General features: G+C 65.2%; 50 protein-coding genes and 1 tRNA gene. 27 read left to right on the top strand and 24 right to left on the bottom strand.

All coding sequences use genetic code 11. The annotated features are described in order from the left end of the window. Positions 1-143 precede the first annotated feature (143 nt). The gene (locus CB0205_RS0112860) at positions 144-851 is read left to right on the top strand and encodes a pseudouridine synthase (RefSeq protein ID WP_010317874.1); all 708 of its coding nucleotides are present in this window, start codon (positions 144-146) and stop codon (positions 849-851) included. Positions 852-868: 17 nt separating this feature from the next. Further along, on the top strand, positions 869-1,768 hold the full coding sequence (locus CB0205_RS0112865) for a RodZ family helix-turn-helix domain-containing protein (protein WP_010317875.1): 900 nt from the start codon (positions 869-871) through the stop codon (positions 1,766-1,768). On the opposite strand, the gene malQ is transcribed toward CB0205_RS0112865, so the two are convergent. Then, complete coding sequence (malQ, locus tag CB0205_RS0112870; protein ID WP_010317876.1) at positions 1,750-3,228, bottom strand: 4-alpha-glucanotransferase; 1,479 nt, start codon at positions 3,226-3,228, stop codon at positions 1,750-1,752. The genes CB0205_RS0112865 and malQ overlap by 19 nt on opposite strands. Beyond that, entirely contained in the window at positions 3,225-4,442 is a 1,218-nt protein-coding gene (locus CB0205_RS0112875; RefSeq protein WP_010317877.1) for a Coenzyme F420 hydrogenase/dehydrogenase, beta subunit C-terminal domain, read from the bottom strand. The genes malQ and CB0205_RS0112875 overlap by 4 nt, the downstream gene beginning before the upstream one ends. Before the next feature lie 105 nt (positions 4,443-4,547). Here CB0205_RS0112875 and CB0205_RS14910 point away from each other — a divergent pair, with 105 nt between their 5' ends. Continuing rightward, positions 4,548-5,486, top strand: a complete 939-nt coding sequence (locus CB0205_RS14910) for an LCP family protein (protein WP_010317878.1) — start codon at positions 4,548-4,550, stop codon at positions 5,484-5,486. Here the strand turns inward: CB0205_RS14910 and CB0205_RS14915 are convergent. Then, the gene (locus CB0205_RS14915; RefSeq protein ID WP_050778499.1) at positions 5,425-5,970 is read right to left on the bottom strand and encodes a hypothetical protein; all 546 of its coding nucleotides are present in this window, start codon (positions 5,968-5,970) and stop codon (positions 5,425-5,427) included. The genes CB0205_RS14910 and CB0205_RS14915 overlap by 62 nt on opposite strands. 80 nt (positions 5,971-6,050) lie before the next feature. Here CB0205_RS14915 and CB0205_RS0112890 point away from each other — a divergent pair, with 80 nt between their 5' ends. Both CB0205_RS0112890 and CB0205_RS14920 read left to right on the top strand, forming a co-directional pair. Then, positions 6,051-7,046 (top strand): ribose-phosphate pyrophosphokinase, encoded by a 996-nt coding sequence (locus tag CB0205_RS0112890; RefSeq protein ID WP_010317880.1) that lies wholly within the window; start codon positions 6,051-6,053, stop codon positions 7,044-7,046. Beyond that, on the top strand, positions 7,043-8,176 hold the full coding sequence (locus CB0205_RS14920; protein ID WP_010317881.1) for a family 10 glycosylhydrolase: 1,134 nt from the start codon (positions 7,043-7,045) through the stop codon (positions 8,174-8,176). Before CB0205_RS0112890 ends, CB0205_RS14920 begins: the two co-directional genes overlap by 4 nt. Here the strand turns inward: CB0205_RS14920 and pepN are convergent. The 4 genes from pepN to CB0205_RS0112915 all read right to left on the bottom strand — a co-directional run bounded on the left by pepN (position 8,173) and on the right by CB0205_RS0112915 (position 12,222). Further along, complete coding sequence (gene pepN, locus CB0205_RS0112900; RefSeq protein WP_010317882.1) at positions 8,173-10,869, bottom strand: aminopeptidase N; 2,697 nt, start codon at positions 10,867-10,869, stop codon at positions 8,173-8,175. The genes CB0205_RS14920 and pepN overlap by 4 nt on opposite strands. A gap of 12 nt (positions 10,870-10,881) precedes the next feature. After that, a complete protein-coding gene (locus CB0205_RS16195; RefSeq protein ID WP_156797990.1) occupies positions 10,882-11,256 on the bottom strand; it encodes a hypothetical protein in 375 nt (124 codons plus the stop codon). 90 nt (positions 11,257-11,346) lie between these two features. Then, a complete protein-coding gene (locus CB0205_RS0112910) occupies positions 11,347-11,760 on the bottom strand; it encodes a hypothetical protein (protein ID WP_010317883.1) in 414 nt (137 codons plus the stop codon). 51 nt (positions 11,761-11,811) lie between these two features. Beyond that, complete coding sequence (locus CB0205_RS0112915) at positions 11,812-12,222, bottom strand: hypothetical protein (protein WP_363159473.1); 411 nt, start codon at positions 12,220-12,222, stop codon at positions 11,812-11,814. A gap of 358 nt (positions 12,223-12,580) precedes the next feature. Here CB0205_RS0112915 and CB0205_RS0112920 point away from each other — a divergent pair, with 358 nt between their 5' ends. Further along, the gene (locus CB0205_RS0112920) at positions 12,581-13,723 is read left to right on the top strand and encodes a histidine kinase (RefSeq protein WP_050778500.1); all 1,143 of its coding nucleotides are present in this window, start codon (positions 12,581-12,583) and stop codon (positions 13,721-13,723) included. 123 nt (positions 13,724-13,846) lie between these two features. After that, a tRNA-Glu gene (locus tag CB0205_RS0112925) sits at positions 13,847-13,919 on the top strand. Between the two features lie 52 nt (positions 13,920-13,971). On the opposite strand, the gene CB0205_RS0112930 is transcribed toward CB0205_RS0112925, so the two are convergent. Continuing rightward, positions 13,972-14,442 (bottom strand): SRPBCC family protein, encoded by a 471-nt coding sequence (locus tag CB0205_RS0112930; RefSeq protein ID WP_010317886.1) that lies wholly within the window; start codon positions 14,440-14,442, stop codon positions 13,972-13,974. A 243-nt stretch (positions 14,443-14,685) separates the two neighbouring features. Between CB0205_RS0112930 and CB0205_RS0112935 the strand changes: the two genes are divergently transcribed. The 7 genes from CB0205_RS0112935 (at position 14,686) to CB0205_RS0112965 (ending at position 22,002) form a co-directional block, all read left to right on the top strand. After that, complete coding sequence (locus tag CB0205_RS0112935) at positions 14,686-15,861, top strand: phycobilisome linker polypeptide (protein WP_010317887.1); 1,176 nt, start codon at positions 14,686-14,688, stop codon at positions 15,859-15,861. Positions 15,862-15,976: 115 nt separating this feature from the next. Further along, positions 15,977-17,500, top strand: a complete 1,524-nt coding sequence (zwf, locus tag CB0205_RS0112940) for a glucose-6-phosphate dehydrogenase (RefSeq protein ID WP_010317888.1) — start codon at positions 15,977-15,979, stop codon at positions 17,498-17,500. A 37-nt stretch (positions 17,501-17,537) separates the two neighbouring features. Then, the gene (locus tag CB0205_RS0112945; protein WP_010317889.1) at positions 17,538-18,842 is read left to right on the top strand and encodes a glucose-6-phosphate dehydrogenase assembly protein OpcA; all 1,305 of its coding nucleotides are present in this window, start codon (positions 17,538-17,540) and stop codon (positions 18,840-18,842) included. 8 nt (positions 18,843-18,850) lie between these two features. Then, entirely contained in the window at positions 18,851-20,221 is a 1,371-nt protein-coding gene (locus CB0205_RS0112950) for a cobyrinate a,c-diamide synthase (protein ID WP_010317890.1), read from the top strand. Between the two features lie 2 nt (positions 20,222-20,223). Further along, positions 20,224-20,826, top strand: a complete 603-nt coding sequence (locus CB0205_RS0112955) for a histidine phosphatase family protein (RefSeq protein WP_010317891.1) — start codon at positions 20,224-20,226, stop codon at positions 20,824-20,826. Between the two features lie 69 nt (positions 20,827-20,895). Continuing rightward, complete coding sequence (locus CB0205_RS0112960) at positions 20,896-21,315, top strand: acylphosphatase (RefSeq protein WP_156797991.1); 420 nt, start codon at positions 20,896-20,898, stop codon at positions 21,313-21,315. Beyond that, positions 21,316-22,002, top strand: coding sequence for a GAP family protein (locus CB0205_RS0112965; protein WP_010317893.1), 687 nt, complete (start codon positions 21,316-21,318; stop codon positions 22,000-22,002). Here CB0205_RS0112965 and CB0205_RS0112970 read toward each other — a convergent pair. From CB0205_RS0112970 to folD, 4 genes are read right to left on the bottom strand one after another with little or no spacing between them, the layout of a single operon-like run. After that, entirely contained in the window at positions 21,995-23,455 is a 1,461-nt protein-coding gene (locus CB0205_RS0112970) for an ATP-dependent RecD-like DNA helicase (protein ID WP_010317894.1), read from the bottom strand. The genes CB0205_RS0112965 and CB0205_RS0112970 overlap by 8 nt on opposite strands. Then, a complete protein-coding gene (locus CB0205_RS0112975; protein WP_010317895.1) occupies positions 23,448-23,924 on the bottom strand; it encodes a divergent PAP2 family protein in 477 nt (158 codons plus the stop codon). The genes CB0205_RS0112970 and CB0205_RS0112975 overlap by 8 nt, the downstream gene beginning before the upstream one ends. Next, positions 23,921-24,859: a geranylgeranyl diphosphate synthase CrtE gene (crtE, locus tag CB0205_RS0112980; RefSeq protein WP_010317896.1), complete on the bottom strand. Its 939-nt coding sequence runs from the start codon at positions 24,857-24,859 to the stop codon at positions 23,921-23,923. The genes CB0205_RS0112975 and crtE overlap by 4 nt, the downstream gene beginning before the upstream one ends. Before the next feature lie 55 nt (positions 24,860-24,914). Continuing rightward, positions 24,915-25,811: a bifunctional methylenetetrahydrofolate dehydrogenase/methenyltetrahydrofolate cyclohydrolase FolD gene (gene folD, locus CB0205_RS0112985; RefSeq protein ID WP_010317897.1), complete on the bottom strand. Its 897-nt coding sequence runs from the start codon at positions 25,809-25,811 to the stop codon at positions 24,915-24,917. Positions 25,812-25,957: 146 nt separating this feature from the next. Here folD and CB0205_RS0112990 point away from each other — a divergent pair, with 146 nt between their 5' ends. Continuing rightward, positions 25,958-27,988, top strand: coding sequence for an HDIG domain-containing metalloprotein (locus CB0205_RS0112990; RefSeq protein WP_050778501.1), 2,031 nt, complete (start codon positions 25,958-25,960; stop codon positions 27,986-27,988). Further along, positions 27,988-29,286: a Rieske 2Fe-2S domain-containing protein gene (locus CB0205_RS0112995; protein ID WP_010317899.1), complete on the top strand. Its 1,299-nt coding sequence runs from the start codon at positions 27,988-27,990 to the stop codon at positions 29,284-29,286. Before CB0205_RS0112990 ends, CB0205_RS0112995 begins: the two co-directional genes overlap by 1 nt. Here the strand turns inward: CB0205_RS0112995 and CB0205_RS0113000 are convergent. Next, the gene (locus CB0205_RS0113000) at positions 29,283-29,915 is read right to left on the bottom strand and encodes an RluA family pseudouridine synthase (protein WP_029626396.1); all 633 of its coding nucleotides are present in this window, start codon (positions 29,913-29,915) and stop codon (positions 29,283-29,285) included. The genes CB0205_RS0112995 and CB0205_RS0113000 overlap by 4 nt on opposite strands. Positions 29,916-29,959: 44 nt before the next feature. Between CB0205_RS0113000 and CB0205_RS0113005 the strand changes: the two genes are divergently transcribed. Beyond that, positions 29,960-30,331 carry a hypothetical protein gene (locus CB0205_RS0113005; protein ID WP_010317901.1) on the top strand — a complete coding sequence of 124 codons (372 nt, stop codon included), beginning with the start codon at positions 29,960-29,962 and terminating at the stop codon, positions 30,329-30,331. Positions 30,332-30,334: 3 nt separating this feature from the next. On the opposite strand, the gene CB0205_RS0113010 is transcribed toward CB0205_RS0113005, so the two are convergent. The 4 genes from CB0205_RS0113010 to CB0205_RS0113025 all read right to left on the bottom strand — a co-directional run bounded on the left by CB0205_RS0113010 (position 30,335) and on the right by CB0205_RS0113025 (position 31,697). Further along, positions 30,335-30,673, bottom strand: a complete 339-nt coding sequence (locus tag CB0205_RS0113010; protein WP_010317902.1) for a hypothetical protein — start codon at positions 30,671-30,673, stop codon at positions 30,335-30,337. After that, positions 30,670-30,951, bottom strand: coding sequence for a cell division protein SepF (locus CB0205_RS0113015; protein WP_010317903.1), 282 nt, complete (start codon positions 30,949-30,951; stop codon positions 30,670-30,672). Before CB0205_RS0113015 ends, CB0205_RS0113010 begins: the two co-directional genes overlap by 4 nt. Further along, on the bottom strand, positions 30,951-31,229 hold the full coding sequence (locus CB0205_RS0113020; protein WP_010317904.1) for a hypothetical protein: 279 nt from the start codon (positions 31,227-31,229) through the stop codon (positions 30,951-30,953). Before CB0205_RS0113020 ends, CB0205_RS0113015 begins: the two co-directional genes overlap by 1 nt. A 102-nt stretch (positions 31,230-31,331) precedes the next feature. Beyond that, the gene (locus tag CB0205_RS0113025; protein ID WP_010317905.1) at positions 31,332-31,697 is read right to left on the bottom strand and encodes an AbrB family transcriptional regulator; all 366 of its coding nucleotides are present in this window, start codon (positions 31,695-31,697) and stop codon (positions 31,332-31,334) included. A 138-nt stretch (positions 31,698-31,835) separates the two neighbouring features. Here CB0205_RS0113025 and CB0205_RS0113030 point away from each other — a divergent pair, with 138 nt between their 5' ends. Then, positions 31,836-32,033: a hypothetical protein gene (locus CB0205_RS0113030; RefSeq protein WP_010317906.1), complete on the top strand. Its 198-nt coding sequence runs from the start codon at positions 31,836-31,838 to the stop codon at positions 32,031-32,033. On the opposite strand, the gene CB0205_RS0113035 is transcribed toward CB0205_RS0113030, so the two are convergent. After that, complete coding sequence (locus CB0205_RS0113035) at positions 32,030-32,506, bottom strand: DUF427 domain-containing protein (RefSeq protein ID WP_029626398.1); 477 nt, start codon at positions 32,504-32,506, stop codon at positions 32,030-32,032. The genes CB0205_RS0113030 and CB0205_RS0113035 overlap by 4 nt on opposite strands. Positions 32,507-32,518: 12 nt before the next feature. Continuing rightward, a complete protein-coding gene (locus CB0205_RS16665) occupies positions 32,519-32,857 on the bottom strand; it encodes a Nif11-like leader peptide family RiPP precursor (protein ID WP_363155321.1) in 339 nt (112 codons plus the stop codon). On the opposite strand from CB0205_RS16665, the gene CB0205_RS0113045 reads away from it, so the two are divergent. Next, positions 32,856-33,218: a hypothetical protein gene (locus CB0205_RS0113045; protein ID WP_010317909.1), complete on the top strand. Its 363-nt coding sequence runs from the start codon at positions 32,856-32,858 to the stop codon at positions 33,216-33,218. The genes CB0205_RS16665 and CB0205_RS0113045 overlap by 2 nt on opposite strands. Beyond that, positions 33,218-34,378 carry an aminotransferase class I/II-fold pyridoxal phosphate-dependent enzyme gene (locus CB0205_RS0113050; protein WP_010317910.1) on the top strand — a complete coding sequence of 387 codons (1,161 nt, stop codon included), beginning with the start codon at positions 33,218-33,220 and terminating at the stop codon, positions 34,376-34,378. Before CB0205_RS0113045 ends, CB0205_RS0113050 begins: the two co-directional genes overlap by 1 nt. On the opposite strand, the gene CB0205_RS0113055 is transcribed toward CB0205_RS0113050, so the two are convergent. The 3 genes from CB0205_RS0113055 to CB0205_RS0113065 form a co-directional block, all read right to left on the bottom strand. Next, on the bottom strand, positions 34,379-35,227 hold the full coding sequence (locus CB0205_RS0113055) for a carbohydrate ABC transporter permease (RefSeq protein ID WP_010317911.1): 849 nt from the start codon (positions 35,225-35,227) through the stop codon (positions 34,379-34,381). After that, complete coding sequence (locus tag CB0205_RS0113060) at positions 35,227-36,867, bottom strand: 2-isopropylmalate synthase (protein ID WP_010317912.1); 1,641 nt, start codon at positions 36,865-36,867, stop codon at positions 35,227-35,229. Before CB0205_RS0113060 ends, CB0205_RS0113055 begins: the two co-directional genes overlap by 1 nt. 73 nt (positions 36,868-36,940) lie before the next feature. After that, a complete protein-coding gene (locus tag CB0205_RS0113065) occupies positions 36,941-37,447 on the bottom strand; it encodes an NYN domain-containing protein (RefSeq protein WP_010317913.1) in 507 nt (168 codons plus the stop codon). 66 nt (positions 37,448-37,513) lie between these two features. On the opposite strand from CB0205_RS0113065, the gene CB0205_RS0113070 reads away from it, so the two are divergent. Next, positions 37,514-39,100: a glycoside hydrolase family 57 protein gene (locus CB0205_RS0113070; protein ID WP_029626400.1), complete on the top strand. Its 1,587-nt coding sequence runs from the start codon at positions 37,514-37,516 to the stop codon at positions 39,098-39,100. Further along, entirely contained in the window at positions 39,097-40,122 is a 1,026-nt protein-coding gene (gene arsS / locus CB0205_RS0113075; protein ID WP_010317915.1) for an arsenosugar biosynthesis radical SAM (seleno)protein ArsS, read from the top strand. The genes CB0205_RS0113070 and arsS overlap by 4 nt, the downstream gene beginning before the upstream one ends. Here the strand turns inward: arsS and crtL are convergent. After that, positions 40,112-41,359 (bottom strand): lycopene beta cyclase, encoded by a 1,248-nt coding sequence (gene crtL, locus CB0205_RS0113080; protein ID WP_010317916.1) that lies wholly within the window; start codon positions 41,357-41,359, stop codon positions 40,112-40,114. The genes arsS and crtL overlap by 11 nt on opposite strands. 47 nt (positions 41,360-41,406) lie before the next feature. Next, complete coding sequence (gene gyrA / locus CB0205_RS0113085) at positions 41,407-44,037, bottom strand: DNA gyrase subunit A (RefSeq protein ID WP_029626401.1); 2,631 nt, start codon at positions 44,035-44,037, stop codon at positions 41,407-41,409. A 45-nt stretch (positions 44,038-44,082) separates the two neighbouring features. On the opposite strand from gyrA, the gene CB0205_RS0113090 reads away from it, so the two are divergent. The 5 genes from CB0205_RS0113090 to CB0205_RS0113110 form a co-directional block, all read left to right on the top strand. Beyond that, positions 44,083-45,225, top strand: coding sequence for a homocysteine biosynthesis protein (locus CB0205_RS0113090; RefSeq protein ID WP_010317918.1), 1,143 nt, complete (start codon positions 44,083-44,085; stop codon positions 45,223-45,225). 69 nt (positions 45,226-45,294) lie between these two features. Continuing rightward, positions 45,295-45,912: a CAAD domain-containing protein gene (locus CB0205_RS0113095; protein ID WP_010317919.1), complete on the top strand. Its 618-nt coding sequence runs from the start codon at positions 45,295-45,297 to the stop codon at positions 45,910-45,912. Between the two features lie 69 nt (positions 45,913-45,981). Beyond that, positions 45,982-47,145: a GuaB3 family IMP dehydrogenase-related protein gene (locus tag CB0205_RS0113100; RefSeq protein ID WP_010317920.1), complete on the top strand. Its 1,164-nt coding sequence runs from the start codon at positions 45,982-45,984 to the stop codon at positions 47,143-47,145. A gap of 205 nt (positions 47,146-47,350) precedes the next feature. Beyond that, positions 47,351-47,674, top strand: coding sequence for a thioredoxin (gene trxA / locus CB0205_RS0113105; RefSeq protein ID WP_010317921.1), 324 nt, complete (start codon positions 47,351-47,353; stop codon positions 47,672-47,674). Positions 47,675-47,748: 74 nt separating this feature from the next. After that, a partial coding sequence (locus tag CB0205_RS0113110; RefSeq protein WP_010317922.1) for a TIGR00730 family Rossman fold protein occupies positions 47,749-48,786 on the top strand: 1,038 nt, incomplete at its 3' end.

The raw sequence follows: 48,786 nt of genomic DNA on the forward strand, positions 1-48,786 counted from the left end.
GCGCGGTGTCGCGGTCAGCACGAAGGATCGGAACAGAAGGCATCAGTGAAAACGAATTACGAAACCCAGGTGTTTCGTAAAGCTGTTGCGGAACCGTATCACTTTTTTCTGATGAGCAAAATGCTTTTGGGCACAGCGCTGAGATGGCCGCCGAACGACTGCAAAAGCTGATTGCCCAGGCGGGGGTCTGCTCCAGGCGCCGCGCTGAGGAGCTGCTCAGGGACGGCCGCGTCACCGTCAATGGCCAGCGGGCCCAGCTGGGGGACAAGGCCGATCCCAACAGCGATGCCATCAGCCTCGATGGCCAGCCCCTCGGCGCCTCCGCCGAACCGATGGTGCTGCTGCTGAACAAACCCGCCGGGGTCCTCAGCAGTTGCTTTGACCCCGAAGGCCGGCCGATCGTGCTCGACCTGCTACCGCCCGAGCTGGCCCGGGGCCAAGGACTGCACCCGGTGGGGCGCCTGGACTTTGAGAGCCGCGGCGCCCTACTCCTCAGCAACGACGGGGCCCTCACCCTCCAGCTGACCCATCCGCGCTATGCCCACAGCAAGACCTACCGGGTCTGGGTGCAGGGACAACCCAGCCAACGGGTGCTGGATCAATGGGCCCGCGGCGTCAGCCTCGATGGCCTGCCCTCCCAACCGGTGCAGGTCAGAAGCCTCAGCAGCGAACAGGGCCGGACCCTGCTGGAGCTGGTCATGGGCGAAGGGAAAAACCGTCAGATCCGCCGCACGGCCGAGCTTCTGGGCCACCACGTCCTCGATCTGCAGCGCATCGCCATCGGCCCGATTCATCTCGGAGCACTTCCAGAGGGTCGCTGGAGACGAATAAACGACCAAGAATGGGATTAAGAAGCTGATCGGCCGGAATGCCTCGGTTCGCCCTGTCCATCCCAGGTCTGGCCCGCTTGATGGGCCGGGGTAACAGCGGCGGCGATGCCAGCCCTGACAGTACTGAGGTGGAAGACCCCTTGCTGGAGGTTGGCCGGCTGCTCAAGAGCGAACGGGAGTCCCGAGGCCTGAACCTGCGGCAAATGGCCCTGGAGACCAAGATCAGCACCCCCGTGCTCGAGGCGCTGGAGCGGGGTTGGCGCGATCGCCTGCCGGAAGGTGCCTACCTCAAGTCGATGCTGCCGCTGCTGGAGGAGTACCTCAACCTGCCCGGCGGAAGCCTGGCCGCAGCACTCCCACCGGAGAGCGAGAACGCCGCGGCCAACGCCAATCGTCTGCAGCGCTTCACCCCGGGCTCGATCGATGTCTTCAGCAGCTGGCAGGGCACGGTTCTCTACGGGGCCGTCACCCTGGGGCTGATCTACGGCCTGAACCTGCAGCAGCGCCAACTTGCCGCGGCCAACCTGCTGACCCTCAATCCGATCCCTGCCCTCAAACCCAGCGAGCAGGCCAAGGCGGTCCAAGCCGGAGACAACCTGCTGGTGGCCTATCCCGATCTGCGCCCCCTCGAGCGCGCCCAGCGCGGCAGCAGTCAAAGCGCCCTGCGCCAACCACTCCCGGCCCCCGAAGGTCCCGGGGTACTGGAGCTGAACCTCAGTCAGGCCAGTTCCCTCAACCTCAGCAGTGATGGCGGACAACGCAGCCAGCTGAGCGGCAGCAAGGGGCAGCTGGTGCTGCAGCTGCAGCCGCCCCTGCGCCTCTCCGTCTCACCGGCCCCGAAAACCGGCGAGGTGATCTGGAACGGCAAGCCCCTGGCGGCCCTGCCCAAACAGCCCGAGCAATTTCAAGTGCCGGCTCCTCAGCCGCCGCGCCCGTAGCGCCGCGCCAACTCGGCGTAGCCCTGCAGTGGACCCTCCAGCGAAGCAATCGACTGGCCCAGGCGCCATTGCCAATTGCCCTCCGTCGTCCCCGGGGTGTTGAAGCGGGCCTCATCCCCCAGGTGCAGCAGGTCCTGCAGCGGCACCAAGGCCCATCCGGCGCTGGTGGCCAGCGCCAACTCCAACAACTGCCAACCCGGGGCATGAACCGGGCCGGTCAGGGCCTCCACCTGGGCCCGCTGCTCGGCGCTCAGCTGTTGCCACCAACCGATACAGGTGGCGTTGTCATGGGTGCCGGTGTAGACGACCCAGCGCTCCCCCTCGATGTTGCTGGGGAGATAGGGGTTGCCGGGATTGCCGTCGAAGGCGAACTGCAGGATCTTCATCCCTGGCAGGGCAAAGCGATCACGGAGGGCCTCCACCTCAGGCGTGATCACCCCCAGGTCCTCGGCGATCAAGGGCAGCGGAGCTGGCAACAGGCGCAGCAGGCTGGCCCCTGGGGTGCGCTTCCAAACGCCCCGCTCCGCGGTGTCATCGCCACCGGGAACGATCCAGGCGGCCTCCAGGGCCCGGAAGTGATCAATCCTCAGCAGATCAACCACCTGCAGCTGCCGCCGCAGACGCCGCCGCCACCAGCGGAAACGGCTCAGGCGATGCAGGGGCCAGCGGTAGACCGGCGTGCCCCAGAGCTGGCCGGTCTCAGAGAAGTAATCGGGCGGCACACCGCTCTGCTGAAGCAGGCGTCCGGCGCGATCCAGCGAGAACAGGCGGGGGTGGCTCCAGACATCGGCGCTGTCATGGGCCACATAGAAGGGAATGTCGCCGATCACCTGCACCCCGCAGCGGCGGGCGTGATCCAGCACCCCCTGCCACTGCTGCTGCAGCTGCCACTGGAGCAGGGCCTCCCGCAGCAGGGACTGGCCATGCTCCTGATCGAAGGCCTTCAGGGCCGATCGCTTACGGCTGGCCAGGGCAGCGGGCCAGGACCACCAGGGCTGGCCCGCGTGGAGCTGCCGCAGCACGACAAAGCGGCAGTGATCCACCAGCCAATAGCGCTGCTGCTCGCGCCAGGCCGCAAAGGCCTGCTGGGTCGGCTCGTCCCAGCTTGGGTAGTTCTGAAGCAGCGCCTCTGCCAGGGCTGCGGAGCGGCGCTTAGCAAGATCAAAGTCCAGTCGCCCGGGCTGCCCGCCAGTGGGAATGGCGCTCAGATCCTGCTGCGGGAGCAGGCCGGCCTGCACCAGGGCATCGGCATCCAGACACCAGGGGTTCAGGGCAAAGGCGCTGGGGGCGCTGTAGGGGGAGCCCAGGCCGTCGGTGGGAGCCAGGGGCAGCACCTGCCAGGCCTGGATGCCCTGGCTGGCGAGGGCATCGACCCAATTGTGGGCAGCAGCGCCAAACGTCCCGCAGGCCGGTGTGTCCGGCAGCGCCGTGACATGCAGCAGGACCCCAGCGCGCCTCATGGGTTGGGGAGCTTGTAGCGGCTGATGATCCGCTGGGCAAAGGCGGGGATATGGGCCTCCACCTTCTCGGGGTGATTGCGCCGCAGCCAGAGGGCATTGCGGGTGAAGTGCGAATCAATCGAGAAGCGGCCGTACTCCAGGCCCTGGGGGCCAAAGCGCCCGACGAAGCAGCCAATGATTTTGGCCAGCCAAATCGGCAGCTTCAGCGCCTTGTCGTAGGCCTCAATGCCCTGCTGCACGGCCGCCTGGCGTTGACCGCGACTGGTCACCGGAGCCACATCCAGTTCCGCCTCCACCAAGTCCAGCAACTGCTGACCGCGGGGGTTGCGCACGGTGAGCCATTGCCGGCCGAACGTCGCCCCCATGTAGCCGACCACCAGGTCCGCGCCGGCGTTGGTGTAGTCAAAGCAGCTCAGACAGCTCGGCGCGAAAACGTTTTTGAGCTTGGGCGTATCCAGCCCGAAAAAGGGAACCGTCTCCTCCCGGCCGTCGCTGTGGCGGAAGTGGATCCGGAAGTCCTGCATGAACTCGTAGTGGACCACGGTCTCCGGGGAGCTGACCGTGGTCTCCAGGAAGGTCTGAAGCCCCTCGCGCGAGACGTTGTCAGTGCAGGGAAGCCCCAGCACATAGAGCTGATCGAGGGGCAAGGTGGATTCCACCGCCCGCAGGGCCTGGATCTGGCAGCCCACGCCGATGGCCAGCAGTTTGCGAATGCCACTGCCGGGGAGCTGCTCCAGCACCTCCAGGTTGGGGGAGAGGGTCGGCTTGTTCACCCGGGCACTCAGCACCTCCTCGGGGGTACGGGCCAGCCGTGGCACCGGAGTGAAGCGATCGTCCTCGCTTTGCCCCACGCAAAGCACGGCGTCTACCAGCCCACTCTCAAGGGCCAGGACTCCAATGCGGCTGGCGATTCCGGTCCACTGGGCGCCATCGATGGGCTGCTGCAAACGGGCGGTCAGCATCCGCTGCTGCACACCGAAGTAGAGCTCGTCCTCGTTCTCCAGGTCGCGGCTGCGGCCATGGGCCGCGGTCTCCATCGCCTCAAAGCGCTGGTTCAAAAAGGCGCAGCTGTCCTTGACGTAGGCCACCCAGCGGCTGTCGCAGAGACCGCATTGGCTGCAGAGGTCCTTGGCTGGATAGGTGCTGCCTTTCGCCAGGGGCCGGGCCCTGTCATGGGGCAGCGAGGAGCCTGGAGATGAAGCAGCGAGGGACAACGACTTGGCCGGGCGAGGCCACAACCTATCTGGCGTGAGCGCAACAACGGCGTCAGCCCCAGGCGACCTACGTCAAAGTGGTGCGTCTTTGAACGCCGCCCGTCCATGGCCACCGCTGGGAATCGCCCGCAGCGCAGTGCTCGCCAACGGGCCGCGATTCGCCTCCTGGCCGCCGGCGCGGGGATCGTCGCGGGCCTGGGTGCCCTGAGCGTGGTCTGGCCCCTGCAGGACCACTCCGCCAAAGAAGACGGTCCTCCCAGCGCCGAGGCCCTCGCCGAACAACCGAGCCAGGCCCTGAACGTGCTGCTGATTGGCTCCGATGCCGACCGTCAGGGGGCCATTTCCAACGGAGCCGCCCCGGCTGGCCCCGCCAACAGCGATGCCCTGCTGCTGGTGCATGTCGATCCCAACGGCCCAGTTCAGGTGATGAACCTTCCGATCGAAGGGGCCGTTCGCTTACCCGGTGACGCCACGCCGGTGCCCCTCGGCAGCCTCTACCGCCGCGGGGGGGCAGCCCTCGTGGCCAGCGCCAGCGCGGAACTGCTGGGTCTGGCCGATGGAGCGCCCGAGCGTTATGTGGTCATCCCCCGCACGGCCCTGCGGGAGCTGGTGGATGGGATGGGACGGCTGGAGCTGGCGCCGGATCGGGCGATGGCCTACACGGATCAAAGCCAGAAGCTCACCATCGCCCTGCAGGGGGGCCTGCAGCAGCTCAATGGCACCCAGCTGGAGCAGTACCTGCGCTTCCGGGACCCGATCAATGGGGAAGAGCGCCGGCGCGATCGCCAAGAGCAGGCCATCGCCACACTGCTGCGGCAGATGGGTCAGGCCGCCCAGCTCAAGCGACTGCCCTCGCTGATTGCCGAACTGCGGCCCCAGGTGGACACAAACCTCAGTCCCCAGGAGGTACTGAGCCTGATGGCGGTGGCCCTGCAGCCGGGGCAATCCGTGCAGTTCCAGAGCCTCAGCCTGCGGCCGGCCCTCAATGCAAAGGCATCGATGCGGGAGCTGGAGGAGCAGCGGCTGCAACCGCGCTGGCCGTAATCAGGCGCAGGCGCAACTCCGCAAGGGCCTCTGGGTCCGCTGGCGAGGACGGCAGGTGCCCCAACCAGGGCAGGCCTTCGGCGCGGCGCTCCGCCGGTCTCCAGTCCCCGCCCCACTGGATCATCCCGACCAGGGAAACCCGGTAGTGGCGGAGCAGTGCCCAGTGGCTGCGGGCTAGGCCGGCGGCACGGTCCGCCTCACTGCAGAGCAAGCAGGTGGGTAGGCGCCAGGCGCCCAGCAGTTCCGCCCAGCACTCCACTGCGCCCAGGGGCTGCGCGGGATCGATGTCCAAGGGCTGGAGCCAGCCTGGCGCTTCTGCGCTGAGGGCCAGCAGGGACGCTTGAGGATCCCGCTGATCGCTGTCCCAGGAATTCATTAGCCGCCATCCCGTGAGGTCCGCCAAGGCGGAGGCCGAGATGCCCATGCGCCCCCCTGGAGCCACCAAACAGACCCCTGAGGCAGCGCTGGAGTTCGAGCGATTCATGAAGGGATCGGGCTCCAGGGTGCTGACCGCGTGCCGGGCGGCTTCTACGATCAGGGTTCTACCGTCCAGCCAGCGGCCCCGTGACCAGTTTCCTGACCGCAGAACGGGTCGATCAGGCAAGCATGGGCCATGACACCAAGCGCCTGCGGCTGTTCAGCGGCACCTCAAACCAGGCCCTGGCTCGAGAGATCGGTGCCTACCTCGGGGTCCCGGATGGCCCGCGGGTCATCAAACGCTTTGCCGATGGCGAGCTCTACATCCAGATCCAGGAATCGATCCGAGGCTGCGACGTCTTCCTGATCCAACCGACCTGCGCTCCGGTGAACGATCACCTGATGGAGCTGCTGGTGATGGTGGATGCCTGCAAACGGGCCTCCGCCCGCCAGATCACAGCTGTGATCCCTTACTACGGCTACGCCCGGGCTGACCGGAAAACCGCGGGCCGCGAGTCGATCACCGCCAAATTGGTGGCCAACCTGCTGGCCAAGTCCGGTGTGGATCGAGTGCTGGCGATGGACCTGCACTCCGCCCAGATCCAGGGCTACTTCGACATTCCCTGCGACCACATCTATGGGTCCCCGGTGCTGGTGGACTATCTGCGCGGCCGCGACCTGGGCGATGTGGTGGTGGTCTCCCCCGACGTCGGTGGCGTGGCCCGAGCCCGGGCCTTCGCCAAGCAGCTCAATGACGCACCCCTGGCGATCATCGACAAGCGCCGCTCCGGCCACAACGTGGCTGAAAGCCTGACGGTCATTGGTGATGTGGCCGGCAAGACCGCGATCGTGATCGACGACATGATCGACACCGGCGGCACGATCTGCGCTGGCGCGCGCCTGCTGCGTCAGAACGGAGCGACCCAGGTGCTGGCCTGCGCGACCCATGCGGTCTTCTCTCCACCGGCGGTGGAACGTCTCTCCGAGCCCGGCCTGTTCGAGGAGGTGATCGTCACCAACTCCATCCCCCTGAGCGAAGACCGCCGCTTCCCCCAGCTGCAGGTGCTCTCAGTGGCCAACATGCTCGGTGAGGCGATCTGGCGCATCCACGACGAGAGCTCCGTTAGCTCAATGTTCCGGTGAAGCGCAGGCTGGCCCTTGCCGTCAGCCTGGTGCTCTCAGGTCTGTTGGCCTCCATCGCCGTTGAGGCGAAAGAACCAGAGCCCCGGCGGATTGGGGTCTGGCTCACCAACAGCCCAAGCCCGCTGTATTACTCCAAACAGCGGATTCAGGAAGCTGTCGAAGAGCTCAGCGTGGCTGGCTTCAACACCCTCTACCCCAACGTCTGGAGCCGCGGCACCACCTTCCACCGCAGTCGCTGGGCGCCCATGGAGCCCGCCCTGCTGCAGAGCAACCCCAACCTCGATCCGATTTGCCGCTTCACCGAAGCCGCCCACCGGCGCGGCCTGCGGGTGATCCCCTGGTTTGAGTACGGCCTGATGGAGCCGGCGGATGCCGCGGTCGTGCGGCAAAACCCGGAGTGGGTGTTGCAGAACAGCTCCGGCATCAGCACGGTCTCGATGCATGGCAAGGAGATGGTCTTGCTCAACCCGGCCCACCCCGGGGTCAAGGAACGGTTCCTGGGGCTGATCGGCGAGATCGTCCAGCGCTGCAAGGTCGATGGCATTCAGCTCGATGACCACTTCGCCTGGCCGGTCGAGCTGGGCTACGACCCCTACACCCGAGCGCTCTACCGCCAGGAGACCGGGCAAGAACCGCCCGAGCTGCACACCGATCGGGCCTGGATGAACTGGAGACGGCGTCAACTCACGGGGCTGCTGCGGGAGCTGCGCCGCACCCTGAAAGACAGCGGCCTGGGGAGCCCCTACGTCAGCCTCTCCCCCGGCCCCTTCCGGTTTGCCTACAACCATTGGCTCCAGGACTGGGAGATCTGGGCCCTGGGCGGCCTGATCGATGAGCTGGTGGTGCAGAACTACGCCTATTCCCTCAGGGGGTTTGAGAAGGATCTGCAACAACCTGCCCTGACCAAGGCCAGCAGTTGGGGCATCCCGGTGGAGATCGGCATCCTTGCGGGCTTTGGCGGACGCACGACGGAGTTCCCCGACCTGAGCGAACGGGTGAAATTGGCCATCGCCCGCGGCCACGGCGTCATCTACTTCTATTGGGAGGGGCTGTGGGGAGCCCACGCCGGCCCCGAAGGCGGAGCGCTACGGCGCGAAGGGCTGAAGCGGCTCCACCAGTCCCTGCCCTAGGCCGGCTGCAGGCACTGATCCACCACCTCGCGGCTATTCGGGGACAGCGGCGCCTCGGACAACTGCTTCAACGCTTCGCGCATGCGCTCTGAGCGCTCTGGGCCATAGCTCTGCCAGCGGCTGAAGACCTTCGCCATCCGCGAGGCGGTAATCGGATTGCGTTGATCCACAGCCGCAATCTGCTCGGCCATGAAGCGATAGCCGCGGCCATCGGCCCGGTGGAACTGGCTGACGTTGCCGGCAAAACCGCCCAGGACCGCCCGCAGGGAATTCGGTGCCGCCGGGTCGAAGCGCGGGTGTTCCAGCAACTGCTGCACCCGGGCCACCCCATCGCCAAAGGGGGTGGCGGCCTCCAGGCCAAACCAGGCATCAAGGATCACGGGCTTGTCCTGCCAGCGGTCGTGGAAGGCCTGGAGTGCCGCGCTGCGCTCCGGACTCTCAATGGACTGCAGGGCCCGCAGGCCAGCGCGGGCCAGCGTCATCGACGGCCCCGACACCGCCTCGGCGGCCTCGGCGCGGATGGCCGCATCCCCAGCGGCGACCCGCCAACTCCAGACAGTGGCGGTGAGGTCCCGGTCGCCCACACCCTCCGGCCAGCTCTTTTGCCATTGGTTGCGGCAGGAGGCCAAGACCGCCTCCAGGGGATCCTTGAGATCGTCCCCAAAGCGAGCACGCAGGGCCAAGGCCGCCTCAAACAAGGCCGGCGGATCCACCTGCCCCTGTTGAGCGAGGGCCGCATCCTCCAGCTCCGGCAGGCCAGGGAAGGCCATCAAGGCACTGCGGTAGGAATCGCCCAGGTCTCCCTCCAGCAGGATTCGCTCAAAGGCGGCCACCAGGCCTTCTTCCAGCTCATCGTTGATCGAACCGGCCGCCCGCTCCAGCAGGGCCTGACGCAACAACACCTGGCCAGCATCCCAGCGGGAGAAGGACTCGCTGTCGCAGGCCAGCAGGTGGAGAAGCTCGTTGGTGGGGCGCTCCATCGCGATGCGAACCGGGGCTGAGAAGCCGCGGGGCAGTGACACCGCCGGTGGATGGGAGTGGGCCTCCAGCCCGACAAACAGCAGCGACTGCTCTTCGCGATCGATCACAAACAGGCGGCTGGCGCTGCCCCAGGCAGCGGGCAGTTGCGCGGCGGCCACGTCCTGGGCGTGCTCTCCCGGCAACTGCAGTGGCAGCGGATCGCCGCCCTGCCCCACCAGGCCCAGCACCAGGGGAATCACGACTGATTCCTTCTGGGGTTGGCCCGGAGTGGAGGGGGTGGACTGGCGAATCGTCAGCTGCAGGGTGCCGGCATCACCATCCCAGTGGCGCTCGATCTGCAGCTGGGGTGTTCCGGCCTGGCTATACCAACGCCTGAACTGCTGAAAATCAAACCGGGGCAGGTCGCCAGCCGTCTTCGCAGCATCCTCCATGGCCTGCACAAAGTCCTGGCAGGTGGCGGCGGTGCCGTCATGACGGCTCACATAGAGAGCCATGCCACGCATGAACGTCTCCTCCCCCAACAGGGTGTGCAGAACACGGATGACCTCCGCGCCCTTCTCGTAGATCGTCGTTGTGTAGAAGTTGTCGATGGCCTGGTAGTGATCCGGCTGGATCGGATGGGCCGTCGGACCGGCGTCCTCGCGGAACTGGGTGTTGCGCAGCAGCGCCACGTCTTCAATGCGCTTGACCTCGGGGGAATGCAGGTCTGCCGTGAAGCTGGCATCGCGGAAGACCGTCAGTCCCTCCTTCAGCGAGAGCTGGAACCAGTCCCGGCAGGTGATGCGGTTCCCCGTCCAGTTGTGGAAGTACTCGTGGCCAATGACGCTTTCGATGCGCTCCAGCTCGCCGTCGGTGGCGGTCTCCGCGTCCGCAAGGACCAACTTGGAATTGAAGATATTGAGACTCTTGTTCTCCATCGCGCCCATGTTGAAGTGGCGCACCGCAACGAGATTGAACTCGTCGAGGTCATATTCCAAGCCATAGCGACGCTCATCCCAGGCCATCGAGCGCTTCAGGGACGCCATCGCGTGGGCCGTGAAGCCCGCATCTCCAGGCTCGACGTGAATCCGCAGTTGAACCGTTCGGCCGCTGCAGGTCACGAATTGATCGCGGACCTCCTCCAGGGCACCCGCCACCAGGGCGAACAAATAGGAGGGCTTGGGGAAGGGGTCATCCCAGACGGCGTAGTGACGGCCGGGGTCCCCTGGGAGTGAACCGGTCTCCAGGCAGTTGCCGTTCGAGAGCAGCACCGGGCAGCTGGCCAGGTCCGCTTCGATGCGCACCCGAAAGCGGCTGAGCAGATCCGGGCGATCCGGGTGGAAGGTGATCCGGCGAAAGCCCTCGGCCTCGCATTGGGTAGTGAAGAGGCCACCGCTGACGTACAGCCCTTCCAGGCTGGTGTTGGTCTGGGGCTGAATCTTGACCCGCGTTCGCAGCAGGCAGGCCTCTGTCGGTGGCTTGAGCAACACCAACTTGCTGCTCTCCAGGCGATAGGCCTCTGGCGCCAGGGGCTGGCCGTCGAGCTCAATCGAGAGCAGCTCGAGTTGTTCCCCCAAGAACTCCCAGGGAGCCGCATCCGCTGCAGCTCCTGCGGGAACCAGCTGGAACTCCGCCTCGACGACGGCATGGTCGGCGTGGAGCTGGAACAGCAGCTCGGTGTGCTCGATCGTGAACGGGGCCGGGCTGTAGTCAGCGAGGCGAACGGTGGCCATGCGGGGGAAGAATCACCAAGGAACGGGACCCCGCCCCGTCGCCACGCTGCAGCCCATCTGGGAGCCGAGCAGAGCACCGAGGGGAATCGCCCATGCCCGACCATCCTGGCGGGAGAGGGCATAGGCCGCCGCCCCACCGGTTAATCCACCCAAAAGCCGACCGGTGTTGCAGGAGACCGCCGGGGGCTGAGCGACCGGAAGGGCTCTGGTTTGGCGCTCACGCCAGGTTGTTTCCTGTCGAGGCCTCCGGACCGGCCTCCAAACCTGATGGTGATGCTGCCTGTGCCAGCGCTCGCCATGGGCGAACGCTGGAGCAGGCAGAAGGACCAACACGGGGGATATTGCTGCGCAGATCAGCAGCAGCGTCAACGGAGAACGAGAGGTCATCGAATCAGTCCAAAGGGGACCTCTTCAGACAAGCTCCGGCGCTGCGGTGATCTCTGACTGAACGCCCCCTGAAGGACGACTAAATGCGACTCAGGGCTTCTTGGCCGGCTTCTGGGGTTGGGAGGTGCGGCCTTTGACCGCTTCCTCAACCTTGGCCTTCACATCGGCTGGGACCTCGTTGGGGCAGACCTCAACGGCACCCAAGACCGCCGAATTAATCGAACCGCGGCGCAGCTCTTCAATCGAAAGGGGTTTGTTGCCCACCTGAGCGATCTGGGACTGATGCCCCCCTTGAATCACCTGGGCGATCGTCTCACCAGCAATCGCCACGGCCTTATCAAAGTCCGTATCTGCAGCCCGGGCGATGCAGACATTGAGTGCCGCAATGCGGGTGTAGAGGTTCATCTCTGCCTCTGTAGCCGGAGCCGCCTGGACCGGCAGTGGTGCGATCCAGAGCACCACGGGCAGGAGGACGAGGCCCAGGTGAATCCGAGACAGGCGCACGCGAACAGCAGCAATTGGCTCTAATCCTGATGCACGCCGCACCGAGGGGTACTAGTCGTCGCTGCGCAGCGGAGGACCAGCCTCCTCAACCCGAATTTCGTGGTGGGTTTCCACAAGCTCCAAGTTGCCGTCACGCCAGGAATAAATCGAACGCGCCCGGAACTGGTCTTGGTTCACCAGACGGATGTGCTCAAGGATGTCCCACTCCTGGTAGTGAGACTCAAAGACCACCTCATGCTCATCCGCCTGGCGGATCTGACTTTTGGTCGGTGAGCCGCAGAGATAACCCCGGCTGCGGCGCAGCTGATGGCCGCAAAGGGTCGCATCCATCGTGCCCTCCCGGACATAACGGGGCTTGAGCTCAAAAAAGTCGTATTCCTTCTCTGGCCACCAGGTGAAGCGATAACGGGGTTCAGATTCGACCTGATCCTCAAAGGTCTGAACCCTGAGGAACATGTCCACCCGCAGGACTTCATCGTCCGGGAAAAAATATTGGCGGCGCGAGCGCCATAGCCCCAGGTTTCGGTTGAACCAACGCCGCAGGGTGTTATCGAATTGGATAGGGCGCCTTCCTGGAGCAGAAGGCGCCCACGAGACCGGATGGACTCGCGTCGATAGCTCCCGATGATGGACCACTGGGACTAAGCGAACAACGACTCATCACAGTCGTCATAGCGAGGCCTGCAGGTCTTGAAAAACCCCCATAGGGTGAAACAACAATTTCTCCAGGTTTCATCCTCCGGTGCACCCTGTTGGGGATCCGATCCCCGCTGGCAACGATTTGATCCGCAGCGATGGCACGGAAGGCCTTGAGGCGCCCATCCAAGGCAGCGTTGATGGCTGGGCAGAACCCGATGACGATGACTCCCCGCAACGCCGCCGTCTGAAGTTGTTGCTGGTAGCCGGCACCCACCACCGGGCCAGCGCCGATGTGCGAAGCCTGGTGGCGTTTTTGGAACGGGAAGACTTTGGCTTCGAAGTCGGCCTGGAGCTGGCGGACCCTGCGCAACGTCCGGAACTGTTGGAGCTCCACCGGCTGGTGGCCACCCCAGCACTGATCAAGCTCGAGCCCGCTCCCAAGCAGGTCTTTGCGGGCAACATGCTGCTGCAACAGCTGCGCAACTGGTTGCCGCGCTGGCAGCAGCTGGAGGTGGTGAGCGGACTGGGCATGAGCCTCCGGCCCGCAGAGAGCGATGGCAGCCGAACGCAGCGGGAACTGCAACTGGAAGATCAGGTCCTGGTGCTGCGCCAAGAAAACGAGACGCTGATCGAACGCCTACGCGGCCAGGAGCGTCTGCTGCGGATGGTCGCCCACGAATTGAGAACCCCCCTCACGGCTTCAAAGCTGGCGCTGCAAAGCCTGAACCTCGGGCAAATCGATCAAACCCGCTTCCGCGATGTGCTCGATAGGCGCCTCGATGACATCGAGCAGTTGTCGAAAGATCTGCTGGAGGTGGGAACCACCCGCTGGGAAGCCCTGTTCAACCCCCAGCGCATCGCCCTGGGCCCCCTCGCCGCGGAGGCCATTCTTGAGCTGGAGAAGCGCTGGGTGGGCCGAGGCCTCGAGCTGATCACCGATATCCCAAGCGACCTTCCCGATGTCTATGCGGACCAGCGACGCATGCGACAGGTGTTCCTCAACCTGCTGGAGAACGCCTTCAAGTACACGCCCGACGCCGGGCAGGTGCGCATGTCCATCTTTCACCGCACCAGCCAGTGGATCGAGGTCAGCGTCTGCGATTCCGGCCCGGGGATTCCTGTCGATGAGCAGGAGCGGATTTTTCAGGATCGGGTACGCCTCCCCCAGACCTCATCCACCACCTCAGGCTTTGGGGTCGGCCTCTCGGTCTGCCGGCGCATCACGGAAGTGCACGGGGGGCGGATCTGGGTGGTTTCCGAGCCGGATGAGGGTGCCTGCTTCAACTTCACGGTGCCCGTCTGGGACGGCCAAGGGGCCAGTTGAGTTGCAGGTCATGACCTTGATTGACGAAGGGACCCTCCGACCCGTAATTTCTATCCATCGGACGCAGCGGTCAAACGCCAAGCGCTGCAAGGGAATCTGAATTCCTTTGTCATCCGAGTCCTAGCCCCCATCGTCTAGAGGCCTAGGACACCTCCCTTTCACGGAGGCGACAGGGGTTCGAATCCCCTTGGGGGTATCTCAAAGACAAGCGGCCTCGGCCGCTTTTTTTGTGTCAACCGCTCAGCGGATCAGGCCAGCGCTTCTCGGCGCTGAGCCTCGGCCTGCACAGCACGCAAGTTGGCGGCCAGATCTTCCTGCAGGCGCTGTTCAATCAGCCCGATCGGCATACCGACGCAGCCCTGAACCGTTAATTCGTAGAGCAGGGTTGTGGTCTCGCCGTCGAAACCAATGGTCCAAACCCCATCAAAGCGGCGAAAATCCCCCTTCAACATCGTGAAGGTCAGCTGCCGAGCCTCGGGATGCTCCGTGAGCTCGAGCTGCACCCGGGCCTTGAACTGCATCCCCATAAAGCGCTGGGCCCCCTCCTGCTCCAGGCCAACGACGGAACCACGCCGCCAGAGCAAGCGTGAGGTCTGGAGATTGGGGATGAAGCGGCTCAGCTGGTCGTAATCCGTCAGGACCGCCCAGATCCAGGTCGGATCAATGGCCAGGCGAAGCTGGACTGCAAGCCGGCGGGTGCCGCCTGGCAAGCGCTCCATCTCCTGCTGGATGGTGTCAAGCGAGCAGGCACCCTGGCCTAAGGACGCTGCATTCAGCGGTTCACTCAGCGCAGAGGTCGAATCCGGTGGCACCGACAAATGTGTCAAGGAATGCGCCGGGGGGGCTCAAGCTCAAGAAGCGTCAACCTAGCCCGCTCCGGAATGCAACGGAGAGAGGCCTCTGGCGCTTGAAGCTCTGCGGATTACCTATGATCGCGCGCGTCCATAGGGCAGAAGAGATTCATGCGTGTTTCGACCGCTACATCCAGCCGCAGCGACTCCCGCATGTTCACTGTGGTTGTGCAGGGGTATGGCAGTGCCCACCCCCGCAATGCCGAGCGGACGATCAGCGTTCCCTTCTCTCGCCTGCAGGCACTGATGCAATCCATCAGTCAGATCGGTGGGACGATCGTTTCGGTCACCCCCTCCTCTGAGGCGCCTGCTGCACCTGCCCCCGCGCCCGCGGCCAAGCCGGCTCCCGCCGCTGCCGCCAAAAAAGCCCCCGCTAAAAAAGCTGCTTCTGTGTCACACGCTGCCGTTCCGGTCAATCTCTACAAGCCCAAGACCCCTTTCCTGGGCACCGTTACCGAGAACTACAGCCTGCTGGGCGAAGGTGCGATCGGTCGCGTGAACCACATCACCTTCGACCTCAAAGGTGGTGATCCCCAGCTGCATTACGTCGAAGGTCAGTCCATCGGCATCATTCCCGATGGCGAGGACGCCAACGGCAAGCCCCACAAACTGCGTCTGTATTCGATCGCCAGCACCCGCCACGGCGACGACCTGGCTGATGACACCGTCTCCCTCTGCGTGCGTCAGCTGCAGTACGAAAAGGATGGCGAAACCATCAACGGTGTCTGCTCCACCTTCCTCTGCGACATCGAGCCCGGCGCCAAGGTGAAGATCACCGGTCCGGTGGGCAAGGAAATGCTCCTGCCTGAAGACGAGGAGGCGAACATCATCATGCTGGCCACCGGCACCGGCATCGCGCCGATGCGCACCTACCTGCGCCGGATGTTTGAGCCCGCCGAGCGCGAGAAGAACGGTTGGAACTTCCGCGGCAAGGCGTGGTTGTTCATGGGTGCACCCACTACCGCCAACCTGCTCTACGACGACGATTTCAACCGCTACGAGCGTGAGTTCCCAGAGAACTTCCGCTACACCAAGGCCATCAGCCGCGAGCAGAAGAACGCCAACGGCGGCCGGATGTACATCCAGGACCGCGTCAGCGAGAACGCTGATGAGATCTTCGCGATGATCGAAGACCCCAAGACCCACGTCTACATGTGCGGTCTGCGGGGCATGGAGCCCGGCATCGACGAGGCGATGACCACGGCCGCCGCGGCCAAGGGTCTGGATTGGTCCGAACTGCGTCCCAAGCTCAAAAAAGCCGAGCGCTGGCACGTCGAGACCTACTGAGCCAACGCCTCAGGTCAGCCTTTGCTCAAAAGCCCGCCTCGGCGGGCTTTTTTTGTGACGTCCGGATGCGTCCCCCAGTCAACGCCGTTAAACCTGGGGGACGCGCGCATCGCCCATGCCGGCCCAGCAAACCAACCCTCTGCGGGTAGGCCTTCGACAAGAGCGTGTCATCTCACCCCAGTGTCTGGTGATCTTTGGCGCGAGCGGTGACCTCACCCATCGCAAGTTGATCCCGGCGCTGTTCGAGCTGTTCCGCCAACGCCGATTACCAACGGAGTTCGCCATCCTGGGCTGCGCCCGCAGGCCCTGGAGTGATGAGGACTTCCGCGGGCGCATGGCCGAGGCGATGGCCAGCGAAATCCAACAGCACCAGAGCGCCTGGGAGCAATTCAGCGGCTGCCTCTTCTACGAGCCGGTGGACCTGCAGAAGGACGAAGACGTCGTCAAATTGGGGACGCGACTCGAGGCCCTCGATCGGCTCAAGGCCACCCGCGGCAACCGAACCTTCTATCTCTCGGTGTCACCGGCCTATTACGGCAGCGGTTGCCGGGCCCTGGCGAATGCCGGTCTCCTCCAGGATCCCGGCCGAAGCCGGGTGGTGATCGAGAAACCCTTTGGCACGGACTACAGCAGCGCCCAAACCCTGAACCGCATCGTCCAAAGCTGCGGCAAGGAATCCCAGATCTTCCGAATCGACCACTACCTGGGCAAAGAGACCGTCCAGAACATCCTGGTGTTGCGCTTCGCCAACGCCATCTTTGAGCCGATCTGGAACCGGAATTACATCTCCAGCGTCCAGATCACAGCGGCGGAAACCGTCGGCGTGGAAGAGCGGGCCGGGTACTACGAAACCAGTGGTGCCCTGCGGGACATGGTGCAGAACCACCTCACCCAAATGCTGGCCCTCACCGCAATGGAAGCGCCCGGGCACTTCGACCCGGAGGCCATTCGCAACGAGAAAGCCAAGGTGCTGCAGGCGGCCCGGCTCGCCAATGAAGATGAGCCCTGGAAATGCTGCGTGCGCGGGCAATACAGCCGCGGCGGCAGTCCGGCCAGTCCCCTAGCGGGCTACCGGGAGGAACCGGGGGTGAATCCCGACAGCACCACCGAAACCTATGTGGCGATGAAGCTGTTCATCGACAACTGGCGCTGGCAAGGGGTGCCCTTCTACCTGCGTACGGGCAAACGTCTCCCCAAACGCCTCTCAGAAGTTGTGCTGACCTTCCGCAAGGCTCCCGTGCAGCTCTTTGATGCAGCGGGTGGCACCCCGACCGCCAACCAACTGGTGCTGCGGATCCAACCGGATGAAGGCGCTGGCTTTGTCTTTGACGTCAAAGCACCCGGCTCGGGCATGCGCAGCCGACCGGTGGACATGCACTTCAGCTACGAGGACAGCTTCGGTGAGCCCTCCGATGAGGGCTATGTCCGCCTTCTGGCCGACGCGATGCTCGGCGATCCCACCCTCTTCACCCGGAGCGATGAGGTGGAGGCCGCCTGGAGGCTCTACACCCCCTTGCTGGAACTGATTGAGGACGCCCCAGCCCGCCTGCCGGTCTACCCCTACGAAGCCCGGACCTGGGGTCCCGCCGCCTCCGATTCCCTCCTGGCCGAGGACGGCCTGATGTGGCGACGCCCGTAATTCCTGCTTTTCGACGTTCTGTTCTTCAGCACTTGCCATGGCTCCCCAACTCACCCTCCAGGCCCCCATCGAGATGGCTCCCCAGGAGGTCCCGGACTATCTCAACCGACTCTGGAGTGACCATCTCAAGGACTCCAGCGGCGCCTCCACCTTCACCCTGGTGGTGTGGGAGCCCTCATGGTTACAGCAGCAGCTGATTCGAACCGGCCGTGCGGATGGTCCCCTGAGCGGACTGCTCAACGATCAACTGCTGGAGGCCGCACGGCGGGCGAGCAGCGAGCTGGGTCTTCCCACCGGTACAGCTCCCACCGCGCCCCAGGTGGCCTGGGCCCTTGGGCAAGAGCCCGGGCAACACAGCGCCGAGGATCTACGCGGGCAATTCGTCGACCGTGCCATCAGCGCCCACCAACCCCGCCGCCTGATCACCCTGGCCCCCACCCTGGCCGCTGATCAGCAGTTGCAGTCGATGGTGGCGGCCTACTGCCCCCTGCCGGAAGAACGCGGCACCACGAGCGATGCCTGCGGTGATGTCGTGGTCCTGCGGGGTGGCATGGGAGCGATGTCCCATGGCTTGTCGATGCTCCAGGAGCTGATCCCCTCAGACCTGCCCTGCTGGGTCTGGTGGAACGGAAGCATGGATGAATCACCCGAGCTCCTCGAAGGGTTGGCAACCGTGCCGCGCCGTTTGGTGGTGGACAGCTCCATCGGCGAGCCCAGGCGCTGCCTCGATCTACTGGCCCAGCGCATTGCCCTCGGCCAGGCCGTCAACGACCTCAACTGGCTGCGGCTGCGGACTTGGCGGGAATCGCTGGCGATGGTCTTTGACCCCCCGAGCCGCCAGAGCGCCCTCGATCAGGTGGTTCAACTGGATATCGATGTCGAAGGGCAGCATCCGGTCAAAGGACTGCTGCTGGCCGCCTGGATTGCCGATCGGCTCGGCTGGCACCTGGTGAGCAGCTTCTGGATCGATGGATCAAGCCCAGCGGAGCGGGGAATCGGAGCTGAATTCCAGCGCTCCGACGGCCAAAGCGTTCAGTTCCGCCTGATGCCCGTCCCAGTCGGCATGAGCAAGGTCCATCCCGGGGCCCTGGTCGGCCTGCGCCTGATCTGCGCCCCGCCGAACCGCTCGCCCCTCTGCGTGATCCTCTGCTCGGAATCAGGGGGCTGCATGCGTCTGGAGGCCGGTGGCGTCGCCTCGATGGAACTGGCCGAGGAGGTCGTGCCCCTGCCGAACGAAAGCGAGGAGATGGAAATGGCCCGACTGCTGGGGGGAGGACATGACAGCACCAACCCCCTGATGGCCGCAGCCGTCGCCCTGGCTGCCAAGCTGCTGCCCAGTTAGGACGCACCATGCCCTGCCTGATTGCCGCTCCTGCCAGCGGCAGCGGCAAGACCCTGGTCAGCCTCGCCCTCGCCGCCCTGGCGCGCCGCCGCGGCCTCAGCCTGCAGACCTTCAAGGTGGGACCGGACTACCTGGACCCCCAGCTGTTGTCCCTGGCCAGTGGCCGGGCCTGCCGGAACCTCGACGCCCTGCTCTGCGGCGAAGACTGGCTGCGGCAGAGCTTCCAGCGCCACGGCAGCCAAGGGGATCTCTGCCTGGTGGAGGGGGTGATGGGCCTCTTCGATGGCAAGGGGCCCTCCGCCGAGGGGAGTTCCGCCCACGTGGCTGCGCTGTTGCAGCTCCCGGTGGTCCTGGTGGTGGAGGCCAGCCGGCAGGCCGGCTCCCTCGCCGCCCTGGTGCGGGGCTTCCGGGACCACGACCCGCAGCTGACCATCGCCGGGGTGGTACTCAACGGGGTGGGCAGTGCCCGCCACGAAGCCCTGCTGCGGGAGGCCCTGGCCTCGATCGCCATGCCAGTGCTTGGGGCCCTGCCCCGGCACACCAGCCTGGAATTGCCCTCGAGGCACCTGGGTCTGCTGCCCGCCCATGAACTGGAGGATGTGCAGACGCGACTGGAGGCCTGGGCGGAACTGGCCCAGGAGCATCTCGATCTCGAGCAGCTCTGGCCCCTGCTGAGCGCGCCGCCTCCAGCCGAACCCGCGCCAACACCAGCCCCGCCCGGGCAAGGAGTACGAGCACCGATCAAGGTGGCCCTGGCCAGCGATGCCGCCTTTCACTTCCGCTACCCCGAAGCGATCGAGCTGCTGGAGCAGAGCGGATTAACCGTCGAGGCCTGGTCGCCGTTAGCGGATGAACCCCTCCCTTCGGATTGCCGTGGCGTGATCCTGCCGGGGGGCTATCCGGAACTGCATGCAGGCAGCTTGAGTGCGAGCCAACGCAGCCTCAGCGCCCTACGGCAGGCGCGGGCCATGGGGCTCCCGATCTACGCCGAATGTGGAGGGTTGCTGCTGCTCGGGCGCGGCCTGGAGGACCAACAGGGCGTCCTGCATCCCATGGCGGATCTGCTGCCCTTTCAGGCGCGGCGCGGGAGCTTGAGCCTGGGCTATCGCCAAGCCTCTCCGCTGGGCGATGGACTGGTGCTGCGCCAAGGCGAGACGCTCTGGGGGCACGAGTTTCACCGCTGGCAGCTCGACGCTGAGAACCCCGAGGACTCAAGCCTTTGGAAGCTGGAGGGCTGGGGCAGTCCGGCCCGCCGAGAAGGCTGGGGCGATGGCCAGCTCCATGCCAGCTGGCTACACCTGCATTGGGGGGGCTGCCCGGCGATCCCGCAGCGCTTTGCCGCCGCCGCCCGCCAGGTCTCACCACTGGTCCCTGATTAACCATGGCCTCCTTGCACCTTTGGCTGTTGCGCCACGGCGCCACCGAATGGGCACTGAATGGACGCCACACCGGCAACACCGATCTCCCCCTCCTGCCCCAAGGCGAAGCGGAAGCTAGGGGGCTCGCGCCGGTTCTGGCCCAGCACCGCTTTACCGCCGTCTTCAACAGCCCCCTGCAACGGGCCAGACGCACCTGTGAACTGGCCGGCCTGGGCGAGCAGGCCCAGATCGAACCCGATCTCAAGGAATGGGATTACGGCGACTACGAGGGGCTGACCACCGCCGTGATTCGCCAGAGCGTCCCGGACTGGACCGTCTTCAGCCACCCCTGCCCAGGGGGAGAGAGCAGCGATCAGGTGCAGCAGCGCTGTGAGCGGGTGATTGCCCGTGCCAGCGCATACGCCAGCGGTGCACCAGGGGAGCGCTGTGACGTGGCGCTCTTTGCCCATGGCCACATCCTGCGCAGCCTCGCGGGGTGCTGGCTGGGGCAGGGCCCCGCCGGCGGCGCTCGATTGGTGCTGGGTACCGGCAGCTTCTGCGTTCTGGGCTACGAGCGCCAGACCCGCGCCCTGATCCACTGGAATGCCCCAGTCCAACCGGCCTAAAGCCGGCCGTGGCCGAAAGCCAAAACCCGTGCCACCGTGAAGACACCAGGCCTTCGCAGAGGGGGGTGGATGACGCGGGATGACAGCCCACAACGCCAGTCAGGGACACCGGGCTGGCTGATTGCCGATACGCGGCCAATCAGCCGAGGAAACCGCAGCGCCAAAGTGCGGCAATGGGTGCGCCAGGAGCAGCGCCACAACAGCCAAAGCGCGCTTCGGATTGAGCGCTGGCAGCTGCAGATCCGAGGCCATGTGCAAGGCGTGGGCTTCCGTGAAAGTTGCAGCCGCATGGCCAAAGACCTCGACCTCAGCGGCTGGGTGTGGAATTGCCCGGATGGCTCCGTGGAAGTGCAGGCCGAGGGCCAGCCCCATCATCTGACCCAATTGCGCCTCTGGTGTGAACGAGGTCCCAGGGAGGCAGAGGTCCTGAGCGTGAACCAAAGCCAGCTGCCGCCCCTGAAGGAAGACTGGTTCGAAATTCGCCGTTAGATGACCAATGGCACCCTCTGGGCCGAGTTGCTGGCCTACGGCAGTGGGATCGCCCTGAGCCCGCTGCATATCGGCCTGCTGCTGCTGCTCCTGCTCGGGCCAAACCCGCTGCGGCGCGGCGGGCTGCTCGTGCTCGGCTGGATGCTCACCGTCACCGCCATGGTGGTGCTGCTGCTGACCGTGGGCCATGGCCTCCTGCTCACGATGGAGAAAGGCACCAGCCACCGCACAGGCTTGGATTTGCTCGCGGCCGGTGCCTTGCTGGCCCTGGGGCTCAAAGAATTACTGGATCGCAAAGAAGACGGTGCCGAGGCCCCCGGCTGGACCCGTCAGCTCGACCGCTTCTGCGCCATGCCCCTGCCGTTGCTGCTGGGGGTGAGTTCAGCACTGGAGGTCATCAGCCCCGACGATCTCTTCCTCTTTGCCAAAGCCGCCTCAGCCCTGCTGTCCTCTGGGCTGAGCCAACTGCAAGAGACGCTCTATACCGGCGGCTTCGCCCTGGCCTGCAGCACGGCGCTCCTGCTGCCCTTCCTCGCGGTGCTCATCGGCCGCGACCAGGTCTTGCCCCTGCTCGAACGCGGTAAAACCCTGCTCTTCAACAAGGGGGATCTGCTGGTAGGGGGACTGAGCTTGGTCTTGGCGGGCTACCTCGGCTGGCAGGGCATCGAAGGCTTGCAGCTCAGCTAGCACCCTTGAGCCAGCGGCTCCAGCGATCACGCTCCTGGGTGGCCCCGGCACTGGCCAGACGCTGATCGGCACTGAGCCAAACCGCCTGCGAGGCCCGGCTGACGGCCACATAGACCAACTGGCGCCGCAGGGTGTCATCACTGGGCCAGAAGACGTCACCAGCGATGAAGACCTCGCCAAAGGTGCTGCCCTGGCTGCGGTGCACCGTCAGCACCGCAGCGGGACCCAGGGAGGCGAAGGCATCGCGCACTAGGAAATAACGCCGCCAGAGACTGCGGCCCTGCTGCTTGCCGGCTTCCCGGGCCTGGAGGCGCAGGGAGCGCATGACGCCATCGAGGGCTTGGCGTCCGGCACTGCCCACCGGCGGGAGGAGACGCAGGGTGAGCCGGGTCTCGCCAGCCTCCACCTCGGCATTGAGGGTCTCGATCACGGCCGGCGTCAGGCCGTCGCCGCTGCCCACCCCAAAGTCCGCCAGGTCACAGCGCTCGGGGGTGACATCGCGGACCACCAATTCACGGTTGGAGCCGAGCAGCATGTCGGGCTCCTCCGCGGCCTCCTCTCCGGCCCGGCACGCCGGGGCCATCACCGCCGAGCGGGTCATCAAGACCTCCCCCGGCAGGACGGGGAGCTGGTCGGCCATCTCGCCATGGATGGCGCGGCGGGCCAGCGGAACCAACTGCTCCAAGGCCCGGTTCGTGTAGCAAAGAATCCTGGCGTGATCGGGGTTGTCGAGCTCCGCCCCGCGCTTCAGGGCCGCCTGGGCCGCCTCCAGCCACTGGGAGCGGGGCAAGACCGCCACCTGCCCCTGGGGATCTCGAACCAGCCCCAAGGCCGGGGGCTGACGGCAGGGAAGATCACCACTGCGCAGACCGGTGGCGAGCTGCAAGACCGGACCTTGATGGCGCACCACCTCGGTCAAGCTGGCGTTGACGCAGCGGCCCATCGAGAACACCGGGCTCTGCGGTTCCCCCACGGGCGGCAACTGGGCCGGATCGCCGACAAAGACCAAGCGGGTCTTGAAGGGGTGGGCGCAGCGCAGGGCAATCTCCAGGAGGGCGCTGTCGACCATCGAGGCCTCGTCGATCAGCACCAAGGAGAGGTTCTCGAGGGAGCCAGCGGTCTGCTCGGTTTCTTCGCACCGTTCCAGATCCCCCTGGCGCTTGAGCTTCAGCCGCAGCAAACGGTGGATGGTGCTCGGGTACCAGGTGGGCTGAAGACCAGCCCAGGACAGCTGCTGCCGCAGGACACCCACCGCCTTGTGGGTGGGGGCCACGACGGTCCAACACCAATCCCTCTGCTCCACCAGAGCCAGCAGGTGGCAGGAGAGGAAGGTCTTCCCGGTGCCAGCAAAACCACTGAGGACAAACGGAGTGCCGTCGTAGGGGGCCTTGAGCCACTGCTCAAACGCCTCGGTCGCCGCCGTTTGGCCGCTGGTCAGCCCCCCCTCAGCCAATCGCTAGCCAGCCCCAGTGCTGGGCCAGGGTCAAGGGAGAGCCCACCAGCACCAGCCCCGGTAGGGAAACCAGGGGGCCCATCAGGCTGCCGACCAGCACCTCCAAGGGGGTGTGGCCGAGCTTCTCCTTGAGCGGCGCCTGCTCCTCTCCCCCATCACTCAGGGCATTGACGCGGGCTGCCGTGAGCCCGGCGGAATAGCGAACGTGGGAGGCGTCATAGAGGACCACGAAGCACATGGTTGCCGCCAGGGCAAACAGGCCGGAATCAAACCCCTGCTGCCAGCCCAGAGCGGCGGCGGTCCCGGTTAGCAAGGCCGAATGGCTCGAGGGCATGCCACCGGTCTCAACGAGCACCTTCGGGTTCCAGCGGCGGTGCACCACCAACTCAATCACCAGCTTGGAGAACTGGGCCGTGCCACAGGCGGCAAGCCCCCACCACAGGGCCCCGTTGTCCAAAAGAGCGTTCATCGATCGCGGCTGGTGATGTAGTCCGCCAGGGCCAGCAGCGGAGCCGCCGAGCCATTGCTGTTAAACGGCTCCAGCGCTTGCTTGGCTTCCGCCACCAGGGCATCAGCCCGCTGGCGGGACTCCTCAAGACCAAGGAGCTTGGGATAGGTGGTCTTATCGGCCGTCAGGTCCTTGCCGGCGGTCTTGCCCAGCACTTCGCTGCTGGCGGTGACATCGAGAATGTCGTCGATGATCTGGAAGGCCAGACCGATCCCGCGGGCATAGGTCGTCAGGGCCGCCAGCAGGGCTTCGGAGGCGCCGGCAATCAGGGCACCGGTCAGCACGCAGGAGCGCAGCAGCGCTCCGGTTTTGTGGAGATGGATGTACTCGAGGGTCTCGAGGTCAACGTCCTTGCCTTCGCACTCCAGGTCCACCACCTGACCGCCCACCAGGCCGGGGGCACCGGAGGCCAAAGACAGCTCGCCCACCACCTTGATCAACTGCTCGGCAGGCACCCCAGGGCTGCGCAGCGCAACCATCTCAAAGGCGCGGGTCAGCAGAGCATCGCCAGCCAGGATCGCGTTGGCTTCGCCGTAGACCTTGTGGTTCGTCGGCATCCCCCGACGCAGGTCGTCGTTGTCCATGGCCGGCAGGTCGTCATGGATCAGCGACATGGTGTGGATCATTTCCAGAGCCACAGCCGTCGGCATCGCCAAGGCCGCATCACCGCCGGCCAGCTCACAGGCCGCCAAACAAAGGATGGGCCGCAGGCGCTTGCCCCCCGCCAGGAGTGAGTAGCGCATGGCCTCCCGCAGGCTCTCGGGGCGCTCCGGCCCCAGGGAGCCATCAAGGGCCTGCTCCACCTGCTGCCGGGATGACTCCAGGTAGGCAGCGAAATCAAAGTGGCCCGGCTCCCCCGTGGAGGTGCTGTCAGTCGTCGTCACCGCCGCGCTCATGGGAGATCTGGGCCCAGGGCCATCGCTCGGGCGGATTCTCTCAGGCCGCGCCCCGCTATGGGAGCAAATCCGCCAAGGGCTGATCCAAACCGCAGCGTTGACACCAACTGGCAACGGTGTTGACCAGCAGGAGGGTCACGGTCATCGGACCGACGCCGCCCGGGACGGGGGTGATGGCGCTGGCGATCGGCTCGACCTCCTCAAAACGCACATCACCACACAACTTGGCCTTCGCGCCCGGCTCGCTGGGCAGGCGGTGAATCCCCACATCAACGACCACAGCGCCTGGCTTGACATGCTCGGCGCCAATCATCCGGGGACGTCCGGCGGCCACCACCAACACATCGGCCTGGCGGGTGAGTTCCGCCAGGTCCTTGGTGCGGGAATGACCAATGCTGACCGTGGCGTTGGCCGCCTGCAGCATGAGGGCCATGGGCTGCCCCACCAGGATGCTGCGGCCGACCACCACGGCCCGCTTGCCCGAGAGCTCAACGCCACCCGCCGCAAGCAGGGCCATGACGCCGGCGGGGGTGCAGCTGCGGGGACCGGGCTCCCCCTTCAGCAGGCGGCCGAGGTTGAGGGTGTGCAATCCATCGGCATCTTTTTCGGGATCGATCGCCGCCAGGAGGGGACCTTCGTCCAGTCCGTCCGGCAGCGGCAGCTGCAGCAGGATTCCATCGACCGCAGGGTCGGCATTGAGGCGTTGGATTGTGCTCAACACCTCCGCCGCCGGGGTCTCGGCGGGCAGATGGGCGCCCAGGTTGGTGATGCCAATGCGACTGCAGGCCTTCTCTTTATTGGCGACATACACACCGCTGGCCGGGTCATCCCCCACCCGCAGCACCGCCAGGCCCGGGGGCCGGCCGGCCTGGGCAAGACGTTCGGCCACGACGCGCTCGAGGCGCTCTTCCAACGCAGCTGCCAATTGACGGCCGTCGAGACGCTGAGCCATGGCGAGGGGCAGGCAATCTCCTCTCAGCATGCAACGGCAGGGCTAGCGTGGGGACCTGTCATGCCCTCGCCGTGACTCGCCTGAGCACCCTGCCCCAGCTCTGGCGAAGGCTCCAGCGTCTCTGGAGGCAGTTGTTGCGGCTGGAGATGCCGCGTCAGGTGCTGACGCCCTGGAAGCGCGGCGCGAGCGCAGGCGTCGTCCTGATGGCCCTGGTGGTGGCCCTGGTCTCCAGCTGGCCCTGGTTGGTGGAGCCGAGCCTGCGGCCGGGCATCCCTGCACCCTTCACCGCTAAAGCGCCGAAGGCCGCCACGGTGGTGGACTCCGATGCCCTGGAGCAGCGCCGCTCCCAACTGGGCCTGCGGACCTATGTCCAGGTGGTGGATGAGCGCCAGAGCCAGGACCTGGAGGCGCGGCTGGAGCGCCAACTCGAAGCCGTCAACCGTCTCGCCGCGAGCGATCAAGAGCAGGTCGCTCCAATCGACATCAACCCACAGGAGCGGGCTTGGCTGCGGCGATCGAGTCGCAGGCAGCTCCTGCGCTGGGAGCAGGAACTGCGCCAGGCCCAATCGCGGATGTTGCGCCAAGGGGTGGTGGGCAATGTCGCCCGGCAACAGCTAGTGAAAGCGGCCCGCCATCAATTGGAGGGAATGCAGGAGCCGGAGCTGGGCCTCGGCGCACGCCTGATCGCGAATTCCCTGCAGGGGCGCACCAACCTCCGCATCGACCCGGCCCTCAGCCAGCGGATGTTGGAGGACCTGCTGACCCAGCAGGGGATCCCCACCATTCAAGTCAGGAAGGGTGAACTGATCGCCAGGCAGGGAGAACCGATCAGTCAGCAGGCCTATGCGGTCCTCGACTATTTCGGCCTGGTCAACCGGCGCCCCCTGATTGGCGCCTGGTTGCAGCACTTCGCGGAAGCCCTGGCCGCCTCCAGCGTGATGGTGCTGCTGATCCGAAACCGTCGGGTCAGCCTGGAGCCCCGTCAGGCGCTCCTCGCCCTGGGCCTGCTGGCGCTCGTCCAAGGCCTGAAGCTCTGGCTCGGTGCGGCCGCCAGCCCCCTGGCACTGCTCGTTCCGCCCACGCTCCTGCTCGCCCAGGGACTGGGAACCACCGCCGGACTGGCCTGGCTGGCGATGGCCAGCCTGCTCTGGCCACTTCCCCTCTCTCCCTTTTTTGACCAGCGGATTTTGATCGCAGCAGCCGTGGCTGCCATCACCGCCGTTCTGGCGGATCGCCAACGCAACCGCGCCCAGCTGCTGCAGCTGGCCCTGCTGGTGCCACTGGGTGCGCTCCTGGCTGAATGGTTGCTGCTGCAGCTGGAGCTCTTCCGCGGTGTTCGGGAGGGGGGCCTCCCGATCGGATCGGACCTCACCGGAGAAGCGCTGGTGCTGGGCGGCCTGCTGCTGGGGGTGCTGCTGATCGGCCCGATGGTCGAGAGCTTTTTTGACCTTCTGACCCGCAGTCGCTTGATGGAATTGGCGGATCTGGAGCGGCCACTGCTGCGGCGTCTCTCCTGCGAAGCCCCGGGCACCTTCGAGCACACCTTGATGATTTGCGGCCTGGCCGAAGAGGGGGCCCGCTCCATCGGCGCCGACATCGACTTGACCCGCACCGGGGCGCTGTATCACGACGTGGGCAAACTCCATGGCCCCCAGTGGTTCATCGAAAACCAAGAGGGGGGTGACAACCCCCATGACCAACTCGATGACCCCCAACTCAGTGCGGGGATCCTCCAAGCCCACGTGGATGAGGGCCTGAAGCTGGCGAAGCGCTACCGGCTGCCCAAACCCCTGGCGGACTTCATCCCTGAGCACCAGGGGACGTTGAAGATGGGCTACTTCCTCCATGAAGCCCGCCGGCGTGATCCCCAGATCCGCGAGGAGGATTACCGCTACCGCGGTCCAACACCCAGGAGCCGGGAGACGGCGGTGTTGATGCTGGCCGATGGCTGCGAGGCGGCCCTGCGCTCGCTCCCCCCCGACACCAGCGAAACCCAGGCCCGGGACGTGGTGCGCAGCATCGTCGAGGCCCGCTGGCGCGATGGCCAACTCACAGACAGCGGCCTGACCCCTGCAGAGTTGGAGCTGTTGGTCCGCGCCTTCGTTCGGGTGTGGCGGCGGATGCGCCATCGCCGCATTCCCTATCCAATCCCCGCCCGCAAGAGTTTCAGCGCCTGATGTCCTCCAACCGCTGGCAAAACGCCTGGTTCCCCGTGGCGTTCCTGCGCGACCTGGACCGCAACCGGCCGACCCCCTTCACCCTGGTGGGGCAAGACCTGGTGCTTTGGTTTGACCGCCAAGCCGATGAGTGGAGGGCATTTGCGGATGTCTGCCCCCACCGGCTGGTGCCCCTCTCGGACGGCCGTCTCAACGCCGCCGGAGAACTGGAGTGTCCTTATCACGGCTGGAGTTTTGACGGGTCGGGGCGCTGTACACTGCAGCCCCAGGCGGAACCGGGCAGCAGCATCAGTGGCCGCAGCCACTGCCGCAGCTACGCCACGGCCTGCGCCCAGGGGTTGTTGTTCGTCTTCAGCGGGCCAAGCGAGCAGGCAAGGGAGCAGCCCCTACCCCTGGTCCCGGTTCTCGATGAGGCCGGCTGGGTGGTGCAGGACACCTTCCGGGATCTGCCGATGGATGCCCTGACCCTGCTGGAGAACGTGCTGGACGCCAGCCACGTTCCCTTCACCCACCACGCCACCGTTGGCCGCCGAGAGAACGCGGCCCCCGTCGCACTGGCCCTAACAGGGTTCGATCGCGACGGCTTTACCGGACTGTGGGAGGAGGGCCCCAGACGCGGAAAGCTCGGGAGCCAACACACCCGATTCCTGGCCCCGGGGCTGATGTGGCACGACCTCACCGCCAAAGGGTTCGCCCGCATCCTCACGGTCGTCTATGCCGTCCCCACCCGTCCTGGGGAATGCCGATTGATCGCCCGCTTTCCCTTTCAATTCAGCTCCCCCTGGCCGGGACGCCTGCTGCGGCTGCGCCCCCAATGGCTCCAGCACATCGGCAACCACACGGTGCTGGAAGACGACCAGCTCTTCCTGCACTGGCAAGAGCGGGTCATCGAACGGCGGGGCGGCCGCCATGACACCCTGCGCCAGTACCACCTCCCCACCCAGGCGGATCTCTACGTCAGAGCACTGCACGACTGGGTCAATCGCTACGGCGGCGAGCCATTCCCAGGCCAACCGCTACCGCAGCGGCAAAACCGCCAGGCCTTGATGGAGCGGTTTGAGGCCCACACCCGCCATTGCCGCAGCTGCGCCGGCGCCGATCGGCGGCTGAAGCGCCTGCAGCCGCTCTGCTGGATTCTGGTGGCCCTTGCAGGACTGGGCGCGGCCTGGAGTGGTCCGGGCTGGGCAGGCGGCATCGCCCTCGCCTTCGGCGTTGCCCTGGCCTTAGCGGCCTGGCGCATTCGGCGCTGGCGCCAGCTGCTGCGCTTTCGCAGCGGGCTGCCCCCCCGCAACCACTAGGGCAAGACAAACGGAACGGGAGAGTCGAAGTGCATCCAGCGGCCATCGCTTGGATGGCTGAACTCCAGGCAGCAGGCATGCAAGTGCAAGCGCGCCGCAGAACGCTCGCCGTAGAGGGGATCACCCAAGATCGGGTGCCCCAGCGCCTGCAGATGCACGCGCAGCTGATGGGAGCGTCCCGTCAGGGGCTGCAACGCCAAGCGACTGCAGCTGGAGTGCTGAGCCGACAGGCGCCAGTGGGTTCGGCAGGGTTTGCCAGCGGGGTCGACGCCATAGAGCGGAGGCCTGTGTTGTCGCTTGGCGATCGGATGATCAATCCAGCCCTCCTCGCCATCGGGCACGCCGGAGACATCGGCGACGTAGCGCTTCTCAACCCGGCGCTCGGCAAAGGCTTCGCTCAACGTGCGGTGAACCAGCGCTGAACGGGCGACGACGATCAAACCGGAGGTGTCCCGGTCGAGGCGGTGCACCAAACGGGCTTCGGGCCACTCGGACTGGACCGCCGTGATCAACGAATCCGACAGCTCGGGGCCCAGGCCGGGTTGGGACAACAGGCCGCTGGGTTTCTCGAGCACCAGCAGGGCCGGATCCTCGTAGACCAACCAAAGCGGATCAAACAACGCAGGCAAGAACGCTCGACCCTGGCCACACTGGCCCTAGTAGTAGCCGGGCCATGGCACTCGATCAGTTCAAACGGGCGCTCTCCGCCCTGCTCGAGCAGGCCCCCGAGGATCCCCTCGAGCGCGATGAGTACTTCGAGCTGAACACCCTCCCCAGCTACGGCGGTAGCGGCTTTGAAGTCGTGATCTGCGATGAAGAGCACGAGATCTTCGCCGTGATCTACACCGATCGCCTGTTCGACGAGGGGGAAGAGGGCCAGGAGGCGGTTGAAGCACTCGTGCCCCCATTCCTTGAGGCCGCCTACGGCCTGACGCCAGAGGAATGGCAAAGCACCGAACCGTTTGATCTCGGCTGGCGGAGCCGCGAATACCTCTGGTTCATGGAATTCAGCGTGCCCGGGCTCAAACCCACCTGCAGCTACTGAGGCTCAAGCGCTCCACTGGAGCAGCTGCAGCTCACTGGCGCGCCGGCTGATCAAGACCAACTGATCACCATCGACCGCCACAGGCAGTCCCGTCACCCGGCGCAGTTGTTGGCGATCCACCAGGGCCACACCAGAGGTCTCCACCAGCAGCGCGGGCATCAACCCAGGCCCACCCCGCATGCCCAACAGATCCAAGGCCTGACGGACGGCACGGGCCGAGGTGTCGGCTCCCAGCCGCTCCACCAGCTGAGGCCAAAGATGGTTCACCGGCTCAAAGCCAGAGAGATCGACGTCAAACACCTGCATCGATTCACTGTCTGCCGCCGGCTGGACCGCGGTCAAGCCCGGTTCAGTTGGACGTAGTGCGGGGCATAGAGAAACACCCGCTCCCCCAGACGCACCTGTTGAGCATCCAAGGCCACCGCTGCACCCGCCAGAAAATCGACGGCCCGCTGCAGCTGGTCTTCGGCCAAGGCGCTGAAGTTCACCACAACCGTGGCCTGATCGCGCAGGGCCGTAATCGCCTCTTGAACCGCATCAAAGCTGGGCGGATGGATCACGATCACCTCCGGCCCCCAGCCGGGAGAGTCCTGCTCCGATGGCGGAAGAAATGGATCCATCAGCCGCTCGGCTCTTCAGAGGATTCAGGTTCCTCCTGGGGGCGGAAACGATCGAGCATTTCGGCCGTCGGATGAATCGTCTCCAGGGCATCCTCGTTATCCAGGAAGGCCTCAAAGGAGCGGAAGCGACAGATTGTGGGCTCGATCTCAGGGTCACTGCAGACCTCCTGCCAGCTCAGATGCTTGGGTCTGAGCTCCTGGAAATGGACCAAGGCCTCCTCCAGATCACCCGCGTCACCGCAGTTTTCCCCCTTCCAGAGCAACTCAAAAAAGGTCACGGCCCGTTGCGCTCGGTTGCCCTGAGCCTACGAAGAACCAAGCACAAAAAAGCTGGACCACAGATGCGGTCCAGCCAGGAATCGAAGCCCTGTAGAGAGTGATCAGTCCTCTTCCGCCTCAGCGCCGGCGGGCATCAGCTTGATCTGCTTACGGCCGAGTTTGATCTCAAACTCATCGCCGGGCTCCAGGCCCAGCAGCGCGGTGTAGGCCTTACCCACCAGCAAGTTGCCGTTGCCCTGAACCGTGGCCACATAGCTGAGCTTGCGGCCGCCCTTGCCGGTGCCACCACCGCCGCCGCCAATGCTGAGACCTTTGGCCTCCAGCAGAGCCTCATAGAAGGCAGTGAAGTTCAGACGCTCTGAACCATCTTTTTTGTTGCTGACATACCCGCAGGAGCGAACAAGATCAGACTTGCTGACATCACCCAACTCTTTGAACTTGGCGAGAAGATCAGATCCGGTCAGCATTGAATAGAAATTCGGTTGCGGGAAAGATAGCGGGCCAAGCCACACTCACCAAGGGGGATGGTGTGCATGAAGAGACATTGCACACTCAAGCAACATCAAACGACATCCCTAGCGTCAAACCAGACACAGGCGTTCACTATGTTCGTTGGCGAAGTTTTCCTCGAGAGTGTCTCGACCGGCGTCATCACCGCTGAAGAAATCGCCTGGATCACGGCAAAGCAAAGCCAGTTCGACCGGCAAGAGGAGGCGATGGCCCTCAAGCTGGGGCGCCTGCTCGATGAGGGCGTGATTCAAATCGGCTGCCGCATGCTTGGCGACCACGCCTGCTCGGCCTAGATCAATTCGGGATGACGGGGGTCCCCTTTAAACGGACCCTCCACGGCTGAGGTGATCCAACCGCCGTAGAAGCCACCCGGCTGGGGAATCACCAGCTCCTGATCAATCCAACAGCCATCCATCAGCGCGGGATAGAGCGCGATCCACCCTGCGATCGGCGCAAACGGGGCTGTGGGTTGGGTATAGGTCCAGGCCGCCTTGGGCAAGCAGCGATCGCCCACGACGATGTCGAAGTAGCTCCCGACCCCCTTCCACTCACAAAAGCTGCGTCCGCCAGCGGGCACCAAGGCACCGGCGGTAAACGCCTCCGCCGGCAGGTAGTAGGTGGGCGGATGGAAGGTTTCCAAGACGCGAAAACTCTTCTGGGTCTCCGCCAACAGTGCTCCGAGGGCCCGCACCTGAATGTGCTGTGCGGAAGCCTGCAGGGCAGGAGGCCTGGGGTAATCACAAACCCGTTCTGGAGTGGGGGCCATCAAGGGTCAGCCTCAACCAGGAATGAAGTTGCGCAATTTCCGAGCCTCTTCTCCGGCGCGGTGCTGGAGCTCGGCATCGCTGAGCTGCTCGTCCTCGCGCACCATGGCCGCAATCACGTCGGCCTCCTCGACCTGGAACTGAAGCTCCGCAGCCCAGCCCAGGAGTTCCGCCAGATCCATCGGTGTCTTCAGTCGTTCAGCCATCTGCGGCTGCGAGCGGGCGTACGCAAGAAAGGCATCCAACTGCTGCAGCGACACGACCCTTTTTCGAAAGCACCGGTCTAACGGAACCCAGCCCTCGTCAAAGGACCGATCGCGCATCAAACTTGCCCCAGACGCGTGCATCGGCATGTCCACCCCCCTCCCCCAATGGATGCGCCTGCTCGGTGCGGGGCTCACGGGGCTGCTGGCCGTGCTGTTTGTCGTGGTGCTGCAACAGACCCGTGAACAGGGTCAACGGCTGCAGCAACTGCAGGACAAGGTGCAGACCATCGAAAACGCCAACGACCTGGAGCGCACCAACGCCCTGGAAGAGCAACTGCGCTCGACGGTGGAGCGGCTGCAGGCCCTGGAGGGCATCGAGCAAAAAGTCCAGAGCCTCAGCAGCCAAGTCCAAACCCTGCGGGATCTTCAGCGGTCCCGCTCTTCACTCTTCCCCTATGAGTCAGGCGGGCCTTCGCGCCCCCTGCCTGCCCTTCCGCAGCTGCCTTAATGGCGGCCGCTCAACGCTTCGATCAGATCCAGACACCGGTCATCCCCGTGATGGCCCAGTTGATCGCGGCCACCCCAGGAACCCTCTCCCTCGGACAAGGCGTGGCCCCCTGGTCGCCACCGGAGGAGGTGCTCCAGGCCATGGCGGCGGCACTGCGCAACGATCCCGACCTGCATCGCTATGGACCGGTGGCCGGGGATCCAGAGCTTCGCGCCGAGCTACGGCACTGGCTTGAGCAGCAACACCAGATCGACTGCAGCGCCAGCGAGATCCTGATCACAGCCGGCAGCAACATGGCCTTTCAGGCGGTGGTGCAGGCGCTGTGCGATCCAGGGGATGAGGTCATCCTCCCCGTCCCCTACTACTTCAACCACGAGATGGCAGTCCGCATCGCCGGAGGACATCCCCGAGCGGTTGAGGCGGGGGTCATCCCTGATCCCGCTCTGCTGGAGGAGGCCATCACGGAGCGAACTCGGGCGATCGTGACCGTCTCACCCAACAACCCCAGCGGCGCGATCGTTCCGCGGCCGGTTCTTGCGGCTATCAATCAGCTCTGCGCCCGCCGCGGCCTGATCCACATCAGCGATGAGGCCTACGCCCTGTTCCATTACGGAGCGGAGCGCCCCTGGAGCCCCGCTGCCGCAGCCGGCAGCGGCGGGCACACCATCACCCTGGGATCCCTCTCCAAAAGCCATGGCATGGCGGGCTACCGCATCGGCTGGGCCGTGGTGCCGCCGGAGCTGATGCCAGCCCTGACCAAGGTGCAGGACACCTCCTTGATCGGGCCGCCCAAGTTGAACCAATGGGCCGCCCGGGCCGCCTTAGCCGTGGGACCCCAGTGGTGCCGCGAGCAGATCCAGACCTTGGCGGAGCGGCGGGAGCAGGTCCTCGCTGCCCTTGGGCCAGCGACCCCCAAGCGCCCCTGGCGTCTGTTGAACCAACCGGAAGGCGCCTTTTACGCCCTGCTTGAACTGGACAGCAGCCTCAGCGCAGACCAGGTGATGAAGCGCCTCATCGTTGACCATCAAGTGGCCCTAGCCAGCGGCAGCAGCTTTGGGCTGAAGGGTGCCTGCCTGCGACTGAGTTACGGGATGCTCGGCGGAGACGACCTCGCCGAAGCCCTAAGGCGACTCGAGCGCGGGCTCTTGGCCTTGAGCTAATCAGCCCTTCACCGCATCGCCGGTGGCGCTGGGGAGGATGAAGCGCTGGAGCCCAATGAACAACACCAGCACCGGCACGATCGAGACGACCGCACCGGCGGCCACCAGGCGCCAATCGAGGGAAAAACTGCTGGCCAGTTGTTGCAGCCCCAGGGGCAGGGTGTACAGGTTTCGGTCATCCAGGATCACCAGCGGCCAGAGGAAATCACTCCAGGTGCCGATAAAGACAAACATCGCCAGGGTGATCAAATCCGCCTTGGCCGCAGGGATCATCACGTTCCACCACTCACCCAGGCGACTGCAGCCATCAATCCGAGCCGCCTCCTCGAGTTCCACTGGCACGCCAGCGAAGCTTTGCCGCAACAGAAAAATGCCAAAGGCCGTTGCTGCCTGGGGAATGATCAGGGCCCAGAGGGTGTTGCGTAGGCCCAGCTGCACCATCAGCAGGTAGAGCGGGATCATCACCACCTGAAAAGGAATCAGGATCGTCGCCACCACCAAAGCCAGCACCAGGCCTCGCCCGGCAAAGCGCATCCGCGCCAAGGGGTAGGCGGCCAGGGAGCAGAACAGCAGGTTGGCGAACACCGCGCAGCCGCTGACGATGGTGCTGTTGAGGATGTAGCCCCACATGGGGTTGTCCTCGAACAAGCGCAGGTAGGCCTCAAGGCTCGGTTGGCTCGGGAAGAGCGCCGGGGGGCTGGTGAAGATGTCTTCGGCCGGTCCCTTTAAGGACGTGCTGACCAGCCAGAGCAGGGGCACGAGCATCGCCACCGCAATCAGCAGCAGCGCAATCAACTGCAGGCCGCGGAGCAACACAGACCGCCGGCGGCCGCTGATGGGCTCAGCCATCAGAGGCGAGGGCGATCGGCAGGAGCCATCTCACCCACCGGTAAGGGTGCTTTCTGGGGGTGCAGGGGTGAGTGCTGACTGCCCGCCACCAAGCGATTGAGGGCATTCACAAAGGCCTGGGCAGAGGCCACGACGATGTCGGTGTCGGCGGCATGGCCCGAGTAGAGCACCCCATCCGCCCGCAGGCGAATCGTGACTTCACCCATGGCGTCAATGCCTTCGGTGACCGACTTCACCGAGAACTCCACAAGCTCATTGGGCACCTGGGCCAGCTGGTTGAGGGCCTGGCAGACGGCATCCACCGGGCCGGTGCCAATGGCGGCTTCGGTCAGCTCTGCACCCTCGCTATCCAGCAGGGTGACCGTGGCCGTCGGTTGCAGGCTGGTGCCCGTGCTGACCTGCACCAACTTCAGGCTGTAGGTCGCCTGGTCCTGCTGCTGCACCTGTTCGCTGACGATGGCCTCGAGATCGCGGTCGGAGATCTCCCGCTTGCGGTCGGCCAACTCCTTGAAGCGGGCGAAGGCATCGTCGAGGTCCTCGCGCTCGAGGTTGTAACCGAGCTCCTCCAGGCGGGCGCGGAACGCACTGCGGCCGCTGAGCTTGCCCAAGGAGATGCGGTTATCAGCCAGACCGATGGTGCGGGCGTCGATGATTTCGTAGGTCAGGCGGTTCTTCAGAACGCCGTCCTGGTGGATGCCGCTTTCGTGGGCGAAGGCATTGGCGCCGACGATCGCCTTGTTGGGCTGTACCGCCATACCGGTGAGGTTGCTCACCAAACGGGAGGTCTTGTAGATCTCCTCGGTGCGGATGCCGGTGAGGGGTTCGCTGCTGCTGACGTCGCGGCCCAGGAAAGGGTTGAAGTAGCTGCGGCGCACATGCATCGCCATCACCAACTCCTCCAGGGAGGCGTTGCCGGCCCGCTCACCAATGCCGTTGATCGTGCACTCCAGCTGGCGGGCACCGTTTTTCACGGCCTCGAGGAAGTTGGCCACGGCCAAACCGAGGTCGTTGTGGCCGTGCACCGAGATCACCGCTTGATCGATGTTGGGCACATGGCGGTTGATCCCTTCGATCAGCGCACCGAACTCCGATGGCGTCGTGTAGCCAACGGTGTCGGGGATGTTGATCGTCGTGGCTCCAGCGGCGATCGCAGCTTCGATCACCTGATACATGAACTCCGGATCAGAGCGGCCCGCGTCCTCGCAGGAGAACTCGACGTCATCCACCAAGGAGCGGGCGTAGGCCACCATCTCGCCGGCGATGCTCAGGACCTCCGCGCGACTTTTGCGGAGCTTGTGCTCCAGGTGGATGTCGCTGGTGGCAATAAAGGTATGAATGCGGCGATGGGCCGCCGGAGCGACTGCATCCGCGCAGGCCTTGATGTCGCCCTTGGCGGCCCGCGCCAAGCCACAGATCACCGGACCCTCGACGGTGCCGACCGTTTGGGCGATGCGTTGCACCGCATTGAAGTCACCAGGGCTGGCGAAAGGGAAGCCCGCCTCGATGATGTCGACGCCAAGCCGGGAGAGCTGCTGAGCGATCGCCAGCTTCTCCTCCAGGTTGAGGCTGGCCCCAGGGGACTGCTCACCATCACGCAGGGTGGTGTCGAAGATCAATACCCGGCCGGGATCGCGGGCCATGGCGGCTACAAGTCGGAATGGTTATGAGTTAGGTCCACTCTAGTCGGGTGGGCCTGGATGCGGCTCAGCCGCTTCAGTGACCGTCGGTCTTCTCGAGCTGCGGCTTGAGGCTGGAGAGATCCACAAACCGATCCGCCGCATTGCGCAGTTCCCGCGGAACCATGCCTTCGGTGCTCATCAAGACCACCTTCAGCCCCCGGATCCGCAGAACCTCCAGCAGACGCTCCAGATCACGGCTCCCGCTCATCACCCAGACCTCATCGATGCGATGGGCCACGGCCATCAGATCAATGGCGATCTCCACGTCCAAATTGGCGCGGGCGAACTGCCGTTGATCGGAGTCATGCCCCACTTCCCTCAGGGGCTTGGTGCGAACCGTGAAACCCAGGCTGGTGAGGGCATCACGGAAGGGACGCTGATCGGTCGCGTCCTTCAGGCCCGTGTACCAAAACGCAGAACCAAGCTCGACGCCGGATTGCGCCGTGGCGTACTCCAGCAGCCGACGGGGATCGAAAAACCAGCCGAGTTTTTGCTGCACGTAAAACATGCTGTGGCCATCGACCGCCAGAGCCAGCTGCATCCGCACCCCTTCACTCCGTCGAGCCTAGAAGTTGCACCTAAAGTCACCTCACTCTGAGCAGGGGCGTTGGCCGCAGGACCCGCTGACGCTGGCGATCTAGCGCTTGTTCTCCACGCGCACCTGCCGTACGTGCACTCCAGCGCACCGGGATCCCTGGAGGAGGACTGGTATTTCCAGGCACTTCTCGAGTGCTACCTGCCTCTGCTGGACACCCTCGAGGCCGCCGCCGCTGACCCCAGCCAGCGACCGCGGCTGACCATGGGGCTCTCGCCCACGCTGCTCTCCCTACTGAACAACAAGGTCCTCAGTCAGCGCTTTATCCCCTGGCTGGAGGTCCGCGAAGAGCTCTTGCGCCAGGCACCCCAGGACCATGCGGCAGCCGCGGCCGGCCTCGGGCTGCAACTTCAGCGGGCCAAGCAGGCCTGGAAGCAGGCGAAGGGTGATGTGCTGCCGCGCTTTCAGGCGCTGCAACAGCAAGGGGTCCTCGACCTGCTGACCTGCGGTGCCACCCACGGCTATCTGCCACTGCTGCGGGATTGCCCCGAAGCCGTGCGGGCGCAGCTACTGACGGCCGTGCGGGAGCACGAACGCCTACTGGGAGTCCGCCCCCTGGGGATCTGGCTTCCGGAGTGCGCCTACTACGAGGGGCTTGATCGGCTGCTGGTCAGCTGCGGGCTGCGCTACGCGATCCTCGATGCCCACGGCCTGCTGCATGGACAGCCGCGGCCCCGCTATGGGGTCTATGCACCGATCTGCAGTCCCGGCGGGATGGCCTTTTTCGGCCGGGATAGCGAATCGACCCTGCCCGTCTGGAGTGCCCGGGAGGGCTACCCCGGCGATCCCAGCTACCGCGAATTCCACCGCGATCTGGGCTGGGATCTCCCCGAGCAAGAGCTCCAGCAACACGGCATCACCAGCCCGCGCCCCCTTGGGCTCAAGCTCCATCGCGTCACCGGCAGGCAGTGCAGCCTCGAGGCCAAGCAGGCCTACGACCCGGCGCAGGCCGCCGCCAGCGTGCGGCGCGATGCCCAACACTTCCTGACGGGCCGGGCGCAGCAACTGCAGGACCTCAGCGGCTCGATGGAACGTCGACCGCTCCTGGTCGCCCCCTTTGATGCGGAGCTCTTTGGCCATTGGTGGTTTGAAGGTCCCCAGTTCCTGGCGGAGCTGTTCCAGCAGGCGCCGCGTCAGGGGGTGGGTCTGGCGACCCTGCGGGAGACCCTCAGCCGAGGCGATGCGCTTCAGCTCTGCCAACCGTCCCCGTCCAGCTGGGGGCAGGGGGGCTACCACACCTATTGGCTCAACGAGAGCAATGCCTGGGTGATCCCCGAGTGGAACCGGGCCTCGCGGGCGATGGTGGATCGGGTCAGCCGCGGAGTCGGCAGCGAGCAGGCCAGGGACTGGCTGCAGCAGGCAGGCCGCGAATTGTTGCTGGCCCAAAGCTCAGATTGGAGCTTCATCCTGCGGGCCGGCACCACGACGGAACTGGCCAAGGAGCGGATTGAGCGCCATCTCCAACGCTTCTGGTGCCTGATCGAAGCGATCAACACCAACACCCCTCCACCGGAGGGGTGGCTGGAAGCGGTGCAACGGGAAGACGGCCTCTTTCCCCTGATCAACGCCGCGGACTGGGCCAGGCTGCCGGCCCCATGAGCGATCCCCGTCCGTCCCTGCTGGAGCCCCAGGCCCAGCGTGAGCTGCTCACGGCGGCGCTGCCCGCCGAGTTGGCCTTTGAGCGGAGCTTGGCGGGCCAGGCCGCTGCCGAGCCGGAGCACGACCGGCTGCGGGTGCTGCAGCTGAATCTCGGCAAGCTCTGCAACATGCAGTGCTCCCACTGCCATGTGGATGCTGGCCCCCATCAAGGCCACACCCAGATGGGCGATGCGGTGGTCGACGCCTGCATCGCCGCCATCGAGCGACTCCGCCCTGCGGTGCTTGACCTCACCGGTGGAGCACCGGAACTGCACCCGCGCTTTCGCGATTTGATTCGTGCGGCACGCCAACGGGGCTGCCACGTGATCGACCGCTGCAATCTCACGGTGCTGCTCCTGCCAGCCCTCTCGGATCTGGTGGGTTTCCTGGCGGAGCACCAGGTGGAGATCGTGGCCAGCCTGCCCCAGCCAGAGGAGACCAGCACCGATGCGCAACGGGGCGATGGCACCTGGGAGGCCTCGATTGAAGCCCTGAGACGTCTCAATGCCAACGGCTACGGCCAGGGGCAAAGCGAGCGTCAGTTGACCTTGATGAGCAATCCGTGCGGCACCCAACTGCAACAGCTCACCGCCTGCGACGAGCTGCGCTGGAAACGGGAGTTACAGGAGAAAGCCGGAGTCCAATTCGATCGTCTGATCGGCCTGAACAACATGCCGATCGCCCGCTTCCTGCAGCAACTGCAGGCCGATGGTCACGTCAACTGTTATTTGAAGCTGCTGCAGGGCGCCTTCAATCCCAGCGCCCTCGCTGGTCTGATGTGCCGCGACACGCTTTCAGTGGCCGCCGACGGGTCGATCTACGACTGCGACTTCAACCAGATGCTGGACCTACCGCTGAGCGGAGGAGCCGACATTCGCTCCATCGATCTCGAGCAGTGGAAGGCACAGCCGATCTGTTGGGGCAACCACTGCTTTGGCTGCACCGCAGGCCAAGGGAGCTCCTGCGCAGGCGCTACGGCTTGAGCAGACGCAGCATCAAGGGCAACTCACGCCCCTGCTGCTGCATCAAGCCCCAACGGACAGTCCAGGGGGCAACGGCGAACAGCCGCAGCATTGCGCCAATCAGGGCGGGAAGGGTGAGGGTATTGGTCAAGAAGCCGTACCACTGGCCCTTGGGCAGGGCGAAGAACGTGGCAAAAAACTGCCTGAGCTGGTCTTCGGGGTAACGCATCAGCTTCTCCAGGCCAAAGCGATAGAGGGCGTGCTTGCGCTGCAACTCGAGCGGCCAGAGCGCCTGCCAGGCGTCACGCGCGAGGGACGGCGCAGAACGGTTGCCATCGGCAAGGCCAACGGCGATGGCCTCTGCCAGCAGCGGTGCCCGCCGCAGCAAGGAGCCCACCATGTAACCAGAGGCGGGATGGACCAAGGTGGCGGCGCCCCCGAAGGCCAGCAGCTGCTGCTCCAAATCTGGGAGGGGCATGTTCATCGGGAAGAGGCAGAACTCCTCCTCCTCCATGGCGAGCAGCTCAACACCACGATGGGCCAACCGCTTGAGTAGACGATCCTTGAGAACCCCGTAGGGAACGGCAGGGGCCAGGGCCAAGGAGGTTTCCTCCACGAAAAAGCGCCCCTCGCCGAAGTCCATCGCATACAAAAACGTTGGAGCTCCGCAGCGACGCTCCGCCTCACTGAGGTGATCGCAGCGGTAATCCATCAGGACAAATTGGCCGGGCTCCACCGGGGGCTTGGAGAAGCGCCCCACAATTCCGTAGGCCGCCTGCCCCGCCACCGGACCTTCATCCGGGCGCTTGAGGAAAGGGCTGTGATGACCGCTGCAATCAATCACCAGGCGCGCTTCGAGGCGATCCCCTTGATCCGTCGTCACTACCGAACCCAGGCTGTGGTGCTCAATCCCGGTGACTGCAGCGCAGGTCCAGGGCACACCAGCGGCTTGGCAGGGGGTCAGCCAGTGGCGCTGCAGCGCAGCCTTGTCGAAGAGGCCGTAGTCGATGCCATGGGCAAAGGCCTCGGTCCCGAGCGCTGCACCGAAGTAACTCGTGGTGTGGCTCCAGCGGTGTCCCAACAGATGGGTCATCCCCAAAGCATCCACCTCCGGTCCCCAGATGCCGTAGGTGTTCTGCCATGGCGCTTCGGGCGAGGCAGGCGCCACACCCGCCACACTGACGCCCCGATCCACCAGGGCTGCGGCGATGCAGAGGGCCGCAGGGCCAGCGCCGATGACGAGGACGTCAACACCCATGAATCAGGCCATTCACCCGGTGGGCGATCGAACGATCGCCCCGGTGATCAGACATCCGCGCTGACGGCCTCGCTGCTGGCATCCTCGCCCGACTCCTCGTCCTCCTCCAGGGCTGGCGGAACCAGCACCACTTCGGAGAGGCGATCCCCACTATCGAGGCGTTGGAGCTTCACGCCCGTGGCGGCACGGGACTGCTGGGGCACCGCGTCGGCTTGCATGCGCACGATCACACCGCGCTCGCTGACCAGCAGCAACTCCTCACCAGCACCAAGCACCCGCAGGCCAACGAGCACATCGCCGTCCCGGCGGAACTTCATCGCCCGCAGGCCCATGCCGGCGCGCTTCTGGATGCGGAACTGATCCACAGGGACCCGCTTACCCAGGCCGCTGGCTGAGGCCACCAAAACCCAAGGCCCCTCGCTGGGCGCCACCTCCTCCGTGTCGTCCTCGTCGCTCGCAGCACTACTTCCCTCGACCCGGTCGGCGAGTTCCACCGGGAGCACGTCCATGCTCACCAGCTGGTCCCCCGGCCGCAGGTTCATCGCCCGCACACCCCGGGCGGTACGGCCCAAAGGCCTCAGCTCCTCATCGCTGAGGCGGAAGTGGATGGTCATGCCATTGCGCGAGCCGATCAGGACGCTGTCGCCCGGCTGGGCAAGACGGACCCAGGTCAGGGCATCGCCCTCCTCCAAGGAGATGGCAATCAAGCCATTGGAGCGGATGTTGGCGAAGGCCGAGAGACGGGTGCGCTTGACGTAGCCACCGCTGGTGAGCATCACCAGAACGGCGTCCTCAGTGAACTCACTCACCGCCAGCAGTGAGGTGATCTGCTCCTCCCGCGGGATCGGCAACAGCTGGACGATGGGCGTGCCCTTGGCCGCACGACTACACATCGGCACCCGGTAGGCGGGCACGGTGTAGACGACGCCACGGTCGGAGAACAGCAGCAGCGAGTCGTGGTCGTTGCAGCTGATGAACAGACGGACCGCCTCTTCCCCTTGAGTTTTGGTGCCGGCCTTACCGCGGGTGCCGCGGCTGGTGGCCTCGAACTCACTGACCGGCATCCGCTTGAGGTAGCCGTTCTCGGTCAGCAGCACGACAGAGCGCTCGTTGGCGATCAAATCGATGTCTTCGAGACCGCCTTCGACATCGAGAATCTCGGTGCGGCGCGGAGAGTCGTAGCGGGAGCGGATGACGCCCAGCTCGTCGGTGATCAGGCCATAGACCCGCTCCTTGCGGGCCAGGATGTCCTTGTAGTCCGTGATCTTGGCGAGCAGATCTTCGTGCTCGAGGCGAATCTTGTCGGCCTCAAGGGCGGTGAGGCGGCGAAGCTGCATCTGCAGGATCGCGTCCGCCTGAACTTCACTCAGTCCAAATTGCTCAACCAGCTCCAATCGGGCGCTGGCGGTATCTGCAGCACCGCGAATCAGGGCGATGATGGCGTCGAGATTGTCGAGCGCAATCAGCAGGCCCAGCAGAATGTGATCGCGCTCTTCGGCCTTGCGCAGCAGGTATCGCGTCCGGCGCTCAATCGTCTCGACCCGAAAGTCGAGGAAGACCTGCAGCATCTTGCGCAGGGTGAGCAGCACGGGCTCGCCATTGACCAGCGCCAACATGTAGGCACTGAAGTTGCTCTGCAGCGGCGTGAGCTTGAACAGGTTGTTCAGCACCACCTGGGGGTAGGCATCCCGACGCAGCTCAATGACGATCCGCATCCCGTCGCGGTCGGATTCATCGCGGATATCCGCGATGCCTTCGAGCTTTTTGTCATTGACCAACTCAGCAATGCGCTCAATCAGCGCCGCTTTGTTGGTTTGGTAAGGCAGCTCGGTGATGATCACCGCATCGCGATCGGGGCGCCCCTTGGCCTCAACCGTCTCAATCGCAGCGACGCCGCGCATCGTGACGGAGCCGCGGCCCGTTTCGTACATCTCACGGATGCCGCGGCGGCCAAGAATTTGGCCACCGGTGGGGAAGTCGGGTCCCGAGACGTAACCCGTTAACTCGCGATCGGTGAGTTCAGGGTTGGCGATGAGGGCCAGCAGGCCATCGATCAGCTCGGTGAGGTTGTGGGGAGGAATGTTGGTGGCCATGCCCACCGCAATTCCTGTCGATCCGTTCAGCAAGAGCTGGGGGATGCGCGCAGGCATCACCGTTGGCTCTTGCTGCGAACCGTCAAAGTTGTCGATGAAATCGACGGTTTCGCTCTCGATGTCCTCGAGAAGGCTGTCGGTGGTGAGAGCCCGGAGCCGCGATTCGGTGTATCGCATGGCGGCCGGCGGATCGTTATCCACCGAACCGAAGTTGCCGTGACCGTCGATCAGCGGCATGCGCATGGAAAAGTCCTGCGCCATGCGCACCAGCGCGTCATAGACAGCCGTATCGCCGTGGGGGTGGTACTTACCCAGCACCTCACCCACAACACGGGCGCACTTTCTGTAGGGCCGATCGCTCGTCAGGCCCAGCTCGTACATCGCATACAGGATGCGGCGATGCACAGGTTTGAGACCGTCGCGGGCATCGGGCAGGGCCCGTCCCACGATGACGCTCATCGCGTACTCCAAATAGGAGCGCGACATCTCGTTGCGAAGGTCAGCCTGAATAATTCGGCCGTCGGATCCGCCTGGTCCTTCTCCGTCCCCCGCGGGCATCTCACGGGGTTCGGTTGGATCCGCCATTCGTGACAGCTTTGATTAGAACGCATTTTATCGGTACTTGCGCCTGTGTCTGCCTCCCCTGGGTCAACCCCCACTCGGAGCGAGACAGAACTGCTGCAACTGCAACGGGACGGGGAACTCCAGGTCCGCAGCGCTACGCAATTTCGTGAGCTGGCCCAGGCGCGAGGACTGGAGCAGGCCTACCTGGAGACCCACGTCGTCGTTGCCAGCGACGCCGAGCTGATGCAGCAGGCCACGCTGGTCCTGCACCTTGGGCCAAGCGATCCACCGATCCGGATTCGTCAGTTCCGTTTTGGCCCTGCTGAAGGCCACGGCGGTCACGGCAATACCGATCTCGTGATCCCGATGGGAAACGGGGGCGCGGCCCTGCTCAGCGCACTGCTTGCGGGGCAACGTCTGCCCCTCTCCATTGGCGGGACGCCCAGTCAGCAGCAGCCCAAGGTTGAGCTGGAGACCGAACTCGGCCTGGAGGACATCCCCTGTGGCCGCCTGCTGCTGCACCGCGGCATCAGCGAGAACGGTGTGGTGGCGGTCAGCAGTCGAGAAGGCCTCACCCCAACCCCCTGGGGGCCCGTGCTCGGCCCATGGACCAGCGCGCTCTACAGCTGCCGCGGCCCCGGAAGTATCGGCCTGAGCATGCCTGGCTTGACGGGCCTTGGAGCGGGATCCCCCGTCCTCGTGGGGGGCGCCATCGGCTGGGTCAGCGGGCCTGGAAGCGGCCACAACCCCAAGACGAAACGAAGCAGCGACGGGTTTGCGCTCGGGCCAGGGGCCTGTTGTGCCCTGGAGGTGGACCTGCATGGACTCAGACCATCGGCCATCAGGGCCACCCGACTTGCCGACGGCAGCAGCGGCCTGCTCGTGGCCATCGCCGCCCCCATCCCGCTCTTAAGCCTCAGCACTGCGCAACAACTGACGGCAACAGCTGAAGAGCTGTCAGCGCCGGTCTTGGACTACGGCATCCCCAGGCGGGTGCGTCCATCCCCCGCAAGCGCCCGCTACAGCGAGCTCTTCAGCGGATCCATTCGGCTCGGTGATCGGCAACTCACGGCCGCACCAGCCCACAGCCCCCGGCTCGCCGCGGAAGCCGAAGCGCAACTGGCGGAGATGCTGCAAAGCGGTGCCTTCCCCCTGCGCCTGCCCCTCGCACCACTGCCCAGCGACCGGACTGTGCGGGCGCTGAACTAACACCAAGCGGACCGACAACGATCAAGAACGGCCGTAAGCTCCCGGACCATTGATCTCAAACCCCAAGCCATGGCTGATGCTCCTGCCCCCCAGCCGGACGCCGAGCAGCAGCCCGAAGGCGAGGCTCTCGAGGTCCAGGCCACTGAAACCGTCGCAACGACTGAAACCGTCGAAAGCGAGCTAATCGAGACGGCAGCAGAGACCGCCGCGGAACCCACAGTCGAGGTCGCACCGGAGCCCGAACCGACTCCAGCGCCGGAGCCGGAGCCCGTTCCAGCTGCTGAACCGGTGAATGCCTGGACCCCCCAGGTCGCCAGTACCACCGATGTGCCGGCCAGCCCAACGGCGGTGGCCTCCGCGAACGAAGGCGAGGGCGGCGAATGGGAGTTGCTGGTTGAGAAGGTCAAGCAGTGGATTGCCAGCGGCCAACTGCAGCAGCAGTGGCAAACCGCTCGCACCCCCATCACTCTGGTTGCCAGCCTGATCGGCCTTCTGCTCGTTTTGCGGATCTATGGCGCCCTGCTGGGCGTGGTGGAAAGCGTGCCCCTACTGCCTGGATTGCTGGAGCTGGTGGGTGTGATCAGCGTCGTGAGATTCAGCCTGACGCGCCTGGTCAAGAGCGACGATCGCCATCAGGTGATCGACGGCCTGAAGCAGCGCTGGAGCAGCTTCCGGGGTCAGCGATAGCAGACGGTTGAGGGCCAGAAGCATTCAGGCCGGTTGATAGCTTGGCTTGATTGCTTCAAAAGGTCTCAGGTGGACATTCAGCTCGGCCGTTCCCGTACTGTGCGCCGCGCCTACGGCATCGATGAAATCGCCTTGGTGCCAGGCGGTCGCACGGTCGATCCGGCCGTCACCGACAGCAGCTGGACCCTGGGGGGCATCACCCGTGAGATTCCGATCATCGCCAGCGCCATGGACGGCGTGGTTGATGTCGGGATGTGCGTCGAGCTGGCCAAGCAGGGCGCCCTGGGCGTTCTGAACCTTGAAGGGGTTCAGTGCCGCTACGACGATCCCAACCCTGCGCTCGATCGGATCGCCTCGGTGGGCAAGGAAGAGTTCGTGCCCCTGATGCAGGAGCTCTACAGCCAGCCCGTGCGGGAAGACCTGATCCGCAAGCGGATCGCTGAAATCAAGGAGCGCGGCGGGATCGCCGCCGTCAGCGGCACGCCCGTGGCCGCCCTGAAATTCGGCAAGGCCATCGCCGAGGCCGGTGCTGATCTGTTCTTTGTGCAGGCCACGGTGGTCAGCACGGAACACATCGGACCGGAGGGCCAAGAGAGCCTGGACCTCGAGGCCCTCTGCCGCGATTTCGGTGTTCCCGTGATCATCGGCAACTGCGTCACCTATGACGTGGCCCTCAAACTGATGCGCGCCGGCGCCGCTGGCGTGATGGTCGGCATCGGCCCTGGAGCCGCTTGCACCTCCCGCGGCGTCCTCGGCATCGGCATTCCCCAAGCTACCTCGGTCGCCGACTGCGCTGCAGCCCGCGACGACTACATGAAGGAGAGCGGCCGTTACGTGCCGATCGTTGCCGACGGCGGCATCGTCACCGGCGGTGACATTTGCAAGTGCATCGCCTGCGGGGCCGATGCCGTGATGATCGGTTCACCGATCGCCCGCTCCGCCGAAGCCCCCGGTCGTGGCTTCCACTGGGGGATGGCCACACCCAGTCCCGTTCTTCCCCGCGGCACCCGCATCAAGGTGGGCACCACCGGCAGCCTCGAGAAAATCCTGCGCGGCCCGGCCTCCCTCGACGACGGCACCCAAAACCTGCTGGGCTGCATCAAGACCTCGATGGGCACCCTGGGGGCACGCACCCTCAAGGAGATGCAGCAGGTGGAGGTGGTTGTCGCCCCCTCCCTGCTGACCGAAGGCAAGGTTTATCAGAAGGCCCAGCAATTGGGCATGGGTAAGTAAGCGACCGCGTTAGCCTCCGGAGTGTGTGGGGCCAAAAGCCCTCACACTCCTCACACCCCCCGGCTCGGCGCGTCCGAGCTTTCATTCTTTGGCCGGAACTGGCGGCATCGCCGCCGGCTCCACTCCACCCAGTTACGAGTTCCTCCAGGCCTCAGCCGAAGCCGAAAACTCGTTGCTACATTCCGAAAACACTGATCCTGACCGGATGTCCAGCGCCGCAGCCGTCACCGACGCTTCCTTCGAGCAAGACGTGCTCAAGAGCGATGTACCCGTTCTTGTGGATTTCTGGGCGCCCTGGTGCGGCCCCTGCCGCATGGTCGCTCCGATCGTCGACGAAATCTCGAAGGAGTTCGAAGGCAAGATCAAGGTCTTCAAACTCAACACCGACGAGAACCCCAACGTCGCCAGCCAGTACGGGATCCGCAGCATCCCCACCTTGATGATCTTCAAGGACGGCCAAAAGGTCGACACCGTTGTCGGTGCTGTGCCCAAGACCACCCTCTCCGGCACCATCTCCAAGTACCTCTGAGCGTCAGCGGCACCGCCCAAGACCTCCCCTCAAGCCCGGCCTTTGGCCGGGCTTTTCTGTCCTGATCCCAAACGATGGCGATCGAGCGAAGCCCCCTGGACGCGTTGGCCGATGCCCTTGAGGGCCATCCCCAACGCCGCTCCATCGAGCGCAGTGTGGTTCAGCTGCTGGAGATCGCACGCAATAGCCGTGATGCCGATGAGTGGCGACTGATCACCGGTGCCCTGGCGGACATCCGCGATGGCTTCAACGTCTTTGCCCCCCATCGCCAGACCCGCAAGGTGACCGTGTTTGGGTCCGCCCGAACCCAGCCGGAAGAGCCGGCCTATGCGCTGGCCGAGGAGCTCGCCCGCGAAGCAGCCCGGCGCGGCTTTGAAGTGATGACGGGAGCCGGCGGCGGCGTCATGGAGGCGGCGAACCGCGGCGCGGGCTGCGAGAGCAGCATTGGCCTGAATGTGGACCTGCCGTTTGAGCAGCACGCCAATCGCTACGTCAATGCTTGCGACGGGCGCCTGCTCCACTTCCGCTACTTCTTCACCCGCAAGCTCTTCTTCCTGCGCGAAAGCGACGCCCTGGTGGTCATGCCCGGCGGGTTCGGGACCTTCGATGAGCTGTTCGAATCGCTGACCCTGATTCAGACCGGACGGACCCCGCCGATCCCCCTGGTCCTCCTGGCTCCAGAGAACGACAGCTTCTGGAGCGATTGGCTCAAGACCATTGACGGCACCCTGCAGGACAGGGCGTTGATCTCTAGCGAGGACACCTCCCTGTTCAAACAGGCCCGCAGTGCCGCCGAGGCCCTGGAGCAGATCAGCCGCTTCTACCGGGTGTTCCACGGGGCTCAACTCGCGGGGGAGCAGACGGAGCTGCTGCTGCACTGCCCTCTGCCTGCCGCCACGGTGGCCGAGCTCAACCAACGCTTTGATCTCCTGGTGGATGAGGGGAACATCAGCCAAGGGGAGAGCTGCGACCCCAACGGCATCCTTCGGCCCTGCCTGCGTTTCCAGCTCGATCGCCGCAAGGTCGGGCTGCTCTACCAACTGATCGATGTGCTCAATGGCCTGCCGCTCGAGCTCCCCCCCTCGATCGAGCAACCTGGACAACGTCTCTGC

The organism is Synechococcus sp. CB0205, assembly GCF_000179255.1.
Lineage (GTDB): Bacteria > Cyanobacteriota > Cyanobacteriia > PCC-6307 > Cyanobiaceae > Vulcanococcus.

What these genes read in the sequence shown, in the direction of transcription:
- CB0205_RS0112995 (WP_010317899.1), top strand. Translation starts at nt 27,988, where the DNA reads ATGTCCTCCAACCGCTGGCAAAACGCCTGGTTCCCCGTGGCGTTCCTG.
- CB0205_RS0113030 (WP_010317906.1), top strand. Translation starts at nt 31,836, where the DNA reads ATGTTCGTTGGCGAAGTTTTCCTCGAGAGTGTCTCGACCGGCGTCATC.
- CB0205_RS16665 (WP_363155321.1), bottom strand. Translation starts at nt 32,857, where the DNA reads ATGCCGATGCACGCGTCTGGGGCAAGTTTGATGCGCGATCGGTCCTTT.
- CB0205_RS16195 (WP_156797990.1), bottom strand. Translation starts at nt 11,256, where the DNA reads ATGACCTCTCGTTCTCCGTTGACGCTGCTGCTGATCTGCGCAGCAATA.
- CB0205_RS0112945 (WP_010317889.1), top strand. Translation starts at nt 17,538, where the DNA reads ATGGCTCCCCAACTCACCCTCCAGGCCCCCATCGAGATGGCTCCCCAG.
- CB0205_RS14910 (WP_010317878.1), top strand. Translation starts at nt 4,548, where the DNA reads ATGGCCACCGCTGGGAATCGCCCGCAGCGCAGTGCTCGCCAACGGGCC.
- folD (WP_010317897.1), bottom strand. Translation starts at nt 25,811, where the DNA reads ATGGCTCAGCGTCTCGACGGCCGTCAATTGGCAGCTGCGTTGGAAGAG.
- CB0205_RS0113025 (WP_010317905.1), bottom strand. Translation starts at nt 31,697, where the DNA reads ATGCTGACCGGATCTGATCTTCTCGCCAAGTTCAAAGAGTTGGGTGAT.
- trxA (WP_010317921.1), top strand. Translation starts at nt 47,351, where the DNA reads ATGTCCAGCGCCGCAGCCGTCACCGACGCTTCCTTCGAGCAAGACGTG.
- CB0205_RS0112930 (WP_010317886.1), bottom strand. Translation starts at nt 14,442, where the DNA reads ATGGAGCGCTTGCCAGGCGGCACCCGCCGGCTTGCAGTCCAGCTTCGC.
- pepN (WP_010317882.1), bottom strand. Translation starts at nt 10,869, where the DNA reads ATGGCCACCGTTCGCCTCGCTGACTACAGCCCGGCCCCGTTCACGATC.
- arsS (WP_010317915.1), top strand. Translation starts at nt 39,097, where the DNA reads ATGAGCGATCCCCGTCCGTCCCTGCTGGAGCCCCAGGCCCAGCGTGAG.
- CB0205_RS0113060 (WP_010317912.1), bottom strand. Translation starts at nt 36,867, where the DNA reads ATGGCCCGCGATCCCGGCCGGGTATTGATCTTCGACACCACCCTGCGT.
- CB0205_RS0113055 (WP_010317911.1), bottom strand. Translation starts at nt 35,227, where the DNA reads ATGGCTGAGCCCATCAGCGGCCGCCGGCGGTCTGTGTTGCTCCGCGGC.
- CB0205_RS14915 (WP_050778499.1), bottom strand. Translation starts at nt 5,970, where the DNA reads ATGAATCGCTCGAACTCCAGCGCTGCCTCAGGGGTCTGTTTGGTGGCT.
- CB0205_RS0112860 (WP_010317874.1), top strand. Translation starts at nt 144, where the DNA reads ATGGCCGCCGAACGACTGCAAAAGCTGATTGCCCAGGCGGGGGTCTGC.
- CB0205_RS0112935 (WP_010317887.1), top strand. Translation starts at nt 14,686, where the DNA reads ATGCGTGTTTCGACCGCTACATCCAGCCGCAGCGACTCCCGCATGTTC.
- zwf (WP_010317888.1), top strand. Translation starts at nt 15,977, where the DNA reads ATGCCGGCCCAGCAAACCAACCCTCTGCGGGTAGGCCTTCGACAAGAG.
- CB0205_RS0113065 (WP_010317913.1), bottom strand. Translation starts at nt 37,447, where the DNA reads ATGCAGCTGGCTCTGGCGGTCGATGGCCACAGCATGTTTTACGTGCAG.
- CB0205_RS0112865 (WP_010317875.1), top strand. Translation starts at nt 869, where the DNA reads ATGCCTCGGTTCGCCCTGTCCATCCCAGGTCTGGCCCGCTTGATGGGC.
- CB0205_RS0113045 (WP_010317909.1), top strand. Translation starts at nt 32,856, where the DNA reads ATGTCCACCCCCCTCCCCCAATGGATGCGCCTGCTCGGTGCGGGGCTC.
- CB0205_RS0112975 (WP_010317895.1), bottom strand. Translation starts at nt 23,924, where the DNA reads ATGAACGCTCTTTTGGACAACGGGGCCCTGTGGTGGGGGCTTGCCGCC.
- CB0205_RS0112955 (WP_010317891.1), top strand. Translation starts at nt 20,224, where the DNA reads ATGGCCTCCTTGCACCTTTGGCTGTTGCGCCACGGCGCCACCGAATGG.
- CB0205_RS0113015 (WP_010317903.1), bottom strand. Translation starts at nt 30,951, where the DNA reads ATGGATCCATTTCTTCCGCCATCGGAGCAGGACTCTCCCGGCTGGGGG.
- CB0205_RS0113050 (WP_010317910.1), top strand. Translation starts at nt 33,218, where the DNA reads ATGGCGGCCGCTCAACGCTTCGATCAGATCCAGACACCGGTCATCCCC.
- CB0205_RS0112960 (WP_156797991.1), top strand. Translation starts at nt 20,896, where the DNA reads ATGACGCGGGATGACAGCCCACAACGCCAGTCAGGGACACCGGGCTGG.
- malQ (WP_010317876.1), bottom strand. Translation starts at nt 3,228, where the DNA reads ATGAGGCGCGCTGGGGTCCTGCTGCATGTCACGGCGCTGCCGGACACA.
- CB0205_RS0113035 (WP_029626398.1), bottom strand. Translation starts at nt 32,506, where the DNA reads ATGGCCCCCACTCCAGAACGGGTTTGTGATTACCCCAGGCCTCCTGCC.
- crtE (WP_010317896.1), bottom strand. Translation starts at nt 24,859, where the DNA reads ATGAGCGCGGCGGTGACGACGACTGACAGCACCTCCACGGGGGAGCCG.
- CB0205_RS0112950 (WP_010317890.1), top strand. Translation starts at nt 18,851, where the DNA reads ATGCCCTGCCTGATTGCCGCTCCTGCCAGCGGCAGCGGCAAGACCCTG.
- CB0205_RS0113095 (WP_010317919.1), top strand. Translation starts at nt 45,295, where the DNA reads ATGGCTGATGCTCCTGCCCCCCAGCCGGACGCCGAGCAGCAGCCCGAA.
- CB0205_RS0112990 (WP_050778501.1), top strand. Translation starts at nt 25,958, where the DNA reads ATGCCGCGTCAGGTGCTGACGCCCTGGAAGCGCGGCGCGAGCGCAGGC.
- CB0205_RS0113005 (WP_010317901.1), top strand. Translation starts at nt 29,960, where the DNA reads ATGGCACTCGATCAGTTCAAACGGGCGCTCTCCGCCCTGCTCGAGCAG.
- crtL (WP_010317916.1), bottom strand. Translation starts at nt 41,359, where the DNA reads ATGGGTGTTGACGTCCTCGTCATCGGCGCTGGCCCTGCGGCCCTCTGC.
- gyrA (WP_029626401.1), bottom strand. Translation starts at nt 44,037, where the DNA reads ATGGCGGATCCAACCGAACCCCGTGAGATGCCCGCGGGGGACGGAGAA.
- CB0205_RS0112965 (WP_010317893.1), top strand. Translation starts at nt 21,316, where the DNA reads ATGACCAATGGCACCCTCTGGGCCGAGTTGCTGGCCTACGGCAGTGGG.